Source organism: Paenibacillus sp. DCT19 (assembly GCF_003268635.1).
GTDB lineage: Bacteria > Bacillota > Bacilli > Paenibacillales > Paenibacillaceae > Paenibacillus.
On sequence record NZ_CP029639.1, the window covers coordinates 5,867,672 to 5,925,342 of the forward strand.

The 57,671-nt window shown below is 45.7% G+C and carries 42 protein-coding genes and 4 pseudogenes (1 of these 46 cut by a window edge); 10 read left to right on the forward strand and 36 right to left on the reverse strand.

Annotated elements, in window-relative coordinates:
* The 8 genes and pseudogenes from allC to DMB88_RS26830 all read left to right on the forward strand — a co-directional run.
* Positions 1–847 carry the 3' portion of an allantoate deiminase gene (allC, locus tag DMB88_RS26800; RefSeq protein ID WP_128104624.1) on the forward strand. 398 nt of this gene lie to the left of the window's left edge, so the window shows 847 of its 1,245 coding nt (coding positions 399–1,245); the start codon falls outside the window, past its left edge; the stop codon is at positions 845–847.
* A 25-nt stretch (positions 848–872) separates the two neighbouring features.
* Complete coding sequence (locus DMB88_RS26805) at positions 873–2,093, forward strand: pyridoxal-phosphate-dependent aminotransferase family protein (protein WP_128103726.1); 1,221 nt, start codon at positions 873–875, stop codon at positions 2,091–2,093.
* Between the two features lie 237 nt (positions 2,094–2,330).
* Positions 2,331–3,596 carry a uracil/xanthine transporter gene (locus DMB88_RS26810; protein WP_254438359.1) on the forward strand — a complete coding sequence of 422 codons (1,266 nt, stop codon included), beginning with the start codon at positions 2,331–2,333 and terminating at the stop codon, positions 3,594–3,596.
* A 139-nt stretch (positions 3,597–3,735) separates the two neighbouring features.
* A pseudogene (locus tag DMB88_RS32235) lies at positions 3,736–4,310 on the forward strand (amidase family protein); the annotation flags it as partial.
* Positions 4,311–4,316: 6 nt separating this feature from the next.
* Positions 4,317–5,066 carry an amidase family protein gene (locus DMB88_RS32240; protein ID WP_368028381.1) on the forward strand — a complete coding sequence of 250 codons (750 nt, stop codon included), beginning with the start codon at positions 4,317–4,319 and terminating at the stop codon, positions 5,064–5,066.
* Positions 5,063–5,923 (forward strand): fumarylacetoacetate hydrolase family protein, encoded by an 861-nt coding sequence (locus DMB88_RS26820; RefSeq protein ID WP_128103727.1) that lies wholly within the window; start codon positions 5,063–5,065, stop codon positions 5,921–5,923. Before DMB88_RS32240 ends, DMB88_RS26820 begins: the two co-directional genes overlap by 4 nt.
* A 321-nt stretch (positions 5,924–6,244) precedes the next feature.
* Entirely contained in the window at positions 6,245–7,639 is a 1,395-nt protein-coding gene (locus DMB88_RS26825; RefSeq protein ID WP_128103728.1) for an NCS1 family transporter, read from the forward strand.
* A gap of 63 nt (positions 7,640–7,702) precedes the next feature.
* Complete coding sequence (locus DMB88_RS26830; RefSeq protein ID WP_128103729.1) at positions 7,703–9,058, forward strand: allantoinase; 1,356 nt, start codon at positions 7,703–7,705, stop codon at positions 9,056–9,058.
* Between the two features lie 113 nt (positions 9,059–9,171).
* Here DMB88_RS26830 and argH read toward each other — a convergent pair whose 3' ends face one another.
* The 7 genes from argH to argC all read right to left on the reverse strand — a co-directional run bounded on the left by argH (position 9,172) and on the right by argC (position 18,560).
* Complete coding sequence (gene argH / locus DMB88_RS26835; RefSeq protein ID WP_128103730.1) at positions 9,172–10,575, reverse strand: argininosuccinate lyase; 1,404 nt, start codon at positions 10,573–10,575, stop codon at positions 9,172–9,174.
* 307 nt (positions 10,576–10,882) lie between these two features.
* Complete coding sequence (locus tag DMB88_RS26840) at positions 10,883–12,121, reverse strand: argininosuccinate synthase (protein ID WP_128103731.1); 1,239 nt, start codon at positions 12,119–12,121, stop codon at positions 10,883–10,885.
* 291 nt (positions 12,122–12,412) lie between these two features.
* A complete protein-coding gene (argF, locus tag DMB88_RS26845) occupies positions 12,413–13,381 on the reverse strand; it encodes an ornithine carbamoyltransferase (protein ID WP_128103732.1) in 969 nt (322 codons plus the stop codon).
* A 221-nt stretch (positions 13,382–13,602) separates the two neighbouring features.
* Positions 13,603–14,865 carry an acetylornithine transaminase gene (locus tag DMB88_RS26850; RefSeq protein WP_174715318.1) on the reverse strand — a complete coding sequence of 421 codons (1,263 nt, stop codon included), beginning with the start codon at positions 14,863–14,865 and terminating at the stop codon, positions 13,603–13,605.
* A gap of 39 nt (positions 14,866–14,904) precedes the next feature.
* Positions 14,905–15,744 (reverse strand): acetylglutamate kinase, encoded by an 840-nt coding sequence (argB, locus tag DMB88_RS26855; protein ID WP_128103733.1) that lies wholly within the window; start codon positions 15,742–15,744, stop codon positions 14,905–14,907.
* 405 nt (positions 15,745–16,149) lie between these two features.
* Complete coding sequence (argJ, locus tag DMB88_RS26860; protein ID WP_128103734.1) at positions 16,150–17,388, reverse strand: bifunctional glutamate N-acetyltransferase/amino-acid acetyltransferase ArgJ; 1,239 nt, start codon at positions 17,386–17,388, stop codon at positions 16,150–16,152.
* 122 nt (positions 17,389–17,510) lie between these two features.
* Positions 17,511–18,560, reverse strand: coding sequence for an N-acetyl-gamma-glutamyl-phosphate reductase (gene argC, locus DMB88_RS26865; RefSeq protein WP_128103735.1), 1,050 nt, complete (start codon positions 18,558–18,560; stop codon positions 17,511–17,513).
* Positions 18,561–18,943: 383 nt separating this feature from the next.
* Here argC and cls point away from each other — a divergent pair, with 383 nt between their 5' ends.
* Entirely contained in the window at positions 18,944–20,392 is a 1,449-nt protein-coding gene (cls, locus tag DMB88_RS26870) for a cardiolipin synthase (protein ID WP_128103736.1), read from the forward strand.
* A 239-nt stretch (positions 20,393–20,631) separates the two neighbouring features.
* On the opposite strand, the pseudogene DMB88_RS26875 reads toward cls, so the two are convergent.
* The 5 genes and pseudogenes from DMB88_RS26875 to DMB88_RS26895 all read right to left on the reverse strand — a co-directional run bounded on the left by DMB88_RS26875 (position 20,632) and on the right by DMB88_RS26895 (position 28,174).
* A pseudogene (locus DMB88_RS26875) lies at positions 20,632–21,542 on the reverse strand (YitT family protein).
* A 120-nt stretch (positions 21,543–21,662) separates the two neighbouring features.
* Positions 21,663–22,775 carry a peptide chain release factor 2 gene (prfB, locus tag DMB88_RS26880; protein WP_128103737.1) on the reverse strand — a complete coding sequence of 371 codons (1,113 nt, stop codon included), beginning with the start codon at positions 22,773–22,775 and terminating at the stop codon, positions 21,663–21,665.
* A gap of 358 nt (positions 22,776–23,133) precedes the next feature.
* The gene (gene secA / locus DMB88_RS26885) at positions 23,134–25,638 is read right to left on the reverse strand and encodes a preprotein translocase subunit SecA (RefSeq protein WP_128103738.1); all 2,505 of its coding nucleotides are present in this window, start codon (positions 25,636–25,638) and stop codon (positions 23,134–23,136) included.
* A 1,258-nt stretch (positions 25,639–26,896) separates the two neighbouring features.
* Positions 26,897–27,460, reverse strand: coding sequence for a ribosome hibernation-promoting factor, HPF/YfiA family (raiA, locus tag DMB88_RS26890; protein ID WP_128103739.1), 564 nt, complete (start codon positions 27,458–27,460; stop codon positions 26,897–26,899).
* Positions 27,461–27,976: 516 nt separating this feature from the next.
* Positions 27,977–28,174: a cold shock domain-containing protein gene (locus tag DMB88_RS26895; protein WP_024631599.1), complete on the reverse strand. Its 198-nt coding sequence runs from the start codon at positions 28,172–28,174 to the stop codon at positions 27,977–27,979.
* Positions 28,175–28,549: 375 nt separating this feature from the next.
* Here DMB88_RS26895 and DMB88_RS26900 point away from each other — a divergent pair, with 375 nt between their 5' ends.
* On the forward strand, positions 28,550–29,704 hold the full coding sequence (locus DMB88_RS26900) for a hypothetical protein (RefSeq protein WP_128103740.1): 1,155 nt from the start codon (positions 28,550–28,552) through the stop codon (positions 29,702–29,704).
* A gap of 272 nt (positions 29,705–29,976) precedes the next feature.
* On the opposite strand, the gene DMB88_RS26905 is transcribed toward DMB88_RS26900, so the two are convergent.
* The 24 genes and pseudogenes from DMB88_RS26905 to DMB88_RS27025 all read right to left on the reverse strand — a co-directional run bounded on the left by DMB88_RS26905 (position 29,977) and on the right by DMB88_RS27025 (position 57,479).
* On the reverse strand, positions 29,977–30,324 hold the full coding sequence (locus DMB88_RS26905; protein ID WP_128103741.1) for a flagellar protein FliT: 348 nt from the start codon (positions 30,322–30,324) through the stop codon (positions 29,977–29,979).
* Positions 30,311–30,712, reverse strand: a complete 402-nt coding sequence (gene fliS, locus DMB88_RS26910; protein ID WP_128103742.1) for a flagellar export chaperone FliS — start codon at positions 30,710–30,712, stop codon at positions 30,311–30,313. The genes DMB88_RS26905 and fliS overlap by 14 nt, the downstream gene beginning before the upstream one ends.
* 23 nt (positions 30,713–30,735) lie before the next feature.
* Positions 30,736–32,617: pseudogene (gene fliD / locus DMB88_RS26920) on the reverse strand (flagellar filament capping protein FliD).
* 20 nt (positions 32,618–32,637) lie between these two features.
* Entirely contained in the window at positions 32,638–33,024 is a 387-nt protein-coding gene (locus DMB88_RS26925) for a flagellar protein FlaG (RefSeq protein WP_128103745.1), read from the reverse strand.
* A gap of 130 nt (positions 33,025–33,154) precedes the next feature.
* Positions 33,155–34,393 carry a flagellin lysine-N-methylase gene (fliB, locus tag DMB88_RS26930; protein ID WP_128103746.1) on the reverse strand — a complete coding sequence of 413 codons (1,239 nt, stop codon included), beginning with the start codon at positions 34,391–34,393 and terminating at the stop codon, positions 33,155–33,157.
* A 131-nt stretch (positions 34,394–34,524) separates the two neighbouring features.
* Entirely contained in the window at positions 34,525–36,237 is a 1,713-nt protein-coding gene (locus DMB88_RS26935) for a flagellin N-terminal helical domain-containing protein (protein WP_128103747.1), read from the reverse strand.
* A gap of 145 nt (positions 36,238–36,382) precedes the next feature.
* Positions 36,383–36,628 (reverse strand): carbon storage regulator CsrA, encoded by a 246-nt coding sequence (csrA, locus tag DMB88_RS26940; protein ID WP_128103748.1) that lies wholly within the window; start codon positions 36,626–36,628, stop codon positions 36,383–36,385.
* Position 36,629: 1 nt separating this feature from the next.
* A complete protein-coding gene (locus tag DMB88_RS26945; RefSeq protein WP_128103749.1) occupies positions 36,630–37,076 on the reverse strand; it encodes a flagellar assembly protein FliW in 447 nt (148 codons plus the stop codon).
* An 88-nt stretch (positions 37,077–37,164) separates the two neighbouring features.
* Positions 37,165–37,734 (reverse strand): DUF6470 family protein, encoded by a 570-nt coding sequence (locus tag DMB88_RS26950; protein WP_128103750.1) that lies wholly within the window; start codon positions 37,732–37,734, stop codon positions 37,165–37,167.
* Positions 37,735–37,747: 13 nt separating this feature from the next.
* On the reverse strand, positions 37,748–38,668 hold the full coding sequence (gene flgL, locus DMB88_RS26955; RefSeq protein ID WP_128103751.1) for a flagellar hook-associated protein FlgL: 921 nt from the start codon (positions 38,666–38,668) through the stop codon (positions 37,748–37,750).
* A gap of 25 nt (positions 38,669–38,693) precedes the next feature.
* Entirely contained in the window at positions 38,694–40,271 is a 1,578-nt protein-coding gene (gene flgK / locus DMB88_RS26960) for a flagellar hook-associated protein FlgK (RefSeq protein ID WP_128103752.1), read from the reverse strand.
* A gap of 18 nt (positions 40,272–40,289) precedes the next feature.
* The gene (locus DMB88_RS26965) at positions 40,290–40,793 is read right to left on the reverse strand and encodes a flagellar protein FlgN (RefSeq protein ID WP_128103753.1); all 504 of its coding nucleotides are present in this window, start codon (positions 40,791–40,793) and stop codon (positions 40,290–40,292) included.
* Between the two features lie 11 nt (positions 40,794–40,804).
* Positions 40,805–41,089: a flagellar biosynthesis anti-sigma factor FlgM gene (flgM, locus tag DMB88_RS26970; protein ID WP_128103754.1), complete on the reverse strand. Its 285-nt coding sequence runs from the start codon at positions 41,087–41,089 to the stop codon at positions 40,805–40,807.
* A 263-nt stretch (positions 41,090–41,352) separates the two neighbouring features.
* The gene (locus DMB88_RS26975; RefSeq protein WP_128103755.1) at positions 41,353–41,760 is read right to left on the reverse strand and encodes a TIGR03826 family flagellar region protein; all 408 of its coding nucleotides are present in this window, start codon (positions 41,758–41,760) and stop codon (positions 41,353–41,355) included.
* Between the two features lie 262 nt (positions 41,761–42,022).
* Positions 42,023–47,311, reverse strand: a complete 5,289-nt coding sequence (locus DMB88_RS26980; RefSeq protein WP_128103756.1) for a fibronectin type III domain-containing protein — start codon at positions 47,309–47,311, stop codon at positions 42,023–42,025.
* Complete coding sequence (locus tag DMB88_RS26985; RefSeq protein ID WP_128103757.1) at positions 47,308–47,490, reverse strand: hypothetical protein; 183 nt, start codon at positions 47,488–47,490, stop codon at positions 47,308–47,310. The genes DMB88_RS26980 and DMB88_RS26985 overlap by 4 nt, the downstream gene beginning before the upstream one ends.
* Positions 47,491–47,852: 362 nt before the next feature.
* Complete coding sequence (locus DMB88_RS26990; RefSeq protein ID WP_128103758.1) at positions 47,853–48,971, reverse strand: ComFC family protein; 1,119 nt, start codon at positions 48,969–48,971, stop codon at positions 47,853–47,855.
* Positions 48,972–49,121: 150 nt separating this feature from the next.
* Entirely contained in the window at positions 49,122–50,378 is a 1,257-nt protein-coding gene (locus DMB88_RS26995) for a helicase-related protein (RefSeq protein ID WP_368028226.1), read from the reverse strand.
* A gap of 293 nt (positions 50,379–50,671) precedes the next feature.
* A complete protein-coding gene (locus DMB88_RS27000) occupies positions 50,672–51,022 on the reverse strand; it encodes a hypothetical protein (RefSeq protein ID WP_128103760.1) in 351 nt (116 codons plus the stop codon).
* Positions 51,023–51,165: 143 nt separating this feature from the next.
* Positions 51,166–51,504: a hypothetical protein gene (locus DMB88_RS27005; protein WP_128103761.1), complete on the reverse strand. Its 339-nt coding sequence runs from the start codon at positions 51,502–51,504 to the stop codon at positions 51,166–51,168.
* A gap of 561 nt (positions 51,505–52,065) precedes the next feature.
* Positions 52,066–52,446, reverse strand: a complete 381-nt coding sequence (locus DMB88_RS27010) for a hypothetical protein (protein ID WP_128103762.1) — start codon at positions 52,444–52,446, stop codon at positions 52,066–52,068.
* A gap of 375 nt (positions 52,447–52,821) precedes the next feature.
* Entirely contained in the window at positions 52,822–53,544 is a 723-nt protein-coding gene (locus DMB88_RS27015) for a response regulator transcription factor (protein WP_056693769.1), read from the reverse strand.
* Between the two features lie 4 nt (positions 53,545–53,548).
* The gene (locus DMB88_RS27020) at positions 53,549–54,709 is read right to left on the reverse strand and encodes a sensor histidine kinase (protein ID WP_128103763.1); all 1,161 of its coding nucleotides are present in this window, start codon (positions 54,707–54,709) and stop codon (positions 53,549–53,551) included.
* 47 nt (positions 54,710–54,756) lie between these two features.
* Positions 54,757–57,479, reverse strand: a pseudogene (locus DMB88_RS27025) (stalk domain-containing protein).
* Between the last annotated feature and the right edge of the window lie 192 nt (positions 57,480–57,671).

Here is a 57,671-nt window from a genome sequence, read left to right on the forward strand (position 1 = left end):
AAGCCGCTTCCCGATGACCTATTGGGGTTCAGGTAATATTACTGGCACGAAAAATCGCGAGGCTATTCAACATTTAAAAGATGCGAGTGGTATGCTGTTTGAACAGGCGATGTACAATGCCGGGTTCGGATTAGGGCAGCATCCACAGCCCCAGCGCAGTGACCTCGAATGTTTTATCGAATTGCATATCGAGCAAGGCCAGGTATTGGAACGCGAGAAGAAATCAATCGGTGTTGTCAGCCATATCGTTGGGCAACGCCGCTACGATATTACAGTCCATGGCGAGAGCAATCATGCGGGCACAACCCCGATGAAGTGGCGGCAGGATGCCATGTTTACCGCTGCTGAGTTGATTCGGATACTGATGCATCGAGCCAATGCAAGTGAAGACGGGTTGGTAGCTACGGTTGGACGTTTGGATGCCAAACCCAATGTTGGTAACGTCATTGCACGCGAGGTCACCTTTAGCCTAGATGTACGCCACAGTGACACAGAGACCATTCGAACATTCTGCAATGAATGCTTCGACGAATTCGAGGCTGTCGCAGCCCAACACGGAACACGCATTGCTTATCGCAAGTGGATGGATGAACCTCCGGTTGCGATGGATTCAGCACTGAATGCAGCGACTGAGAGCATTTTACAGCGTGAGGGTATTTCGTACCAAAAGATGACCAGTGGCGCGGGACATGATTCACAAGTATTCGGAACGTATTGCCCAACAGCGTTGTTATTTGTACCAAGTCGAGGCGGCATTAGCCACTCCCCCGCGGAGTTTACCGATACAGAAGATTTGCAGCGCGGTGTACGCCTGCTGATCGACCTACTTCATCAATTGGCTTATTAATATACATTCAGGAGGCGGTTATGAGATGACGAAGTACCGGGAAATCCATGCACCTTTGAGAACAATCATGACACCAGGACCGGTCGAAGTAGATCCGAGAGTCCTACGAGCAATGGCAACACCGATTCTAGGTCAATTCGATCCGGCATTCACGCAAATGATGAACGAGACGATGGATATGTTAAGACAAACGTTTCAAACAAAGAATCAATGGGCTTTCCCGGTTGACGGCACTTCCCGTTCAGGACTGGAAGCCGTATTGTGCAGCCTAATTGAACCTGGCGACAAAGTGCTCGTACCGATCTTCGGCCGTTTCGGCCACCTGCTGACAGAAATCGCTGAGCGCCACGGTGCTGAGCTGCATCTGATGGAATGCCCTTGGGGAGAAGTGTTCGACCAACAGGCTGTGATTGATGAGGTTAAACGGGTACAACCGAAGATTGTAGCCATTGTACATGGTGAAACTTCAACAGGCTGCATGCAGCCACTGGATTTAATCGGCCCAGCTTGCCGTGAGCTTGGTGTGCTAACAGTCGTCGATGCCGTTGCCTCCATTGGTGGTGCGCCAGTCAAAGTAGATGAGTGGCAGCTTGATGCGGTTATCGGGGGCACACAAAAGTGCATCTCCGTACCTTCCGGTATGGCTCCAGTTACGTACAACGAGCGGGTAGAACAGATTCTGGCAAGTCGGAAAAAGGTAGAGCGAGGCGTCGCACTAGACAGCGACCGTCGAGATGTAGCACACCCGATTCGCAGCAACTACTTTGATCTGAGTCAGTTGCAGGACTACTGGGGGCCACGTCGTCTAAACCATCATACCGAAGCAACGTCCATGCTATACGCGTTACGCGAGGGACTACGCATCCTGCTCGATGAAGGACTCGAAGAGCGCTTCGAACGTCATAAGCAGCATGAAAAAGCATTAATGGCAGGCATTCGCGGCATGGGGCTAGAATTATTTAACGACGTCGATTGGAAGCTGCCTGTGGTGACTTGCGTGAAGATTCCACAAGGGGTTGATGGTGAGTCTGTACGAAGCATGTTACTTCACCAGTTCGGCATTGAGATTGCTAGCTCATTCGGCCCGTTACATGGGCAAATCTGGCGAATCGGTACGATGGGTTATAGCTGCCGTAAGGAAAACGTGCTATTCGTACTATCCGCACTGGAAGCTGTGTTAATCCGACACAACGCTCCAATTGTCATCGGACGTGGAGTACAGGAAGCACTTAACGTGTATGAGTAAAATACATCCAGGTGCCACACCCTCCGTTATAACTTCTTAGCTAGAACATAATCGCGTTACAGCTTAGAGGATACGACACAGAGTCTCAGCTGCACACACTTGAATGTTACAGAGAAATGGGATTCCGGCATGTCCGGAATCCTTTTGCATAAACAAGACTTCGCTATAGGAACGCCGGGCACATCATTGTTACTGCTCGAAGACCGTTTCGGCGAAACTCCAAGCGGAAGGTGACACATGAACAATATCATCCGGCTGCGCTCAGGACTTGCTGGGTTGCAGTGGCTCTTTTTCTTATTTACAAATACAGTCGTCATTCCAATCACGGTAGGGGCGGCATTTGCATTACCGCAAGACAAAATCCAATTCTTAATTCAATGCTCATTTGTTCTTACAGGGCTCGCCTGCGTGGTACAAGCAGCGTTTGGGCATCAAAGATCGGTCATGGAAGGACAGTCAGGATTGTGGTGGGGTGTCATTCTGAGCCTCAGCGCGGCTGCGCCTTCACTGGGCATCTCCCTGACGGAGCTGGGCGGTAGTCTGGCCGTGGGTATCGTGATCTCAGGTGTCATCACTATTCTAATCGGCGTTTGCGGACTTGCGGCCCCGTTGTCGAAGTTGTTTACGCCAGGCGTGATGGCTGTATTTATGTTTCTCCTCGGTTGCCGGCTGAACATGATTTTTCTGGAAGGAATGCTCGGGATCTCCTCGGGATCTTCTACGGAAGCAACAACGATTCAACCCACCGTGTTTCTGTTATCAGCAGCCGTGGCTGTTTTCGTCGCAGTCTTATCCGTAAAAGCAAGACCTGCGATTGGACAGTATGCGTTACTGATTGGGATTCTGGGTGGATGGGTGCTATACACACTCATTTTCGGCAGAGATAGCGAGACATCCAGCACAGGAACACTTGACATAGGTTGGTTCCCTCTCGGTGATCCATGGCACGGCCTAAACATAGGCGTTGTCATGATTGCGATCATCGCCGGTCTGGTTAATGCCTCGAACACATTCGGCGCTCTGAAGGGGACAGATCACATTTACGAACAAGAAGCCTCTGACAAGCAGTATAGACGTTCCTTTACGATCAGCGGTGTGTTTGCGGTTCTGTCAGGGCTACTCGGGCTGGTACCCTACGCTCCTTACGTTTCATCTGTAGGTTTTCTTCAACAGACCCGTATTCGAGACCGACTCCCATTTGTCATTGGTGGTCTACTCTTCGCGGGAATCGGTCTGATCCCGGCAATCAGCGGTTTGCTGACACAACTACCGCTCAGCATCGGGAGCGCTGTATTATTAGTAACATATCTACGACTACTCGGTTCATCACTACAATATTTCGGCCAGATTCAAATGGATGCAGCAAACTTGTACCGGACAGCAGCACCTCTGTTCGTTGGAGTCATCGTGATGGGATTGCCATCGGAATATTTCGCCTCCTTGCCCCACTGCTACGTCCGCTACTCGGAAATGGTCTGCTCGTCGGCATTTTACTGGCACTAGTGTTGGATCGACTTCGCTCCGGTTCATCCCAACAAGATCAGACGCTGGCTTCTAACAAAGTTCGGAGACTTATAACTCCAACATCTGAGCACTCAGGACGCACACTCAATTCCAATTTGAATCCGAAAGGAGAACAGTCATGAGAAGGATATATGCGAATCAATCGAAGGCTTTCAAACTGGGCACAGACACAGAGAACGAGATCACTTTGGAACGTCAGGATCAATGGGGAGCATTTGTGGATGCCACGGTTCAGTTAGCTTCTACTGGGACGGGCGAGCTCGACGGGCTAACATTCGCAGTGAAAGACGTCTTTGATATTCAAGGTGTAACCAGTGGAGCAGGCAATCCAGATTGGCTTCGAACGCATGAAGCTCCGGATTCCACCGCTCCCGCGCTGTTACCCTTACTAGCCAGCGGCGCAAGACTTATAGGCACAACACAGACGGACGAATTGATGTACAGCCTGAATGGGGAAAATGCTCACTATGGCACACCAATCAACCCCTCGCACCAGATCGAATACCAGGCGGATCATCAAGCGGTTCAGCCGTTGCAGCTGCGGCAGGTCTGGTTCATTTCGCCATAGGCACAGACACAGGTGGTTCGGTTCGTATTCCATCATCGTACTGTGGTCTGTATGGCTTCCGGCCAACACATGGAGCCGTATCTGCGGAAGGGGTCATTCCACTCGCACGTAGCTTCGATACGGTTGGCTGGATGAGCCAATCTCCGAAGATTCTGTTAGATGTGGGCAAGGTACTACTACAAAATAGATCGGCAACTCATCAAGATAATGAATTCAGCGTAGAAGCGATTGCAGAAAGCGGTGCATATGACGCATCCGATGTTGAACCAACATTCTCGCGTTTCCTCATTGCAGATGAAGCTTGGGGTCTGCCAGAGGAAAACGATCGTTCAACCCTACTCTCGAAGCTGCACGAACTGCCCAACTGGAAGCAGGCTAGCACTTCAATCCAATTAACAGCACCTACGGAGAGCTTGGCGGACTGGTCGGCAGCGTTCCGTGTTCTTCAAGGGTTAGAAATTGCCCATGAACATGGCGATTGGTTGATAAAGGAACGTCCAGCATTCGGCCCTGGTATCGCAGAACGATTTGAGTGGGCTTGTACACTGGAGGCATCTGCACATACCACCGAGAGTGACCTACGTACTCGAATTCGCGGCAGCCTTATTGAACTGCTCGGCGATGACGGACTCCTGGCAATTCCAACTGCTCCAGGCCCCGCCCCACTACTCGGGCTACAAGGCGCGCAAGCCGAGGCCTATCGAGCAAAGACCATGCAACTCTCTTGCATCGCAGGGCTTTCAGGTTTACCTCAGGTTACCGTGCCAGTCATTCGTGAGGATGGACTGCCCATCGGGCTATCCTTTATTGGTGGCGCTAATACCGATCTTAAGCTACTACGTTGGATGGCAGAACATTTCACAGAAGAGGTGCGCGGATGAAACTAGTAACGATTGAACATCAAGGACAGGAGCAATTAGCGTTCCTGACAGATCGTGGCGTGATTCCACTGACTTGGCTGAATGAGGATCAAAACTCAGATTGGTATACAAGCCTTTTCACACTATTGCAAAACAAACAACTGAAGACTTTGCAAGACTGGTACGTTAGTGGCGGACAGGAGACCCTCTCCGCTCTTCCTGCACTGCCAGTGGACGCTGTATCTTACCGCGCGCTATACCGCCGACCTGGCAAAATGATTGGGGTTGGCATGAACTACCTGGCAAAAGCCATCGAGCTGTCAGGACGCCCTGCCGAGGATGAGCCTGTCATCTTTCTGAAACCCGACACGTCGCTGATTGGCCCCGGCGAAGCGATTCGTCTACCGGATGGAGCTGGACAGATCACGGCAGAGGCAGAGCTAGCCATCGTCATTGGGCAGACATGCAGAAATGTTACCGAGCACGATGCTATGAATTACGTAGCCGGTTATACCACTTCTCTCGATATGACGGCTAAGGAGATTCACGCGCGTAATCCTAGATTTATGCAAAGAGCCAAAAGCTTCGATACGTTCCTGAGCCTTGGCTCCTCCTTATCTACTCCTGACGAATACGTTGATCTGCCTAATCTTATAGTTGAAACTGTACTGAATGGCGAAGTCATGCACCACAATACCGTTAGCCGAATGATCTTCTCACCCACATACTTAATCTCTTTCCTTTCACATGTAATGACATTACATCCGGGAGATATCATTTTGACAGGCACACCTGGTTCAGTCGTCATTGAAGCTGGTGATGAAGTGGAATGCCGGATTGCTGGGTTAAAAACATTGAGCAATTCGGTAGAAAACTGAATCTCTGATTATTGAAAATCGTCTGCATGAACATTCGTATCCTGCCCCTCAACATAACATGACATTAAACGTAATATTTTTTTGTTTAATTTGAACAGAAAACCCGATCATAATCTACGTTTTTGTCAATGAATTGTGAGGACAAGGTGATAAAATAAGGATAACAAATCTAAAGTAAGATTACATAACACATAAAGGTTACGTTATCTTACATTATTTTATTCATCTGTGGTGTGGGCAAGGACTGATCGGAACGGTTCGTGTACTTACATGAGAACGATCAACTTTGCTCACCCAATACAAAGAGGAGTGGGGCGGAATATGTCTACGAATTTGGCAGGTCGAGTGCTGGAAGAGACACACTTGCAAGAAAATATCAGTGTGGACGACTCCCTGAAACCGAAGCAGGAGAGCGAAAGAACAATTGGATCGATCGCTTACATGTTTATGTGGATCGGGGATGGCGTGAACCTTGGCAACATGACACTTGGAGCAAGTCTCATTGTTGCTGGTGTCGCTACACTCAATGTATTTCAGACGTTCGTGGCAGCTATGGTTGCAATTGGTATCATTTCAGTGATCTTTGCCATTAACGACCGATTCGGTTACCGAACAGGAATCCCTTATGTTGTTCAATTGCGGATGTCATTCGGCATCAAGGGTTCCATCATTTCCTCCTTCTTACGCGGTGTGCCCGCCATCGTCTGGTATGGATTCCAGAGCTGGGTCGGGGGAACTGCACTGAACGAAATTGTCAAAGTGCTCAGTGGCGGTAGCTTTGACAGTGTTGTCGTTTGTTTCATCGTATTGCAGGCAGTTCAGATTGTCCTTTCACTTTATGGCTTTCATGCGATCAAGTGGGTGGAGACCCTTGCCTCCGTTGTTATTATGCTAGCACTCGTCTACGTGTTCAGTATATTGCTCAATTCTCATAGCACGGCGATCACCGAAAATTGGGTAAATGCGCAAGGCACATGGGGACTTCCATTCTTCGCTTTCATCATGGTATTCCTGGGCAACTATGCGGCAATCTTCCTAAGTGCTGGTGACTATTCCCGTGAGCTTAAGAGCGGTATCAGTGACAAAAAGCGCAGTATGCTCTACTTCCTCCCTATCGTTATCGCATATGGCTTCGTCCTCACGATTGGCGCAATGATGGCCGCAGCAACAGGAATTTCGAATCCTGTTAAAGCGTTCGCTGTTATCGTTGATAATCCATATATCACTGTCGCTGTATCTGCATTTATCGTCATTGGGGCAGTTGCTGTCAACATGGTCGCCAATATCGTGCCACCAGCTTATGTCATCTCGCTTGTCACCAAGCTAAAATACAAAACATCTGTCATTATTACTGGATTACTTGCGCTTTGTTCCTTCCCATGGGTACTCGTGCAGGATTCTTCCGCTCAAGGTTTAAACACATTCATCCTGATTTACTCCGCTTTCCTTGGTCCGATCGTAGCCATCATGCTAGTCGAATACTACATTCTACGTAGGCAAAAAGTTGATACGACAGAGCTTTATCTGGACAACGGTTCATTCAAAGGCTACAATCCGAGCGCCCTACTAGCCATGCTAATCGGAGCCGGAGCTGCATTCCTGCTGGTTGACGTCGGCTGGATTATCGGATTTGTCGTCGCAGGCATTGCATATCTGCTACTCAGCAAATTCGCATTCAAAGGATCATCATTCAAAAAAGGCACCATTTACGAATAAATACAGGTTAAACTGGACTATTACGTTTGAATAATTCAAGACCACTGAAGAGGAGAGTTGTATATGGAACGTTACGATCTGATTGTACGCAACGGCAGCGTAGTGCTGCCGGACGGCGTCAAGAAAGTTGATGTCGGTATCAAAGATGGAAAAATCGCGGCAATTGCCGCCAAACTGGAGGGTGAGGCTGAGCATACTTACGATGCAGACGGCTCTCATGTGTTTCCAGGTATGATCGACGTACACGTCCATTTCAGCGAACCAGGACGAGAGCACTGGGAAGGTTTTACAACCGGATCGGCTATGATGGCCGCAGGCGGTTGCACCACCTTCTTCGACATGCCACTGAACGGTATTCCCTCAACGGTGAATGAAGAGGCGCTGCTGGAGAAAGCTCGGATCGGGAACGAAAAATCGCTTGTTGATTTCGGGCTCTGGGGTGGTCTGGTGCCAGGGAATGAGGATGACCTGAAGCCGCTGGCGGAGTCGGGAGTAATCGGGTTCAAAGCATTCCTGTCCACAACTGGCAACAAAGAATTCGAAGCCGTGGATGATATGACGCTGCTTACGGGCATGAAGAAGATTGCAGCTTTAGGTAAGGTGCTGGCTCTACATTCAGAGAGTGCAGCGATCACCAACTGGCTAAAAGATGAAAAAGAAGCAGCAGGACTCTTCAGCGCCGACGATTACCTGGAGACCCGTCCGATTATCGCCGAAGTCGAAGCTGTAGAACGTGCTCTGTACTATTCGGAAATAACAGGCTGCGCACTGCATTTCGTGCATATCAGCTCTGCTGCAGCAGTAGCGAGTATTGAAGCTGCCAAAGCTCGCGGCATGAACGTAACGGTCGAGACTTGCCCACACTATCTACTCTTCAACCACGATAGCCTACGGGAAAAAGGAAGCATCGCCAAGTGTGCTCCTCCGCTGCGGGAAGCAGACGAACAACAACGACTCATCTCCCTGCTGGCAGAAGGAAAATTCGATATGTTATCGTCGGATCATTCGCCCTGTCCGTACGATATGAAGGATCCAAAAGATTTCAATCTATTCCAAGCATGGGGCGGCATTAGCGGCGGACAATTCACTCTACTGTCAGCATTGGAACTTGCACTAGCACATAACATTCCACTGGAGCAAGTTGCCGCTTGGACAGCGTCCAATCCAGCAGAGCGCTTCGGTCTTGCGGAACGTAAAGGCAGCATCGTCACCGGGATGGATGCTGATCTCGCCATCGTTGATCTAAACAAAACGTTTACGGTGACGGAAGACAACTATTATGCCAAGCACAAGCAAAGCCTCTACATTGGCCATTCATTCCCAAGCAGCGTGATAGGCACTATCGTGCGCGGACATGTCGTTGTTCGCAGCGGTGAGGTTCTCACCGAAGTGAATGAAGGCAGCTGGCAGAAGCCGTAAAGAGCTGGAGTCAGCGTCACAGTCAGCAAACACAAAAAGCCAGTGAGAGATATTCTTCTCTCACTGGCTTCTTTTTCGTATATTGGGTCGTTAATTTAATGAGATTCTCGGTATTAACCGCGGTTCGTAATCCACTGCTCCGTGATCTCCAGTACCTTCTCACTACGTTCAATGGCTTCAGCCACTTGACCTGATGCTGTACCGCCGTATACGTTACGTGCGTTAACTACCGCTTCTGGTTGCAGCACATCGTAGATACGCTCATCAAACAGCTCAGAGAATTGACGGAATTCATCAATCGTCAGATCCAGCAAATACTTGCCGTTTTGGATGCAGTACAATACCGTCTTACCAATCACTTCATGCGCTTGACGGAACGGCAAGCCTTCGCCTACGAGGAAATCCGCAATATCTGTAGCGTTGGAGAAGTCCTGGTTCACAGCCTGACGCATGCGATCCTTGTTTACTTTCATTGTAGCGATCATCGGTGCGAACAATTGCAATGCACCTTCCAGTGTAGCCACTGTATCGAACATACCTTCTTTGTCTTCCTGCATGTCCTTGTTGTAAGCAAGCGGAAGAGATTTGAGCACAGTCAGCAATCCGATCAGGTTGCCGTACACACGTCCTGTTTTCCCGCGAACAAGTTCAGGAACGTCCGGGTTTTTCTTCTGTGGCATGATGCTGCTACCTGTGCAGAATGCATCATCCAACTCAACGAATCCAAACTCCGTGCTGCTCCACAGCACCAATTCTTCACTCAGACGGGACAAGTGAGTCATAATGAGGGATGCTGCTGCCAGGAACTCAACAATAAAGTCACGGTCACTCACGGCATCCAAACTATTTTCATACACACCATCAAAGCCCAATTGTTCTGCTACAAAATGACGGTCAATCGGGAACGTTGTTCCTGCAAGCGCACCTGCGCCAAGAGGCAGAACGTTAATGCGTTTGTAACTGTCCATCAGACGTTCAGCATCCCGTTGGAACATCGATACATAAGCCATCAGGTGGTGAGCAAACAGAATAGGCTGTGCCCGTTGAAGATGCGTATAACCTGGTACGATAGTATTGAGATTATCTTTGGCTTGTCCAATCAGTGCTTCCTGCAAGGCATGCAGCATCCCCACAAAACCAACCACTCGCTCACGCAGATACAGGTGCATATCGGTTGCCACTTGGTCATTCCGGCTACGGCCTGTATGTAATTTGCCACCTACAGGGCCAATGGTTTCAATTAGATTTTTCTCAATGTTCATGTGGATGTCTTCATCAGATACGGAGAACTCCACTTCGCCAGCACGAATTTTGTGCAATACGGTAATCAAGCCTTCTTTGATCGTTTCCACGTCTTCCGCAGGCAGAATGCCGCATTTACCTAGCATCGTTACATGGGCCAAGCTACCTTGAATGTCTTCCTCAGCCAATGCTTTGTCAAAATTAATCGATGCGGTATATTCCTCAACTAGATGATTCGTTTGTTTGGTAAAACGTCCTCCCCAAAGCTTGCTCACGGTGAGTACTCCCCTTTCGCTCATGGACAAAGCCGCTCCTGCCAGATATGCAAGAACGGCCTGCCTTGTCAGTTATATTTAGATGACTCTATACATTGAACTAAAACACTTGTAGAGGTTGTTCAAAAAGTCCGCTTTTGATTACGAAGGATGCCTCACGGCATCTCAGCGTCGAATATGGGATTCAGCCGAAATGTCCGTTGCTCACGTAGTTTTGCCTACGCTCCGCTACTCCATTTCTACCTTCATCCCATCTTCTCGGTACTGAAAACCGACCTTTTTGAACACGTATTTACATAGCATGTAATTAGTTGTTTTTGTTTTGCTCTACGCCGGAGTTTACTTTCAGACGCAGTGCGTTAAGGCGGATAAAGCCAGTTGCATCGCCTTGATCGTATGCTTGCGTTGGATCAGCTTCCATCGTTGCGATGTCTGGGTTGTACAAGCTGACAGGGCTTTTCACGCCAGCGCCGATAACATTACCTTTGTACAGTTTCACACGAACCGTACCGGTTACGTTTTTCTGACTTTCGCTCACGAGTGCTTGCAGCGCCAGACGCTCTGGTGCGAACCAGAAGCCGTTGTATACGAGCGTGCTGTAACGTGTGATCAAGCTATCACGCAGGTTCATGACTTCGCGGTCCATCGTAATGGATTCCATTTTGCGGTGTGCAGTGAACAGAATGGTTCCGCCTGGTGTTTCGTACACGCCACGGCTCTTCATTCCGACAAAACGGTTCTCGACCATGTCCACACGGCCAATACCATGCTTACCACCCAGCTCATTCAATTGCTCCATCACTTGCAGTGGGCTGAGACGCTCACCGTTCAGGGCTACACAGTCACCTTGTTCGAATTCCAGTTCAACATATTCCGCTTGATCCGGTGCATCTTCAGGCGCGCTGCTCAGCAAGAACATGTCTTTGTTCTCGTCCGCGCTCGGATCGAACCAAGGATCTTCAAGCACACCGCTCTCATAGCTGATATGCAAAAGGTTACGGTCTGTGGAGTAAGGTTTAGCTGCAGATGCCGTGACTGGAATGCCGTGTTTCTCAGCATATGCAATCATCTCTGCACGTCCTGGGAATTGATTACGGAATTCTTCCAGACGCCAAGGTGCGATTACTGCAATATCCGGTGTCAGTGCAGCCGCGTTCAGCTCGAAGCGAACTTGGTCATTCCCTTTTCCTGTCGCACCGTGAGCAATCGCTGTAGCACCTTCTGCACGAGCGATGTCCACCATACGTTTAGCAATCAAAGGACGTGCGATACTTGTACCGAGCAAATATTGTCCTTCGTAAAGGGCGCCCGCTTGGAACATAGGATAGATGAAGTCTTTTGCGAACTCGTCGCGCAGATCATCAATGTATACTTTGGAAGCACCTGTTGCCAGTGCTTTTTCCTCCAAGCCGTCCAATTCATCCTTCTGACCGATATCTGCTGTAAATGCGATGATCTCAGCATCATAGGTTTCTTTCAACCATTTCAAAATTACAGATGTGTCCAACCCGCCGGAATAGGCGAGTACGATTTTTTCCTTAGCCATGTCTAATAGGTCCTCCCAAGTTCAGTTACTCACTATACAAATGAAACTAAAGAATAGTTACACTTGCCACTTCGATGACAGAATAACTTTCCGATCGCTGTTATCCCCAGATTTTTTGATTTACTTTTTCAAGGGTAAAATCCGGGGATAAAGGCGAACGCTCCGCTTCTCCATGTTATTTCTGTCCTCTCCGTTCTCGTGTAAATGTTTAGTCCGATTTATATAGAAATTATATTTAATCTATCATCGCGAAATCCGCGCCTAAAATCAACCCATTCATGCAAATCGCAGCTATTCGCTCATTAACGCAGCCATTAACGCTTTCTGTGCGTGCAAACGGTTCTCTGCTTGATCGAAGATCAAGGAGTTTGATCCGTCGATTACCCCTGCGCTTACTTCCTCTCCACGGTGAGCCGGGAGACAATGCAGGAACATATAGTCTGGCTTCGCAGCCTTCATCAAGTCTTCGTTCACCTGATATGCAGCAAATGCTTGCTCACGAATCTTCTGTTCTTCCTCAAAGCCCATACTCGCCCACACATCCGTGTACACGATATCCGCATCTTTGACCGCTTCTTCGGCACTATACGTTACCACAACCTGTGATCCGCTCTCCTGTGCAATGCTGCGTGCTTGTTCTACGATTGCACTGTCAGCCTCGTAGCCTTCAGGAGTCGCAACAGCCACATGCATCCCCATCTTAGCTGCGCCGAGCATGAGGGAGTGCGCCATGTTATTGCCGTCTCCGACGTAAGCCATTTTGAGACCTGCAAGTTTGCCCTTATGCTCCAGCACCGTTTGGAAATCCGCCAGCACCTGGCATGGATGCGCCGCATCGCTCAGTCCATTGATAACTGGAATATCTGCATGCTCTGCCAACTCAGTTACATTATGGTGCCCAAAGGTACGAATCATAATGCCGTCGAGATACCGAGACAATACTTTAGCCGTATCATGCGTCGTTTCGCCGCGACCGAGCTGGATATCATTTTTGCTCAGGAAGAGTGCGTGCCCACCTAGCTGGAACATACCCACTTCAAAAGAAACACGTGTCCGAGTAGATGATTTTTCAAAAATCAGTCCGATCGTTTTACCTTTTAACGGCTGAAAAGGCACACCGTTTTTTTGCTTGCCTTTGATCTCGATGGCAAGATCGAGTAGATAACGAATTTCTTCTGCCGTATAATCGGTGAATTCAATAAAGTCCCGGCCTCTTAGGTCGATCTTCTGAACCTTCTCGGTTGATTGAACTTGTGTCATGTTAATAATGCCCTCCTTATTTCCGGTTCCCTGCACCCGCATGTGCAGAAGTTAGTGATAGCCTGGATTTTTCCCATCATGACTGCGATTGATCTACTTATGCTCTATGAACGCGCGGCTACAGGGAATTCATTATCAGAATCTACACCGGAGCCGTTGATGACCCCGGAATAGAAATTTTTCTGAAAAGTATCCATGATATCTGAACCTATCCGTGCGGATTAGGCGTTCTTCGCTGCGACATGCTCTTCAATGAGTGTTGCCACCAAGGAAACAGCCTCGTCGATCTCCTCTTTGCTCACATACAAGTTCGGAAGCAGACGAATGACATTCGGCCCTGCAGACACAAACAAAATACCACGTTTCTGCCCTGCAACCACGATATCGCCTACCGCTTCTTCACATTCAATGCCGACCAATAAGCCCAGTCCACGAACTTCTTTGACAAAAGAATTGCCTGCCAAACGCTCTCTCAAGGAGCTCATCAGATATTCGCCCATCTCAGCTGCACGCTCAGGCAGTTTATCTTCCAGCATCGTTTCAATGGTTGCAGTGACAACTGAGGAAGCAAGTGGCGTACCCCCAAATGTAGTCGCGTGGCTACCTGCTGTAAATGCATCTTTCAAATAGCCTTTACCCAGCATAGCTCCTACAGGGAAGCCACTACCGATGCCTTTAGCCACTGTGAAAATGTCGGGTTCAATGCCGTAATGTTCGTGCGCGAACAATTTACCGGTACGCCCCATTCCCGTCTGTACTTCGTCCACAATCAATAACAATCCATGCTTCTCGCATAGTTGCTGAACAAACTGCAAGAACTCAGGCTTAACCGGATGCACGCCGCCCTCAGCCTGCACCATTTCCAGCATAATTGCAGCCGTGTGTGGCCCAATTGCGGCTTCAAGCGCTGCATTGTCATGCAATGGAACAGTAACAAATCCTGCTGGCAACGGCAAAAAGCCCTCTTTTACCTTATCCTGTCCTGTAGCTGTTAACGTAGCCAATGTCCGTCCGTGGAAGGATTGTGCAAAAGTAATGACCTCATAACGATCTACGCCTTTCACCTTTTGGTGATAGCGGCGAGCTAGTTTAATCGCTGCTTCATTCGCCTCGGCACCACTGTTGCAGAAGAACACCGCATCTGCACACGTATTCGCCGTCAATAAAGCTGCCGCACGTTCTTGACCTGGAATCTGGAACAGGTTAGATACATGCCATAGCTCATCGATCTGCGCTTTCAGCTTCGCGCCAACCTTCTCTGGTGCATGACCAAGGCTCGTTACAGCCAATCCGCACATGAAGTCGAGGTAACGGTTGCCCTGATCGTCCCACAGCCAGCTTCCTTTTCCCTTAACTAAGCTAATCGGGTAACGTGCATAGGTTTGAAAAAGTGAGCTTTCTGTCTGAGCCGCTGATGCCGCTCCTGTTGCAGCCGCTCCCGCCACTGCTGTGCCGGTGCCTGCTTGTTCTTTACTATTTGCCATCACCCTTCACTCTCCCATTCTTGATTTAAAATAAGAATCCTACTGCATCCGGATAATCCGTGTTCCGATCGTTTCTCCCTGTAACACCCGGCTCAAAATCTTCGGCTCACTACCATCCACAATAACAACCTCACGCACATCACCATGAATACAAGCGATAGCTGCCCGCACTTTAGGAATCATCCCGCCGTATATTTCGCCGGTTTGGATCATATCTTCAATCTCCTGTACAGAGACGGATGGCAATACTTTTTTCTCCCCGTTCACAGTCTTCATAATCCCCGGAACGTCAGTGACTACGATCATTCGACTGACACCCAGATGAGAAGCTACCGCACCTGCCGCTGTATCGGCATTAATGTTATAGCGTTGACCCGAAGCATCTACGCCCACTGGCGCAATGACAGGCATATACCCCATCTGCACAACACCTTGGATAATCTCCGCTTGAACACTAGTCACATCGCCAACCCAACCGATCTCTGCATGGTTGCTGACAGGTTTCGCTTGAATCAAACCGCCGTCAACTCCCGATAATCCGAGCGCACGCCCACCCACACGTTGGATTAAACGTACAATTTGTTTGTTGATGCTACCTGCCAGCACCATCTCTACGACATCGAGTACAGGCTCCGTTGTCTTACGCAAGCCGTTTACAAATTCCGTATCAATGCCCAGCTTCGCCAGGTTCTCCGAGATCGCTGGGCCTCCGCCATGTACGATCACAGGCTGAGTTCCTTGAGATTGAAGATCACGCAGATCGGCAAAAAAGGACTCAGGCAACGCCGCAAGCGTGCTGCCTCCGCATTTCATAACAAACATCTGCTTCTCAGATACAGCTTCGCTTCCAGTCTCTTCATTTTGTAATGTCGAGGTCATGAGCATGGCTCCTTTCGTTCCAACATTTTAAAAGGCTTAACACTTAATTGATTCACGATAGACGAGTCCAACCGTTCCAAATTCGGATCGTTCTTCCGATCGCCGTTGTCTCCAGATTTTTTGATTCCCCTGTCTAAGGGGAAAATCCGGAGACAAATGCGAACGCTGCGCTTCTACAGAATCGATTCCGACTTTTCCACTACTTTCGTCTATAAATAAATTTCATTAAAAGTTTAATCCTTATTATTTTCTCTATATATTTTGGTAAAAGCTATACATCAATCATATAGATATCGATTAATCAAGAGATCAAAAAGTTGGTTAAGCGCTTGTTCAAAAAGATTGGTTTTCAAATGACGTCAGTCATCTTCGGTAATCAAAAGCAAAATTTTTGAACTACCTCTTTTACGTGCGGTATGCCGCGTTAATTCGTACATAGTCATATGTTAGATCACAGCCCCACGCGATCGCTGTTCCTTCGCCGTGGTTCAGGTCAACAATAATGCGTACCGTATCCGTCTGTAAGTACGCTAATGCTGCTTCTTCGTCAAATACGACTGGACGAGATTGCTCAAGTACCGAGATGTCTCCGAGTCGAATGTCCACCGTATCTGGATTTACCGGTTGCCCCGCACGTCCTACCGCAGCAATGATCCGTCCCCAGTTTGCATCTGCACCAAACATGGCTGATTTCACCAAGCTTGAACCGATCACTGTCTTCGCAATCGCCTGAGCAGATTCATCGCTTACTGCACCTGTGACTTGAACTTCAACCAGCTTCGTCGCACCTTCACCGTCTCGTGCAATGGCCTTAGCCAGCACTTCGCACACATACGTAAAACCAGCCGCAAACGCATCCCAATCCGGGTGATCCATAGTAAGCTCTTCGTTCCCTGCATAACCGCTCGACATCGCCACGAGCATATCATTTGTGCTGGTGTCTCCATCTACCGTAATCATGTTAAACGTATGATTCGTCGCTTGGCGCAGCAAGCGCTGCAACGCTTCTGCACCAATGACCGCGTCAGAGGTCATGAACGCCAGCATGGTAGCCATATTCGGATGAATCATACCCGAGCCTTTGGCTGCTCCTGCAATCGTAACCGTCTTGCCGTTCACAACAACGGACACGCAGGCTTCTTTTTTTACCAAATCGGTAGTTAGAATCGCTTGTGAAAATTGCTCCGCTTCATTGGCTTCCTTGCCCAGTTGTGCTGGAAGTGCGGTAATGCCCGAATGAACCGCGTCCATCTTCAGGAGCTCACCAATAACCCCTGTAGAAGCAACTGCCACATCTTCCTCCGCTACACCAAGTTCGCGAGCAGCCGCCGAGCGCATTGCATAAGCATCTTCTTCGCCTTGTTGTCCTGTACATGCATTCGCATTGCCACTATTCACGATAACCGCTTGAAGGCGTCCATTGCTCAAGCTCTCACGTGTTACTTTGAGCGGTGCAGCTTGAAATACATTCGTTGTGTATACGGCCGCAGCAGTTGCTGGCACTTCGCAGCGAATAGCTCCGATGTCGTTACGTGATGTTTTTTTCAATCCACAGTGCAGTCCGCCGGCAGTGAAGCCGCTCGGGGTTACAATCGTTCCGTTCTCAATTATTGTAAATAACTGCTGCCCTACGTTTGTTCCCATATATTATCCCCGTCTCGCGTTCGGCCATATACCGATTATCCGCCTTAACATAACTCTGTATTCCTGCTGGATGCGTGTCAAAAAGCAACTAATATGAAATGCTCTTTAATCACGTCGTCAACTTATGGATACACTGGTGTCATGTTCAGCCCGAGGTTTTCCTCCCATCCCATCATCAGGTTCAAATTTTGAATCGCTTGGCCGGATGCGCCTTTTACCAGGTTGTCAATGACAGAAACAATCGTCAAACGGCCTGTACGTGGATCAACGGAGAATCCGATATCACAGTAGTTCGATCCCGTAACTTCTTTCGTTGATGGCCAGATTCCTGGCTCACGTACACGTACAAAAGGTCTATTTTCATAAAATTGACGATAGAGATCCACCAATTCCCGATCTGTGTGCTCGCCAACTAAACTTGCATACATGGTGCTCATAATGCCACGTGTCATCGGCACAAGCTGTGTCGTAAACGTAACGGTTACTGGCGATCCAGCAACATTACCTAACACTTGTTCAATCTCTGGGATGTGTTGATGTTTATTTAATTTGTAGGCTTTGAAATTCTCATTCATCTCTGCATAATGGTACGCCAGATTCGTTCCGCGTCCCGCCCCAGATACACCCGACTTTGCATCGATAATGATGCTTGAAGGATCAATCCAGCCAGCTTGCACCGCAGGGACTAATCCGAGCAATGTCGCTGTTGGATAACAGCCTGGGTTAGAAATGAATGCCTTCTCTTTCACTTCTTCACCGTACAATTCGCACATACCGTACACCGCTTGTTGTAATAGTTCGTCTGAAGGAGCCGGATGTTTATACCACTCTTCGTACACCGCTCCATCCTTGATTCTGAAATCACCAGACAGATCAATGACTTTCAGCCCTGCTTCCAGCAGGCCAGGAACAAGCTTCGCACTTACACCGGACGGAGTCGCTGTGAACACAAGGTCTGCACGTCCTGCGATCTCCACTGGATCCACGCCATCAAGTGGCCTGTTAATCACGCCCGTCAAATGCGGAAATCCAACTGCAATAGACTCCCCACTGCTGGATGAAGAGATTACCGAAGTAATTTCAACATGCGGATGATGCTGTAAAAAACGAATCAGTTCCACCCCGCCGTAGCCGGTGGAACCGACGATTGCCACTCTTAATTTGTTATTCACTCTCGCTCCCCCAATCTCGTTGTATGCGCTACTTCAACCATGTCCAATGCCTAAGGTTAGGCATGCCACGGTAATTCCGTCGCTTCTATGCATATTTGTGTATTATTATACGACTCTAGTTATATAAATACAACACTCTACCATCAATTTTACATGGATTTTCATCCATCCCGAACATATCTTTAGAGCAGCAGAGGACGAACCCGAATACTTCTGCTAAAATACGTAGTAGTGAGGGTTTGGGAAGACCTGTTTTCAGCATCAAAAAGGGACTTTTTGAACAACCTCTTATATAGGAAGATTACATACAGAATCTCATTCATAACAAAGGATCTTCCTGAGATGAGTTCTGATAAGACATTTTGGAGACATGGGGGTCTACGGTGCATATTGAATCCATCTTACTTATTGTACTCCTGGGTTTGAATATTATTTTTGCGGCAGCGGTCGTATTCTTCGAGCGCAAGGATGCGAGTTCATCCTGGGCGTGGCTGCTCGTCCTGAATTTTATTCCCGTGCTTGGGTTTGTACTTTATCTTTTGACAGGGCAGAACCTGACTCGTTACCGACTATTTCAATGGAAAGATCGTAAGAAGCTTGGGCTGGAGGAACGTATCGAGGCACAGCTTGCCCAGCTACAGAGCAATCGAACACCTTTTCACAACAAAGTGACCGAAAACAGCCAGGACATGATCTACATGAACCTGAAACAGAATGGCGCGCTGTTAACCGAGGATAACGAGGTCGAAATTATTACCGATGGCACGGATAAATTCCAACGGTTACTGGATGATATCGAAGCTGCGCAGGATCATGTGCATGTGCAGTATTACATCTACCGAGGGGATCGCCTAGGTAAACGTATTCGTGACGCGCTCATTCGCAAAGCGAGAGAAGGTATCAAAGTTCGATTGCTGTATGATGCGCTTGGATCGCGGCGTGTATCGAATCGATTTTTCAAAGAGCTGCGCGAAGCGGGCGGTCTGGTGGAGGTCTTTTTCCCATCCAAATTCAGCTTGATTAATCTGCGTATGAACTATCGGAATCATCGAAAAATGGTCATTATTGACGGAAACCTTGGTTATACTGGCGGTTTTAACGTAGGTGATGAGTATCTAGGCTTGAACTCCAAATTTGGATATTGGCGTGACACGCACCTCAGAATTACGGGGAATGCCGTCCATGCACTGCAAACTCGCTTCCTTCTCGACTGGAATGAGGCATCGAAGCAGCATGATACCCCTTATGTGCCAGCACATTTTCCTCATATCGAGGGAACAGGAACGATCGCGATGCAGATTGTCTCCAGCGGCCCTGATGCTGAAACGGAGCATATCAAAAACAGTTATCTGAAAATGATCAATGGAGCGAAGCACTCCATCCTCATTCAGACGCCTTATTTTATCCCAGACGCAAGTGTCTTCGAAGCCATAAGGCTTGCTTGCCTATCTGGTATAGATGTACGTATTATGATTCCGAACAAACCGGATCACGCCTTTGTGTATTGGGCTACGCTTTCGTATATTGGGGAACTGTTGAAGGTTGGGGCGAAGGCATTTGTATACGATAACGGCTTTATTCATGCCAAAACACTGATCATAGATAGTATGGTTGCATCTGTCGGTACGGCGAACATTGATTATCGTAGTTTCCGGTTAAACTTTGAAGTGAATGCCTTTATGTATGATGAGACGATTGCAACTGCTCTTGTGCAAACCTTCGAGCATGACCTTCTTGTATCCCGTGAGCTTACGATTGAAGAGTACAACAAACGGAGCATCAAAATCCGCTTCAAAGAAGCGATATCTCGCCTACTATCTCCTATTCTGTAAAGAGTGAGAAAAGGAATGTGTAGTGGAGACTGTACTTTAATACGATTTCAATGTGATCAGTAACTACAAACTCGTGCATGGATGTACGCTTTACAGGTAATTTATATGAACTGCTTGAGATTGAAGAAAGGGACATTCCGCCCAGCTAACTGGTGCAGGATGTCCCTGTTTTTGTACGATATTAGAGTGCAATTTCATCATTCATTAAACAAAGATTGCTGAACCGTTCGTTAGTTGGCTCATGCCTCATCTCTTTTAAAACCTTCACCGAGCACTTCATGTGCATTGCTAATAATGACAAAAGCGGATGGATCCACCGACCGGATCAATGTTTTCAGTCTTGGCACTTCATTTTGCCCCACCACAACCATGAGTACCGTTCGCTGATCATCGGTATAACCGCCTTTGGCCTCCAGCTTCGTTAATCCACGATCTAGATCTTCAAGAATGACTTTGGTAATCGGTTCAATCTGGTTAGAGATAATGTAAGCTACTTTGGAGTAGCCGAGCCCCATTTCCACCGCATCAATGACTTTCCCCGTGACGTACAAGCCAATCAGTGCATATAAAGATTGCTCTAATGACAGTACAAAGGCTGCCATAATAATGACCGTAGCATCCATAATCACAACGCAGATCGAATAACTCAGTCCGCTATATTTTTGCACGATCCTTGCCAGTATACTCATACCACCTGTTGACCCTCTACCCGATAGACAATCCCAATACCGAGTCCAACCCCTATCCCTCCATACAGCGAGCCTAACAATGGGTTTGTCGTTGGAATCGTCCAGTCTTTCGTAAGATAAACAAACAGCGGTAGAACGATACTACCCAGCACAGACCGGATACCATACTGCTTACCGATTAGAAGGAAGCCTGCGATTAGGAGCGGAATATTAATGGCCCACTGGGTATATGCTGGCTCCAGCCCGAGCCACTCATCACCCAAAATCGACAGACCGGATACGCCGCCAGATGCGATCTGGTTCGGTAATAAAAATAAATTAAATGCTACCGCAATGAGGAACGACCCCAAAATAATAGATGCTGTATCTACAACGTTCCTCCAAGGCCCATTCAGAGGAATCAAGGTGGTTAATCTCTTCTTGCGATTAGGGTGTTGATGTGATGGTTGTTGCTGTTGCATGGTGATCGTGTTCTCCTTTTGTCTCATCAATTAATGTAAAATAACTTATGCACGTCAAAAAAAAGCCCCTGTATACACCAGCATACGCCTACACGTATCCAGTCCATACAGGAACTTTATTTAATCGGTTTCCACTTTAATCTGGCTGCGCAAATAACCATCGATGAATGCATCGAGGTCGCCGTCCATTACTGCTCCTGTGTTCCCTGTTTCTACGCTCGTACGGTGATCCTTTACCATACTATAGGGATGGAACACATAGGAGCGAATCTGGCTGCCCCAAGCAATATCCGACTGATCTCCTCGGATTTCATCCAGCTGTTGTTTTTGCTCTTCTATTTTCCGCTCATACAATTTCGAACGAAGCATCGTCATCGCACGCTCACGGTTCTTGATCTGTGAACGTTCGTTCTGACACGTTACAACCACACCTGTTGGAATGTGAGTAATCCGCACAGCAGAGTCGGTGGTATTGATATGCTGTCCACCGGCACCACTCGCACGATACGTATCAATCTTGAGGTCTTCTGTGCGAATGTCGATCTCTACAGTATCGTCAATCTCGGGAACCACATCACAGGAGACGAATGAAGTATGTCTACGTCCGGATGAGTCAAATGGTGAGATTCGCACCAGTCGGTGTACACCCTTCTCGGCTTTTAGATAACCGTATGCATTGTGTCCCTTAATGGATAGTGTCACACTCTTGATCCCAGCTTCTTCACCTGGTAGATAATCGAGAACCTCGACCTTGAAGCCACGCTTCTCAGCCCAACGGGTGTACATCCGAAGCAACATCTGTCCCCAGTCCTGCGACTCTGTTCCACCTGCGCCTGGATGCAGCTCTAGGATGGCATTCATCTTGTCATATGGCTGGTTCAGTAAGAGTTGAAGCTCGAACTCATCAAGCTTGCTTACGATGGCTGTCACGCTGTTGCCAACCTCTGCGGCTAGATCCTCATCGCCTTCTTCGTCAGCGAGTTCCACCATCATCAGAGCATCGTCGTAGTCCTGCTGCAGTTTGGTGTATTGATCAACAGACCCCTTCACCGCATTCATCTCAGCAATGACTGCTTGTGCCTTCTCGTTGTCGTCCCAAAAATCAGGAGCGGACATCTTCACCTCAAAGTTCTCAATCATCTCTTGCTTCAGATCTAAGTCAAAGAGACCCCTAAGGTTTGTTAGTTTCTTGCCTATTTCACGCAGATCTTGCTTCACGCTTGGATCGATCATATCGGATTCCTCTTTTCATTAAGATAAGCTCCTCGCTATCAGAGCATTACAGTTGAACTAGGCAGCCTGTGCTCCCAATTCAAAAGTATACCTGACTGCAAGGAGCCATAGGACATTCGTTCATGTATATAAAATGGACTAAAGAATATTACACTTACCACTCCGATGACAGAACAACCTTTCGATCGCTGTTATCCCCAGATTTCTTTGAACCCTTTTCTAAAAGGGGAAATCCGGTGATAAAGGCGAACGCTTCGCTTCTACATGTTATTTCTGTCCTCTTCGTTCTGTGTAATGAATTAGTTCATTTTATATAGGTTCATGTAATAAGTTTACACGAACTTATCTATTTAGCGTACTACTCTTGACCGTGGCAATGTTTGAACTTTTTGCCGCTGCCGCAAGGACACGGATCGTTACGTCCGATCTGGTCGGACACTTTCACCGGGCGCTTCTCAGCAGGTTCGCCGCTCGTCGAGATCTGACTTTCCTCAACAACAGCTTGACGTTCTTGGTTGCTCTCGATTTGTGCTTTCATCACATATGTGGCTACTTCTTCTTGAATCGAAGCGATCATCTGATGGAACATCTCGAAGCCTTCAAATTGATATTCACGCAGTGGGTCTGTACCACCGTATGCACGAAGGTGAATACCTTGACGCAATTGATCCATGGCATCAATGTGATCCATCCACTTGCTATCTACTGCACGAAGCACAACCACTTTCTCGAACTCACGAACCATCTCTTCACCGATACGCTCTTCGCGAGCATTATACTTGTTCTGTACTTTCTCGAACAGGTACTCGATGATCTCTTCAGCTTCTTTGCCCCACAGCTCATCTTTAGTAACCGAGCCATCGTCGAGCAATTTGCTGTTCATATAATCGGAAACTTCTTGCAGTTCCCAGTTCTCCGGAATATCGTCACTACAGTGAGCTTCTACAATACGTTCAATGGAAGGCTTGATCATATCCATAACGATTTGTTTAATATTCTCGGACTCCAGCACCTCACGACGCTGTTTATATATAATTTCACGCTGTTGGTTCATGACATCATCATATTGGAGAACGACTTTACGTACGTCAAAGTTATTACCTTCAACCCGCTTCTGTGCCGATTCCACTGCACGTGTAATCATCCGGCTCTCGATCGGTTGATCTTCTTCAAAGCCTAGACGCTCCATCATGTTCAATACATTGTCTGCACCGAAACGTCTCATCAGTTCATCACCCAGTGACAGATAGAACTGCGTTGAACCCGGGTCACCTTGACGTCCCGCCCGACCACGCAATTGATTATCGATCCGGCGTGATTCATGACGCTCTGTACCAATGATATGAAGACCGCCAACCTCTGCCACACCTTCACCCAAAATAATATCCGTACCACGACCAGCCATATTGGTTGCAATCGTTACTGCACCGGCTTGTCCAGCGCCTGAGATAATCTCAGCTTCTTCCGCATGGTACTTGGCATTAAGTACTTGGTGACGTACACCACGGCGTTTCAGCATATCAGAGAGACGCTCCGAGTTTTCGATGGACACGGTACCTACCAGCACGGGCTGGTTTTTGCTGTGACGTTCTACGATCTCTTCTACAACCGCTTTGAACTTACCATCAATACTCTTATAAACGACATCCGCCATATCATCACGTTTGTTAGGACGGTTCGTTGGAATTTGCAATACTTCGAGGCCGTAGATTTTCTTGAACTCTTCTTCCTCGGTTTTCGCTGTACCTGTCATCCCAGCAAGCTTACGATACATCCGGAAATAGTTCTGGAATGTAATCGTCGCAAGTGTCATGCTCTCGTTCTGTACTTCGATGCCTTCCTTAGCTTCGATCGCTTGGTGCAATCCATCGCTGTAACGACGTCCTGACATCAAACGTCCTGTGAATTCATCGACGATCATGACTTCTTCGTCACTTACGACATAATCCACGTCACGACGCATGATTACGTTCGCTTTCAGACCTTGTACGATATGGTGGTTGAGCGTTACATTGGCGTGGTCATACAAGTTCTCAATACCAAACGCTTTTTCTGCTTTTGCCACACCTGCTTCAGTCAAAGCTACGGATTTCACTTTAATGTCTACTGTGAAGTCTTCTTCAGGAACGAGACGTTTCACAAAACGATCTGCTGCGTAATATAAGTCTGTAGACTTCTGCGCTTGTCCGGAGATAATGAGCGGCGTACGCGCCTCATCGACCAGGATAGAGTCTACTTCGTCAATGATACAGAAGAACAACGGACGTTGTACCATCTGTTCTTTGTAGAGCACCATGTTGTCACGCAAATAGTCAAAACCAAATTCGTTATTCGTTCCGTACGTAATATCACATGCATACGCATGCTGCTTCAACGCATGATCCATACCACTCAGGTTAATACCTACAGTCATGCCCAGATACTCATAGATCTGTCCCATCTCTTCGCTATCCCGCTGTGCCAAGTAGTCATTGACTGTAACCACGTGAACACCTTTGGACATGAGCGCGTTCAGGTATACAGGCAGCGTTCCTACCAATGTCTTACCTTCACCCGTCTTCATCTCGGAAATCCGGCCTTCATGCAGAGCAATACCGCCCAGCATCTGTACGTCATAGTGACGTTTACCGAGAACTCGGCGAGATGCTTCACGCACGGTTGCAAATGCTTCTGGGAGGAGCTGATCCGTTGTTTCACCCTTTTCGATGCGGGCACGGAATTCCTCCGTTTTGGATTTCAGTTGTTCATCAGACAAAGCCTGAAATTGTGGTTCCAGTTTATTGATCACATCGACCGTCTTCATCAGACGTTTAACATCACGTTCGTTCATGTCGCCGAAGATCTTTTTGACAAGTCCTAGCATGGTATACCCCTTTCGTGCAAAACAGAATAGACCCCCTGCTGCCGCCGTGCGACACCATCGGATGGATATTTGCATCCACTTGCCCGGGGGTGACAAACGATATAATTTGAGTTCAAATTATAAGAATGAAAATAATATTAGTTGAATCAACTCCAGGCTTGCCAAGCGTTCTCATGAAGTGATTCGGTATTCAACCAGGAACCCAGTTTATAAAATAAGCTGGAATCCGAAGCCTTGCGAATCATGTTCATGGTGCTGTGCCTGTCATTGATTATGATTAGCGATCATTCGTTGACAATTCTTCATCAGGACAATGATTCTCTTTGTATAAATTGTAACAGTTTGTAAGGGACGCCGCAACACGCCACAGCACACTTCTTTGAAGTTCTGACCATATAACCGTGGACAAAAAGTGCCAAAAATCATAGCCGTTAGCGGAAGCGTACTCTTCACCTATTTCATTTTTTGCGAATAAACGCCTGCATTCCATTTTTTGCTGGAAAAATTAGATATCAATCCCACATTCAAGCTCATCGATTAAACATCACACTTATAGGATCTGAATACTAGTATCGGCCGTGAGCCACACCGTCTGATGTTCCATCAGAGTTCGATAAATCTAAACTTTTGTAGATTCATTCGAACTGATGATGTGAAAAATAACTGGCAGCAAAAAAATTGAACCTTTTTTAATCTATCGGATCTCTTGGCTCTATAAACTCTATTTTCAGCCTTAAATATAGAACCTATAAATGGATTGCATTAAATCTCGTATAATCTATTAAACGCAACAACATGACAAATAGTTTCACAAACCTGCCTCTTCCTGAGTTTAAAAGGTTGTTCAAGTCCGCTTTTGATTACGAAGGATGCCTGACAGCATCTCAGCATTGAATATGGAATTCAGCCGAAATAAGTGGATGCTTACGACGGTTGTTTTCTTCGGAAACAATGGTGTTGCTCACGTAGCTCAATCTACGCTCTGCTACTCCATTTCTATCTTCATCCCATCTTCTCGGTACTGAAAACCGACCTTTTTGAACACGCACTGTAAATAGGCTTCCGTGATTTGTTTGATCTCTTTAGACACGAAAGAGCCCATCCCGTAAGGATGGAGGCTCTTGTTCAGTCCAGCACCGGAACTACGTTGTTCCTGTCTGTTCCTCGTTATATTCATTTATCAGATATTACTTCATTCACATTTTATTAGAAAAATTCATTACTTACGTCTTCGTAAAACTTCGTATGGAAGGTAAGATTATCCTTGCTCAATCAAACCGTATTTGCCATCATTCCGTTTATACACAACGCTGACTTCTTCATTATCGACGTTAGAGAAAACGAAGAAATTGTGGCCAACCATGTTCATTTGGAGGATTGCCTCTTCCACGTCCATCGGTTTTAACATAAACCGTTTGGTTCTTACCACTTCATAATCATCATCGTCGGGTTCTGCATCCAGTTCAGCAGTAGCCACTGTACCTGATGGGTCTTCAACGAAGAGAGTTTTCAGGCTGCCTTCTTGACGGAACTTACGATTGACTTTTGTTTTATGTTTGCGGATCTGACGTTCCAGCTTGTCCACCACTGCGTCAATGGAAGCATACATATCATCGCTCTCATCTTCTGCACGGAGTACAATGCCTTTGAGTGGGATCGTCACCTCTACCGTATGCAGGCCTCTAGTCGTGCTCAGTGTAACAGCACCGTCAGAGTTAAGGGGTGCATCGAAATACTTCTCGAGTCTACTCAACTTTTTGTCGACATAATCTTTCAAAGCATCGGTAACCTCGATTTGTTGACCTCGAATACTTAAATTCATAGGGCACTCCTCCTTTTACTTTGCCACTTCATTATAACACGAATGTAAGCGCCATGTAAAAACTCCCGGTGACTGAATAATGACATCTCCTCCAGCCACATCTACCATCATGGGTTTAACGCCATATTTCGCGATATTTCATCATTTTTAGCCATAATCGCTTATTTACATGGAAAGTCTTATTAGGCGCTTGATGATGTAATTAACCGATTTCGAGACGAGTTAATCTTATATGTAAAATCATCAACTTCATCAGCCTCTTGAATCCACTAAAGGAATACTAAAGTCAAAATGATAATCTAATGGATGTTGACCACAACGACGAGAGAAAATATCTTGATAGAGGCCTCACCAATTCTATGAATCCCTATTTATTAGAATTTATGAATCTAGTATGCAATCGCTCGCAAATCTAGTAAAACAAAAAAAAGACTCTGGGCATGCCAGAGCCTTATGCTAGCGATAATTCAATTGGTAACCATCTAACCGTATATGTAGGTCGGATTAACCGGATGATTATAATTTGATTACGTTAGCTGCTTGCGGTCCACGTGCGCCTTCGACGATGTCGAATTCAACGGATTGACCTTCTTCCAAAGTTTTGAAGCCTTCGGATTGGATTGCGGAGAAATGTACGAATACGTCGCCGCCGTCTTCAGTTTCAATGAAACCGTAACCTTTTTCTGCGTTGAACCATTTTACTTTACCTTGCATGCACTAACATTCCCTTCGTCATCAAATGAAGTGAAGCTTTCGGCCTTAACCTCTGCCCACAACTCAGATGATACCATCCAAAGTTATCCATTGTCAATTGGTAAAGAAAATGTTTTCTTGGAATTTTTTGTAGATTAATCAGAGATTGTGATGAATGCTGTAATATTTTAAATATATCAGGTTTAGTAGGCTGCTGATAAGTCTAATTTTAGCCAATCTCACATTAAGAATGTTTATAAATGTTTCTTTAACACTGTTAGTTCTTCAACCTTAAGTTAAAGGAAAAATATCAACTTAGTTATAGTGAAAAATTAGAATTACATGCTAAAATTTAGTATATCTATTACAGTTTATTAACAAGGAGAGGTTACCCAAATGATTCACAGCGTTCAAAAGCAGAAATGGTCAGTTATACTAGCACTGTTCATCCTTTTATCAGGGGTATTGCTTCTTGCTTCACCCGATCGTGCAGACGCCAAGGAGGACAGAATATCCGCAGAAGAACTGAAGAAGATTAGCCGACTATCCCTCACACTTCGTGATGCCTACCAGACGCAGTATACGGTGTATATTTATGCCCCCAACGAAAAATCCTCAACCCTAACAGAGGAGGATTACTGGACGGGTAACAAACCTGGTGACCGTACATATACAGGAACTTATCGAGCCGCATTATTGAAAAAAGGAGCCTCCTACGGTACCGTACAAGCCGCTAAACTTGACCTTCATTCGATTACGTTACCCCAAACTTGGCATTACACGATCAAAAGTAAAGAAAAGGGTGCTCCAGATCTACTGCTAATTACAGAGTGGGGTTCCTCTAACTTCAACTTAGCTAGACCATTCATTGTACGCTCAGGCGTATTAGAACCGCTGACATTTGTAAATAACAAGGGTAAAAAGCTAACTGATTATGAATTTTTCCCCGCGAGCAGAGGTGATGGCATACGTATGTTGTCTGACGCTCGGGTACAATTCAGATTCTATAATAACAGTGTATTTAAATATGAAATCGAAACCTTCAAACTCAATATTAGTAAATTGGAGTTGCGTTTAAGTGATACCCGATATGTTAACTTTGATCAGTCCGATTGGCCTAATTCAGGAACGGGAGATCGTGCCTATCTCGACAATCTGAAGAACGCGGCTATGAAAGGAATTCTGCCCAATCAGCCCAACATTAAGCTAGGTATGACTCACAAATCTCTGCTCGGTACCTTGAAGAAGGCTAAATTAAAGGAGAACGGCGAATGGGGCGCCTACTATGTTTATCCTCACTACGCGATCGGCTTTAATTCTTATCTGCATGAATTGAATAATAATTCAAGAGTCATGGTTTTCAATATCTTTCCAGGGCAACAGTATCTGTATCCCGATACGGTGAAGTTATGGCTAGGTAAGCCACAGGAGGAGTATCTGAACGAAGCTGAGGGTGGGTATGACATGATCTATAAATACGGTTCACGCACGCTTTCTTTCCATTATGCTGATAAATATGATGATGAGATTTATTTGATCACGATTTATTAGGGGAGGAAAAGTCAACATTAAGATACAGGTTAGATCAATAGGATCTAGCTGATATTGAGAATCTATTGATCTGATCGTGCGTATCAGTAGTCTAAGGCGTTCTATAACTTTTTCTTATTTGGTTATTATAGTAAAAATTCACTTATTGTGATATTCGAAGAACTATCTCTTTTGAACTTCCTAACGAAATAGCAAAAAAACCTTTCTGCACTCCCTTTGACTTAAGGCTTAATTTAGTCAAAGTTGATGCATAAGGTTTTTTTGTACCGTTCTTATTTCTTTCTATCCATCAAGTAACTATCGGGAGTGTACCCAGCTTCATACGCGCTTCGTTGCACTTTCGCCTGTCCTCGCTTATGCAACCAATCCTGGGCTTCTAGTCGGAGCGTGTTCATTCGAGCAAGAATCTCCTGATCCTGTTCCAACAGACCATTAATGACTTCTTTCTCATGTTCACTGGCTTGAACTTGAGAGAAGTGTTCAATTAACCGATCCACAATTTCTTGTCTTACTTCTGTAAAGGATTCAAGCTGCTCGTAATCCAAATCATATAAATTCGCCATAATGTCATTAGTCGTAGTTTGCAACTGACTAATACATTCGGATCTATCCATGTGCATTCACAGGTTGATCTCCCTGGCCTGCCACCAACTTAGAAGCTTGAATCCAAGTTTCACGTAATTCAGATAAATAACCTACAGCTTCTTCAGCCTTGCTTTCATCCCGATGAATGTTGGCTTCAACAAGCAAATAATTCGTGTACTCATACAAAGAATATAAGTTTTTGGAGATATCATATGACTGATTCAATGTACTCATTAATTCGCTAACAATGGTCTGGGCTTTGCCCAGATTCAGATTAGCTTTTTCAATGTCCTGCTGTTGCATTGCAGTAATCGCTGTCTTGGCAAAACGAATAGCCCCATCATATAACATGATGACTAACTGAGCTGGATTAGAAGTTTGGACAGAGGATTGACGATATTTATCATATGGAGAAGTGATCAAAAGTCTCACCCTTTATTATAAAATTAGTTACCAAATTGAGATAAGAGACTGGACGACTGTGACTGCAACTGCGTCATTGCTTTTTCCATTGCAGCAAACTGTTTATAATAACGATTCTCAGTAGCTGTAATATTACGCTGCATCGTATCAATTCTACTATTATATTCTTTCAGTTGTCTGCCCATTGGGTTTTCCGCACTAAATGTGCTCGTCAGATCTGTCGTAAAACGGTTCGTACCTGAACGATCAGATATCCGTTGAATTGCAGTAGAAGCTTTGTCTGCTAATTTATCGAATAAACCGTCGTTTGGAGAAGAAACTGGTCCTTGGAATACATCAATCACTGCCTGTGGATTGGTACTAATCATTTTTGAGCTTAGCCTCATCTTTTATAATGAGTTTACCATTCTCTGAATATGTTCCCGTAGTAATCCCCATCGCACTGAGAGGCCCAAGCACTCCTGTGATTACACTTCGCATATCTGACAGAACTGACTTGATGATATCATTATTTTTCAGCATTCCGCTCTTCGCTTTTTCAGTCCATGCCAGAATCTCAGATTCTTTCATTTCTTTTTTATTTTCGTCTGTGAGTGGTCTAAAATCGTTATATCTGGTTTCTCTAATGGTTGAGTTCAATGATTCAATAAGTTTGTTGTAATCATTAATGAAACCTTTGATCGTCTCAAGTGCTTTGTCTGGATCAGTTTGGTTTTTTATAATGACAGGGTTATTAGCCGCTGTTTCCTCTAGCATTGTCAATTGTACACCATTAATGGTAAAGGTATTGGTTCTAATATTATTAATCTTTTGACCATTTACCTCAACAATAGCATTTCTACCTACCATATCTTGTCCATCTTTATCTTTGGCTAATGTCAAAGGAGTAGCACTTTCTTTGACAGGCTCTGCTCCCTTAAATAGAGCAAAGAATTCATAAGACTTACCACCTAGTTTGATTTCATCTCCACCATTAGCGGGGACAAAACTTAGCTTACCTTGATCGAAACTTGCAGTTACCTTTGCATTTGTATTATCGTTAATTTCATCTAGTATACTCTGAATTGATTCTGTGTCTTTGAACTCGAACTTCTCACCATTGATACTAAAACTATACGTTTTAGCCGCTGCCCCTGGTTCCGGCGCTTTACCATCAAGTAATGTCTTTAAGTCAGCCAGCGTCTTGTCTGCTGTAACAGTTGTTCCTGCTCCTTTTGTTTCTACACTCGTTCTCTTAGAGAACAAAGCAAGGATAGAGTTACTGTCCGACGGAGTCTTAATATCTACCTTGCCTTCGGCTCCCCCTGACTTTGAAGCAAAAGAGAGTTTACCTGTGGCTTCATCATAACTTGCAACAACATCCGCCCTCGCATCAGCATTAATAACCGAAATCAAAGATGCAATTGAAGTGGTACCTTTGAATTTATCTTTAAAGTTCACACCATTAATCGTTATATCGAATTTTTTCGCATCGTACTCCGCTCTCTCTGTTGCACTCAAACTAGAGAGATCAACACCATCTAGAGACGCTAAGGTCGTGTTAGGACTAATCCCGGAGCCTAAACCTGATGTTTCGAGTGTCCTAGCTACTGCCAATTTTTCAACACTAACTCTCATTTCAGCCATTGTTGCACTTGCACTCGCTTCCGCTTTAACCGCCGTTGTATTACCCGACACTACTGATTTATTCGCATTAAGCGCCGACGAAACACCATACTTATCCGTTAATTTATTGGCACGAAAGTCATATAACTTACTACTTACCTCACGATAGCTTTCACGCTGCCATTGCAAAATCTGTTTATCTTGGTTCAATCGATCCAGTCGCAGATTTTTGGTAGCCATCATGCTCTTGACCATACTATCGATATCCATACCTGAAAAACCGTTAACGCGTGTAACCATTGTACACCTCCAGATCTATGTTATATCTTCTCGTCGACTAAAATTCCGGCAAGCTCCATCATTTTAGCAACCAAATCCAATGTTTTCTCAGGAGGAATCTCACGGATCAGTTCCCCTGTATCTCTATTAAGTACTTTGACCATAATTTCATGTGTTTTCTCGTGGATACTAATATCCAAAGTCGTTTGCGGCCCTTGCAGGGATTTCACGGCATTCTCAATCGTTCTAATCAATTGTTCTTGACCAATAGATAAGGAAGCTCCTTGCTTCTCCAACTGACTCAAGCTCAAACCTTTAGTCACATTTGAGTTCAAGTCTCCTCGTTGCATCTCAGATGCTGAAGATGTATCCCCTTGTTGACTGACAGATGATGACGTATTAGCGGATAATGAGAACTGTACATTCATCTCTACCACTACCTCCGGCTGCATATTTACTTTTTATATCGGTTATAATCACGTTTCTCATTAGAGCTATATGAAAAATATGTATAAAAAGACCTCGGATAATATCAAGGCCTTTGTATGAACAGGATATTTAATTTTTGATCATAATAGACATATAAGCCATGGATTTAAAATTATTATCTTCTAATAAAGCAAGTACATTATTCAGATAATTTGAGTTATGCTCCACTGTTTTGGCAAAGGATTGTACAAGTTTCACTACAATATCCGTAGTTAAACCTTTATGGAAGCCTGACATACCAATCAAATGCAGTTTAATCATAGAAAAGTGTACTACCATCATAACATAATCGTCGTATACCTGACCTCGTCCAAATGGGAAAAGATTTTTGAAAACATAATTCACAAGATAGTTTTCCAAAATATATTCATGCTCATCCATGAAAGGAGTATAATACTCTTCACTAGCAGTCTTATACCTTTCTGCAATTTCCTGCTCAGTAGAATCCTCAGTATACATAATGCCGTTCAATGTTTCTATAACACATTCCATATATCTCCCATTTTTCAATCCATGACCAAATCGATAATCCATAAGCTCTTTACAAAGCTTAAGCTGCACACTGTTGTTAGTCGGTATGTCCATTAATGAATTCTTCGTACTAGGATCCTCCAACATTCTTGAATATAAGGAAATTGTATCAAGGACTGCCTCATAGTTTCCGTCGTTAATTTGGGATTGAATTTTTTGATAGAACAGACCTAGAAATATTAGTCTTTCAGATAATGTATAAGTACGTCTTTGCAATACTTGAATAGTAAAAATTCTCAAATCCCAAAAGTGCGCTATTAGTTTATTTTTCCCATTAGGATTATCCGTAATAATTTGCTTGTTAACCCATACTTTATTGTCCAATGCTTCTTCAATTTCATAGAATTGGATTCCTTCCGACTTCAACAACGTAAGCCGTGCAGCCTCAGGACAAGATAAGGTTGTTGATTTTTCAAGTACTCCATCTATGCTGTTAATGCTCCTTGGATAACTACTGCAGACATTAGACAAGTAGTCTTCTCCTAAACCAAGTTGAATTTTGCATAAATTCTCTTCGGAAAGAAAACCACATCTCCCCTGTTCATCCATATTAATTTTCGCATATCTGTGAACACTCGGCTCTGAACGATGTCTGGAAATATTTTTATCAAATAATGGCTTAAATTCGATATTACGAGACTTAGCATATTTTTTATACGTCTGCTGATCGATATCTACTCTCCAGCCGATGCAACATGAATCTTCACACGCAGATCCGATACAGGCAAACTCCTGCATGTATTCCGGCACTAGAATCGTTCTATTTTTAACGGTCATGTACTCTACTCCTTATTCACCTTTTGTAAATAAAAATAGATACCCTCACGTGGAAGATATCTATTTTAACTTGCAAATCATTAAGCTTCCGAAGGAATTGGATAACCAATTCCTCCAGAAAGAGATTGAAATTAACGAAGCAATTGCAGAACGCCTTGCGGTTGTTGGTTTGCTTGAGCCAACATCGCTTGAGCTGCTTGAGCCAAGATGTTGTTTTTCGTTTGGGACATCATTTCTTTCGCCATGTCTACGTCACGGATACGGGATTCTGCTGCAGTCAGGTTCTCGGAAGAAGTTCCCAAGTTGTTGATTGTGTGCTCCAGACGATTTTGAACAGCACCCAATTTGGAACGCTCGCTGGAAACAGAAGCAATTGCTTTGTCTACAACAGTAATCGCGTTAGCAGCATTAGTTGAGCTTGTCAAATCAAGAGCTTTTTCTGCATTCGTATTGTTTGTTCCATCTGTAACATTGTTTGCTGCAGAGAAACCTGCACCATTTCCTACGATACCCAGAGCCGATGCACGCATATCATTTACACCCAGTGCCAAGGACTGATGCTCGTTCGCACCAATTTGGAACGAAGCAGATTTATCAGCATACACAGCACCTACTGTATCAGTAACGGATTTGTTAGCCATTTCAAGATCAAATGTTCCTTCAAATGTTCCTGTAGCAGTAGCAGCGATATCTAATTTGAACGAAACGCCATTAGCATTGTAAGTGAGTGAATCTCCTTGTTCAAGTGAGAATTCAGTACTTGTCAATTCGGTAGTTCCATCTGCTTTCAAGAACGTAACTGTTGCTTTATCGCCTGCTTTTGCCCACTCAATTTTAACTTTTGATGCATCAGCCAACAATTGATTACTACTACCATCAACTACAAGATTCGAAAGAGTTGAGTCTGCTGTTCCAGTGTTAGTAAAGCCTTGCATACCTGAGTTAGTGCTGATTGCACCACCACTTACCAGAGTAGTTCCATCCGCGCCGCCTGTTACACCTGCAGCTTTATCCAAGTCAACAGTAACTGCATCTCCAGCCTTCCATGATGCAGCCTGTTCCTGGCTGAAGGAGAAAGAAACGCCATGGTTATTATAGCTGTAGGTTTTAGTCGAAGCATCGTAAGCAACATCATCAGCGTTTACTGTCAGAGTTTTGTCATCACCATCTTTTGCATTGGTAATATCTACAGTAAATTTACCATCAGTACCTTTAGTAATTTTCAATTCCTGATTAGTAGTAGCGCCATCCAATTTTGCCCAATCAAAACCGTTATCTGCTGTACCTGTAAATGCAATATCGAATTTCGCTTGTGGTGATCCTGTCCATGACACAGGGTTGTCACCTACAACCACTGTTTGGCCTTTAGCCAGGCTTACAGTTGTTGTCGTACTAGTTCCTGGGGAAACCAAAGATTTTTCAGACAAATCACCGTTCAGCAATTTCTTGGTGTTGAACTCAGTAGTGTTACCGATACGGTTGATCTCGGAAGTCAACTGGTTCATTTCTTTTTGCAGTTCTTCACGGTCTGGAGTTGTATTTGTATCATTGGAAGATTGAACTGCAAGCTCACGCATACGTTGCAGGATGGAGTGAGTTTCGTTCAATGCACCCTCAGCTGTTTGGATCAAAGAGATACCATCTTGAGCGTTACGAGTAGCTTGATCCAAACCACGGATTTGTCCACGCATTTTTTCGGAAATTGCCAAACCTGCAGCATCGTCACCAGCACGGTTGATGCGAAGACCGGAAGACAATTTTTCGATGTTTTTGTTTGTGTTAAGTGTGTTAGTGCTCAGTTGGCGGTGTGTGTTCAACGCCGCGATATTGTGGTTGATAATCATTAGAAATTTCCTCCCTGAAAATAAGTTAGTTCCACATCCTTGTGGTAAACGCCGCGACATTAAGGTCGGCCGCCCTGCCGAAGCAGCGTCTAAATTATATATCGACGAGAGGTGTGCAAGTGTTTATAGCAAAATGGAATATTTTTTAATCTTTTTTAAATTCAGAATTACGTAGACGCTCCATAAATGCCTCAACATTTGCGGCAAGCGGAGTAGCAGACTCCCGGTTAGCTTCTTGAATGGATGCATATATTTCCTGACGATAGATATCAATATGTTTGGGTGCGGAAATGCCAATTCTCACTGTATCCCCTTCTACCGCTAGCACTGTAACTTCAATCTGATCCTGGATGATGATAGACTCGCCTTTTTTTCGTGACAATACGAGCATCTTACACACCTCCCTTGGCAGATTCCAATTGTTCTTCAGGCCAGATCAGACAACGAGTCTCATACCCTGATTGATGTAATACGACCTGCTTCCCTGTTCGGTTCTCTGGATTTAAAACAACAGGGGCAAGAAGATTCATCGTAGATCGGTTAACCTGCGTATGGATCGTGACCATCGAATAGACCTCAACCTGGTCTCGAATCTCAAGTTCTTCCCGATCTGCCTCAGGTAATTCAAAGCTGTATCCATGAGAAAACAGGAAGGGATTAACAAGCAGGAAAGAAAGCTCCGACTGCTGAAGAGATTGTAGATATACAAAGGGAGTATCTTCCCATGGTATTAGTGCAAATTGGTGCTCATCATCAAATCCGGGCAAACCTTTAGAGAAGGAATAAATCACTTCCTCCTGCACTTCGATCTCGCCCCACATGCTTGTCTGAATTTTCATATTAACGAAGCCTCCTAAACGAAGATTTTACGCAAAAAGAGCTGTAGATGTCTGCTTCAAGACTGTCTACAGCTCTACTCTATAGTTGTTACATTCCGACATCAATAGCTGGTGGTGTATATTGTATCGATGCATACTGCTTCACATAGATGTCCAGTTTACCACGTTGATACTCAATTTCAGGTCGATTGACCGTAACATTCATCTCTGAAACGGCTGGTGTGTAATTAAGTTCCGGAGCACGGACATTAACACGAACATCTACATTATCAATAGATGCTGGCCCTCGCATTTCAGGAAACGACGTCCCTTGCCAATCCTCACCAATAATATTAGCAATCGTATTACCTGGTTTATGAATCTCAGCCAGTTGATCTCCTTGTTGAACACGATTAGCGATGTTTTGCAAAAAAATCTGCTGAATACCCGAATAAATTCGAGCATTCATATCAATCATATTTCCACCATTATAGGCTGCAAATGCTTTTGATTGATCAACATTTAGCTCTGGAGCATGACTTCGAACCGTTAACTTGGCAGGTCTTGTCTGAAGCTGTACATCCGCCTTAGGCTGGCGCAATGAAAACTGTCCTAGATCAGCATCTATGCTCAAGAGAGATGGAGTTGTTCTAATCTGAACAACAGGAAGAGTACTCATACAGCTCCTCCTTTTATCTCAAGAAGTCCACAAGAGACGGTGATATAATTTTGGATCCCGCTGATAAAGAAGCGTTGTATATATTTTCCTGAATTTTAGACTTCATGATAAGCTCAGCATAATCGGCATCCTCAACCTTCGCCTGAAGATCGGTCAAATTCACACCCAGATCATCCAAACGTCCCATCATTAAGTCAATTCGATTCGTTTTGGCTCCAATCTCTGAGCGGATGGCCAGCATTTTGTCCATTCTACTATCAATGGTACCGAGTTGATTGGATAATTCCTTCTGATCCCCATCTGATAATGCTTGAATGATGGTATTCAAAACTACAAAAAGATTATCATCTTCATCTTCATTTCCGAATGCCTCATTACCTGTTACGTTGATAGGTAACTGGACACTTTCGCCTACAATAAAATTGATTTTCCCTGTATCAGTAATAACAGAAGCCGCATCTGTCGTGTCAGAAGCCCCATTTGCATCTTTGGTAAATTGGTAAGGTTTAATGTCGTATGTCTCACCATTGAATATATATTTACCATTCAGTTTACTATTGGCTACATCAATGAGCTGTTCTTTCAACTGACTAACTTCTTCTTTGATGCTATCGAGGGCAGATTGCGGGTTCGTTCCAGTAGATGCTTGTACAGTCAACTCACGCAAACGCTGAACGATACTTCCCGCCTGATCCATGACAGTATCGTTAAAATCCAACCAAGATGTCGCACTATCAACATTCTTCTGATATTGCTCGTTCGACGCCAGTTCGGCACGGTAACGTAGAGAGTAAGTAATACCTACCGGATCATCTGAAGGCTTGTTAATTTTCATGCCGGTCGCCATCTGAGTCTGCGTATTATTCATCTGCTGTGCATTGCGGTTCAAGTTCAATAGCAATTGGGAACTAAGCATGTTATTCGTTATTCTCATGGTCTAGTTATGCCACTCCCTTCTATTATCTGCCTACTGTACCAGTAGAGTTAATTAATTTATCAAGTAATTCATCATATGTGGTCATAAATCGCGCGGATGCGCTATATGCATGCTGGAATTTGATCATATTCGCCATCTCTTCATCCAGCGATACGCCACTAACTGATTGGCGACGAGTTTCCACTTGCTGCACCAAAAACTCTGTGTTCGATGTTTGACGTGCAGCTTCCTGAGATTGAACCCCCAGTTGTCCAACAATTGCACTAAATTGTGCACCAATGGTTGCATTGCGTAGACCGTCGGCAGATTGCATAGGTGTATCCTTCAAATTAGCAATGAGAATAGCAAGTGTGTTGTTCCCTTTTACTAAGGTTTCTGCGCCAGAAGCATCTGTCACTGTACGCAAAGATGACGAAATCTTGTTCGGATCTGCTACAATAGCTGCATTTAACGAAATGTTACCAGCCGTTATTCCGGTGTATACCGGATTAGCCGGATCTGTACCCGCTACTGTGAAAAATGGAATTCCTGGAGATGTCCCTCCATCCAGACTATATCCAAGCTGATGCAGTCCGTTAAAACCTTTGACAATAACGTCTTTTAAATCTGTTTTGAGAATACGATCGTCCCCAGAATAAGTAACGCCATCGATAACCGTATTTTCAGGCAAAACAGAACCAGCAGGGATTGTAATTTTGATATCGCCATTTGCGAGCGTATTAGCAAGTTCATCCATTTGTTTCCGGTAATCGCTCACTAGGGTGTCTCGGGACTTAATCATCCCGTGGACCTCACCATTGGTGAGTGTTCCTGCAGTATAAGCTGTGTTCAGAAAATCGGAAGTTACCTCCGTCGTTACAGCTCCACCAGTAACAAGGGCTTCACCATTCATTTGGATCTGGTAACCTTGTGGAGAATCAGTAACTGTAATATTCATAATCTTGGACAACTTATCTGTCATTAAATCACGTTGGTCACGTAGATCGTTGGCATTGTCGCCAAGCGACTCAACCTTCACAATAGCACTATTCAGGTTAGCAATGTTGCCAAGGTATCCTTGAACTTCGTTTGCCTTCACCTCAATATTGCTATTCAAGTCCTGACTTAACGCGTCCAATTGACGGCTAATCTGATTCATCGCATCTGTTAGAGCCAGCGTCGTTTCTTTTACAATTCGGCGTGCTGTAACATCTTCTGGATTCTTACTTAGATCAGACCATGATTTATAGAAGTTATCCATAACAGTACGGAAACCCGTGTTAGAGGGTTCATTTACAATCGCTTCAAGTTTCTCTAAGGTATCACGCTGGATGGACCAGCTTCCGAAATTCGTATTTTCGTTGCGAAATTGATCATCAAGAAATTTCTCACGTACACGAGTAATTGAGCTGAACTCCACCCCTGTACCAAGTTGGCCAGGTGTTGTTGTGTGCAGGAATGCAAACGGCTCCATAGGAATAGCTGCCTGCATATTTACTTTTTGACGTGAGTACCCTTCTGTATTCGCATTCGCTACGTTATGGCCTGTTGTGCTAAGAGCTGTCGTCTGTGTGAACAAACTGCGTTTAGCCGTTTCGATTGAATGAAATGTAGATGCCACTTAGTTTCCCCCTAATGTTCAGGCACGCGTGTCAAACAGACCGATTCGCCCTGGATTGCCGTTCTTATCGGCAGGATGCTGATATGTGGCATCCTGTTCTGGTCTTGAAGCGAAGATGTCCATCGAAAGGTCGATAAACATCAAGGACTGCTCGATCAGCTTTTGATTCAATTGGTTGATTTCCTTCAATTCTTGTAATGTTCCCGCAAGCTTCTTCTGAACCTCGAGTAATCGCTGCTTGTCAGCCGGATCAAAAATCAATTTGGAAATTTCGGTAATGTTCAGATTCAACATGGATTTGATTCCCCGCTCCTGAAGCAGTTCGTGCACAGCACGCTGTCGTTCAGTCTCCAATGGCTCCTGCTGCTTCATAAACCTAGATTCCTTGTTCAGAACGGCAATGAGTTCATCCACATCGTTCTTGACGATCACCTGTCGCTTGATCTCGCTAAGTGCCAGCATGTCGCGGTGACTTTGTTCCATTTGCTGCAATACTGCAATTAATCTGTCCAGTGCTGCCATTACATGATCACCTATTCCTTATCAAAAGACTTAAAGTACGGCAGCAACTTGTCGGCAAGTTTACTGCTGTCTACCTGATATGTTCCTGAGCTCACTTGCTCTTTCAACTGTTGGATACGCTCCAAACGTCCTACATCCTGTGTACGACCTTGTTCCTCAAGCATCTTCATCGCCTCCGGAGAAATGGATACCTCGTCCTTACGGCGGCTTTTCTTAGCCTCAGCCTGCTGATTGGATTCAACGTTCCTCTGATATGAATTGATAGCACCAATTCGATTTGGTTCATTGATCTTCATGTGAACTACACTTCCTTCCACCTTAGGATTTTTAGATTATAGAATGATACGTTTTCAGCAATGCCGAAGATTCTCTAATCATCAGAAAAACTACTACTACCTGTGGTCTTTCTTCCTTGGGTTACATCGATATTCGCTTTTCTTACTTTATCTTTACGTTATCAAATAATTAGGATAATAAAAAAAACCGATAATCTTTAATAAGTTTATCGGTACGTTCCAAAACATTTGTTATAGCAAATCACGTAATTAAGCCCTGATTCCTATGAATCGCGCAGTTTGTCGACAGCATTATAGGTTCGTCCGCCTAGATTATTGTTCTCCTTCTGACCTACTTCGCGAGCCGCCCCGGCCAAATCCTTGGTCAATCGGTTACGACAAGAGTCGCACATATGACCTTCACGAATCAAGGTACCGCACACTTCACAAGGATACATCATATTCGGGGCGTTTTCGATGGAAATCCGTCCCTCCCGAATAAACTTGGTGATCTGCTTAATCGAAATCTCCGTTGCATCAGACAATTCCTGAATATTAGCACCTTTATTCTCACGTAAGTAGTCTACACAAGTCTGGTATTCTAACTCTATTTCTTTAATACAGTTTGCGCATACTTCCCGGATATTTATTGCATATAATCGACCACAGCGAGGACAATTACCCAGATTCATCGCTTAAACGCCCCTCTCACACTTTCATTCCGCATGGATAATATCTATAGATTACCTTATTTTCTCATATCAAGTCCATAGGGATTCGCGAAATAAAAGAGAGGAATATGGTGCATAACTACGCAACCTTATTCCTCTCTTCCAAATGTTTTATTCTAATCTTTCATAAATTCAACCTGCGTATGTGTGTAACTTCTATAAAAAGAAGTACAACCTAGTCTCTGAACTAAAGGATAATTTAACATCCAAGACAGTATGGACTTTAGTTCAACGTCGTTCTCACACTTAGGATTGAGGACCAGATGCTTGTATTTTGCTCATTGAATGCCCGGATGCGGTATCTGTGCAAGCTTGAAGGCAGCAACTCTACGTGTGCCCACGATGGATCCGTCGTAATTGCAACAACCTGACCATCTGCTTCAATCTCATACGACGATGCGCCCGCAATAGAATCCCAAGTCAATGAAACACTTGTTTTGTCCGCGGTACCTTTGAGCACCGGGGTTGCAAGTTGTGTAGTCTGTATCAGAGATTCACTCCAAGCGCCTGCACCGATCGAATTTTTGGCACGAATCCGGAAGGTGTGCTCTGTGTTTGGTGTAAAGTTATTGCGTGAATACGTTGTTCCTGTTACAGCTACAACAACACCATCAACCTCAAGGTCATAACCACTAGCTCCTATAGCCGCATTCCATCGTATGGCAATGGCGTTAGCTGTTGTTGTATTTACACTTAAACCAGAAACCACTGCTGGCAACGTACTTGAAGAATATATCGCTGTCCAGGCACTGCTATTATTTTCTGTTAATGCACGTACACGGTATTTATGAACTGTCCCACCAAGTAAATCACGGTGTGTGTATGTCGGTTCACTTACACGATCTACAACGACTCCATCTGCTTCAATCTCATATGCTGTTGCATCTGCAATTGGAGCCCAGTTTAAAGTAATTGCTGTTTCTTCTGATGTCGTTTTGACAACAGGCACACTAAGCTGAGTATAGGCTGTTACAATCTCGCTCCAGACACCCGTTCCAGCAGCATTTTTGCCGCGGATACGGAAGGTATGCTCTGTATTAGGTAGTAGACCACTCTTCGTGTAGGCTGTGCCAGAAACGGAAAGAACTTGACCATCAATTTCCAAGTCATAACCTGTTGCACCCGTCACTGTATTCCACTTCATCGCGATTGCAATAGTCGTTGCATTGCTCACGCTTAGCGCCGATACTGTACCCGGCAGACTAGACTGAGTTAATTTAGCCGTCCATGCACTGGAATTGTCATCTGTTAATACTCGAATCCGATACGTGTGTACTGTGCCAGGAAGCAAGTTAGAATGCACGTATGAAGGTTCGGTTACTGTATCAACTACAACTCCGTCGGCTTCAATCTCATAACTCGTTGCATCTTTGATTTCTGCCCAAGTGAGAGTAATAGTCGTTGCTTCTGATGCAGCCTTCAATACTGGTGTATTAAACTGTGTTTTCGCTTGAATGACATCGCTCCACGCTCCCACACCAGCGGCATTTTTGGATCTGATCCGGAAGGTATGCTCTGTGTTTGTGATCAAGCCCGTTTTGTTATAAGCTACGCCTGATACAGGTACCACTACACCATCAATCTCTAGATCATATGCAGTTGCTCCTGTGACAGCGTTCCATTTTAATGCAATGGCTGTATTGGTCACAGAAGTGGTACTGAGTCCTGATACCGAACCTGGTATTGTATTCTGTGTAAGGACAGCCGTCCAAGCACTGGCATTGGTGTCCGTCAATGCTCTAACACGATATTTATGAACAGTTCCTGCAAGTAACTTATTATGCACATAGGTTGGCTCATCCACAGTGCCTACGATGGTACCATCTGCTTCAATTTCATATGCGGTTGCATCTTTAACCTCTGCCCATGTCAAGGTAACCGAGGTCTCTTCAGACATTGCTTTCAAAGCTGGTGTAGTAAGCAGCGTCGTGCCCGCTAACAGTTCACTCCATGCACCAACACCTGCTGCATTTTTGGAACGAATCCGGAAGGTATGATCTGTATTCGCACCTAATCCACTCTTCGTATACACTAATCCGCTAACTGATACAACCGTACCGTCAATCTCCAGATCATAACCGGTAGCGCCAGTCACTGCATTCCATTTCAATGCAATGGCAGCACTTGTTGTAGAAGTAACGTTCAGACCGGTTACTGATCCCGGTAATGTACTTTGTGTCAAAATAGCTGTCCAGATACTGCTATTGGTATCGGTCAATGCGCGTACTCGATACTTGTGGGCAGTACCCGGAAGGATATCCTCATGGGTGTATTTAGGATTAGTAACGGTTCCAACGACAACCCCATCGGCTTCAACTTCATACTTGGTCGCATCGGTAACCTCTGGCCATGTAATCGTGATTGCCGTCTCCACAGATGCTGCCTTCAGTACAGGCACACTCAACTGTGTTACACCTGTCACCAGATCACTCCATGCACCCACACCTGCTGCATTTTTGGAACGAATTCGGAAGGTATGATCCGTATTCGCACCTAGACCACTTTTCGTATACACTAATCCGCTAACTGATACAACCGTGCCGTCAATCTCCAGATCGTACCCAGTTGCTCCTGTCACCGCATTCCATTTCAGTGCAATGGCTGCGCTTGTTGTAGAAGTAATTGTGAGGCCTGTAACAGAGCCTGGTAGAGTATTTCGAGATAGAACAGCTGTCCACGCACCTGTGTTATCTTCTGTTAACGCACGCACACGGTATTTATGTGCTGTTCCAGGCAACAAGTTGCCATGTTGGTACGTCGGTTCACTTACCGTTCCTACAATGATTCCGTCTGCCTCAATCTCATATTTCGTAGCATCTGTAACATCAGGCCAGGTTAATGTAATCGACGTTTCTTCGGATGTACCTGTCAATACAGGTGTATTAAGCATCGTTGTGCTAAGAATTGCTTCACTCCATGCGCCCACTCCAGCGGCATTCTTGGAACGTACGCGGAACGTATGATCCGTATTCGCCCCTAGGCCACTCTTCGTATAAACCAATCCGCTGACCGGCACAACCGTGCCATCAATTTCTAGGTCATATCCGGTTGCACCCGTAACTGCGTTCCATTTCAGCGCAATAGCTACGTTCGTTACCGAAGTTACATTTAACCCTGTCACAGATCCGGGCAATGTATTTTGCGACAAAACAGCAGTCCATGCACTCGTGTTCGTTTCTGTCAAAGCACGTACGCGGTATTTATGTGCTGTTCCAGGTAACAAATTCATATGTTGATATGTCGGTTCATTAACCGTACCTACAATGATTCCATCTGCCTCAATTTCATACTTTGTTGCATCAGCTACATCGGCCCAAGTTAATTTAATAGCTGTTTCTTCTGAAGCTGCTTTCAACACTGGTGTGTTTAGTAGCGTGGTTGCTGTAATCACTTCGCTCCATGCACCTACACCTGCTGCATTTTTGGAACGTACGCGGAAGGTGTGCTCTGTATTGGCTGCAAGTGCCGTTTTGTTATACGTCAATGCACTGACTGGGATGATAGTTCCATCAATCTCCAGATCATACCCAGTTGCTCCTGTTACTTTGTTCCACTTCACTGCTAAAGTTGTATTGGTGGCCGTAGTCACAATCAGACCTGCAACAGAATCAGGTAGCGTGCTTTGTGTTAATACCGTTGTCCATGCACTAGTATTATTCACCGTGGCAACACGTACACGATATTTGTGAGATGTACCCGGCAATATATCCAGATGTGTGAATGTCGGCTCTGTAACAGTGGATACCACTCCATCCGCTTCAATCTCATATTCGGTAGCATCCGGTATAGCCGGCCATGTTAGTGTTATAGCCTTTTCTTCTGCTGTGGCCTTTAATACAGGTGTATTAAACTGCGTTAAACTTGTTACAGGCTCACTCCATGCCCCTGCCCCTGCAGTGTTCTTCGAGCGAATTCGGAAGGTGTGCTCTGTATTGGCTTCAAGCGCTCTCTTCGTGTATGTCGAACCTGTAACTGCAACCGTCGCTCCATCAATTTCTAGATCATACCCCGTAGCACCTGATACAACATTCCATTTCAACGTGATCGCTGCATTCGTTGTCGCACTAACCACTAGTCCGTCAACGGAACCTGGTAACGTATTTTGTGCTTTGATCGCTGACCATGCACTTGTGTTGTTCTCACTGATTGCTCGTACACGATATTTATGCGCTGTTCCCGGTGTGAGTCCTGAATGTGAATAGATCAGCTCTTCTATCCCTTCAACAATAACTCCATCTGCCTCAACTTCGTATGAGGTAGCCCCCTCAACTGCTGCCCAAACAAGAATAACCTCTTCTTGAGAAGGACTAGTCTCAACTACAGGTGTGGTCATCTGGGTAATGCCTGTGATGGAATCACTCCAGCTTCCTGCTCCACCCGCATTTTTAGGTCGAATTCTAACACTATACTCTGTATTTGCTGTCAGTCCTGTTTTGCTATACGTAGTTCCAGTAACAGCTGTAATTGCTCCATTGATCTCAAGGTCATATCCTGTAGCCCCCTTAACCCCTGCCCAAGCCAGAGTCAGCTTATTCAGGGTCGCATCGGTAACCATCAATCCATCGGCACGATCCGGTACCGTTAGCTGACTTACAGATTTACTCCATGCACTTTCATTGGTAGCTGAGAAGGCCTTCAGCGTGTAGGTGTGTGTTGAATTAGCTTCTAGCCCCTCATGCACGTAGGAGCTCACATTCCCGATTTCAATCGGTGTGCCACCATCAATCTGTAATTGGTAACGCTCTGCGAATTCTACTGCCTTCCACTCAATCGTATTTTTACTTTCTTCGGAATTTACTTTCAGCACTGGCTTCTCCAGTGAAGTTGTGATTACAAACGGCTCACTCCACTGTCCTGTTCCTATGGTGTTAATCCCACGCACTCTGTAAGTGTATGTAGTATTCGGTTTAATTGGAGTGGTTTGATATTGCACCCCAAAAAACGGTTCTTTCACTTCACCATTTTCTTCAATCTCATATTGCACCGCTTGGTCAGCAGCATTCCATTTCACATTAATTGCCGTATCACTTGCAGTCGCCGCTAAATCAGTAGGCGTAGCTGGAACTGTAGTAATCGGTGTCTTAATGCCGGTTTCTTTCACAAAACTAAAGGATTCTGCTTTTCGAGTATAATACGGATTCAGGTTGGAGACGAAATCAACCACCTTACCTGTGTCGGCATTAATAACCAAACTGAGTTGCGCTGTTTCAAAACTTTGCACATATCTGGGTGTCTCCAAACCCAATTCATCCACCTTGGAAATATTCCAGTATCCGGGCTCCATCCCAGACTGTCTGTACTCCATAACGCTGTAATACTCCCATACCTCATTGAAATCAATAAGAAATGCATTATTCACTGTGCCAGCGTAAGTTGACGTATACGAGCCGAATGTTACGTTGGTAATGTCCTTTACCGTCCCCTGAATTGACTGACTTCTTGAAAAAGAATATCCCTTAGCTGAAAAGCTGTACGATCTCACCCAACCCAGATCAATTGGTTCCTGATTCACGCTGATTGTGTCGCCCTGCCGTGAGAGGACATAACGATAATCCTTATCAGATGATACAATCGTACCGCTCGCTGCATGTGCACGGTTCCCCCGTACACGCCAAACTGTCCGAATACCAGTACAAATACTAGTAAACGGACAGTCCATACATACAATCCATTTTTTCGTCTTGCAACCACCGTTCTTCTCCCCTTCAAATAGATATATTGTGCCCCTCCCGAAGCTGTCACCTGTGGTAAATGGCAGAATTATCTATTCTACACTATTACAGCAATCCCTCTTTTTTGCATGGAAATTTTTTCTTAATTGTAAACTCTCATCATTATTTCGTTAAACAACTGATATTCAAAATGATTTTAATGCATAAAAGATGGACTCATACAGTATTTACTCATTAATAAAAGAACATATATTCGCACCGAAGATATAGTCCTTTTTTCGTTTTCAAGAGGAGTTATCTCGTTAAAGCTAATCACAACTATATAGACAGTTTTTCTTCATATTCTCATCAAAATTAGTTCCTTGCGCCATCCATAGAAGTTCAAGATCTCGCTAATGTTAAGGTGTAAATCTCGATAGGTATGCCGTGAGAATATCCTGTATTCAATATAACCCGTCCACAAACATCCAAGGTGCTCCCTGTTGTATAAATGTCATCTACAAGTAGCAAGCGTAGCGGCTGCCTTAGATTAGTAGTGGGGTTGGTCATTGATGATGGATGCGTTGAATGTTGTACTTCTTCGTATATAGAAGAGGTTGCGGGGAGCTGGAGTGGGTGCACTTGTGAATGGTAATGAGCCTCCCCTTGCAGTGATTGCAATAGCTCCACACCATTCGGCTGGATGGCGAAAGCATCCTGCATCGTCTGAATCCGCTCGCCGCGTGTTTTGAAGCTCTGCTTCGTGGTGTTGATCTGGCGTTGCAACAGATCAACGAGGGGCAGGCGGGTCGCTGCAGCAAGTCCAGCAGCGAGTCGCTCTGCCTGATTGAAGCCGCGCTCGGCCAGGCGCTCAGCGCTGACGGGAACGTAAGTTACCGCGTCAGGCCGCCATCGCGGCTTGGAGCTTTGGAGCAGCGACAGCGGATTGCGGGTCGCCGCGAGTAGGTTGGCTCGCACATCTGCTGATGTGTGCGAGCGGTTTTGCTGAGCGTGCCCTTCATGGGGCGCGCTTGGTCGGGGTGGATGCTGTCCCGCATTCACCTGGTTCTGGGCAAAGGTGGCGGCATGAGCCACAGGAGCAAGGGGTTCTTTTGCCAAAGCAGCAGTCATCTCTTCGCTCATCGCCTGAAACGCCTGCACGAGCAGTGACGTTAGGAGCGGGGCATAGCGCTGATGTCCTCGGAATTTGTACATGCCAATCCATTCTTTCATTAATTCATTGTATTGAACGGCGCTGCGGTTGCAGGTGAAGGAGCGGTTTTGCATATGCGGGCGGGCACAGTCAGGGCAACCCATTCCCCGACCACACCGCGGACAACGGATGGAACGAATCCACGGAATTCGCTCCACACACTTGAGACATATTCCAGGATACGTCGAAGATAGGAGCGATCGTGTGTTACAGGTTAGGCAAGTTACTCCTGGCGGGGCAAGCAGATGGTGTAGTCGCCGGGTCAGTGGCTGTAGGTGTTCGGTAATCGCGTCAAGCCAATAGGGCATGAGGGTAGCCTCCAGTCGTTGGATTGTTTTGCACTGCGTATAGGTGCATTGAGTTCTTTATGGGTGCTTGTATTTGAGAGTTAATTGTTTCGTGAAGCCAAAAGTTCAGCTCTGTACGTATTCGTCACCTGGCGCGCCTGTACTAACTATTTAGTTTCGCTTTTTCGTTGGATGTAGATAGCCTTTGCGGTGGGCAATGCTGTTCATTTTTTTGATCTGACCCACGGCTTTCACTTGAGATCGTGTACGGCGAGATGATGCAAAGACAACTCTTCCTTTTGGATCATCCATGGAGCGCCCTGCTCGGCCAGCCATCTGCACGAGGGAAGCTTCGTCGAAAAGTCCGTTATCTGCATCCAGAATAAATACATCACTCCGTGGAATAGTGACACCCCGCTCCAGAATCGTCGTGGTTACGAGCAGGCGGATGGTGCGTTCACGAAAAGCGATAACTTTACTGGCACGCTCAGCGTCCTGAGATGATGTGCCTTCGATATGAATTTGTGGGAATTGACGACGCATGAGGTTCACAAACGCCTCAATCTGCGCAATTCGGGTAACAAAAACGAAGATTTGTGCATCTCTCTGTAATGAAATCTGAATGCCTTTCTTCAGAGCAGCTGGAATACTGCCTTGCCGAATGCACTGAGCCACCGTGGACATCTTCAACAGCTGAGGTACAGGCAATGGGTGACGATGAAAACGTACGGGTACTCTCGCATGAAGTAATCTTCCTTGTGCAACTTCTCTCTGCAGCCTGGATGGAGGGGTAGCAGATAAATACACAAAATGTCCGTCAGGCTTGCACGAGTGCGTGGCCGCATGGGCGAGCATCGGATCATTATGGTAAGGAAATGCATCTAATTCGTCGATGATCACTAGGTCAAACCCTCGGTAGAAACGCATGAGCTGATGCGTGGTCGCCAAGGTGAGCTGGGCGTCTTTCCAACGTTCGGTGCTGCCGCCATAGAGTGTAGCGAGTGAAATGTCTGGAAATGCCTTCGCAAGCCGCGGAGCCAGCTCCAATACGACGTCCCTGCGCGGTGTAGCGACGAGTGCTCGACCGCCACGCTCCAAAATGTGGTTCAATAGTGGAAAAATCATCTCGGTCTTACCAGCTCCTGTCACAGCCCACAGCAAAAACTTCCCCGGCTCGCCCCCTGCGGGCGGCTTAGCCAAAAAAGCCAGCGCCGCGGCAGCCGCCTCGCTCTGCGCAGGGCTAAGCCCCCACCGGCTCAAATCATCGCCGGTGGAAACACCCGCCGTGCCACGCGATGCTCCGCCGCGTACGGGCACGGCTCCAGGCGCTGCGCTACGCAGCAGCAGCGCACAGGCACGGCTGCGCCCCAGCGCGAGGCAAGCCTCGCAGTAGGCACACGCCGCTTGGCCGCAAGCAGCGCAGGGCACGCGCTGCTCGGCTACGCTGCCACACCGGCGGCAGCGCGGCGCGCTCTGCGCGCTACCAAGCCACGCACGGCGATGCCGCGTGGCAGGCCATTCCAGGGCGGCAGCGATGCTTAGCCGCCCATGTAGGTGCGCGAGCTGCGCAGCCGCGCGCCAGGCAGAGGCAAGCGGCGGGGCGGTGTCCGCCAGCAGCGCCTCTGCCTCGGCCGCCAGTAATTGGCGGCCGTGTAATTGCTCAGCCAGCAGGGCAGCGCCCTGTTCGAGCTGAGCCCATGCCCAGGCGGGATACGACTCTGTCATCCCGCCCCGCCACCCCCACCCCGCAGTGCGGCAGCTTCATGCCTGCCGCCACCTGCGCTACGCCGGGCTTCGTGTTCCCCAGAAGCCCGCTCATACGCTTCTATTTTGCCGCGCACATATGCCTGCCACTGTTCTTCCCGCCACTGATCCATATCTCGTTCCATGCGAAAATGCTCTACCATCCACGATGCCTGGCTTAACGGTAACGCCTCATGCAGCAACAGCCAACGAGACACACGTCGACCACTCGCTCCCTCCACCCACCAACTCACATCCACACGGATGTCCAGTGACAACATCATGCTCCATCCAAGCTCTACCCTACATACATACAACGCCACTCTCACTGTGTTCCCCTCCCTTTTTCTCATCAAGATGCACAATTCAATCCACACTCACATCCAAGTAAAACGAAAAAAGCACATGCTCTCCCAGCGATTCGCCGGCGCATGTGCTTCATGTCCATTTTTTCAAACACTAATTATTCTATTTACTGTTCTTCATCCTTTTCATGACATGGCTGCCCTGGTGCGGCAGTACATACAAGAATAGATTCTTCAGGCTCAAGTACACGTCCATTGAACATGAACTTAAATGTCGTGTCAGGCGAGGTACCGTATATATCCGGAATATCTTGCACATCAAAATCATCTAAGGACAGGTTCTCCTGTGTAGGAAGGTCATCCATATTATCGGTTTCAGCAACTATTGTGTTTGGATCAACACTTAGGCCACTATAGATTATACCAAACAACACTAGCAAACTAATTAAAGACTGCTTCAATTCTTTCACCTCAGTAATTCGTCCATTCCGCTGATATGTACACATTCCAATCATTATCCATAATAAGTAATTATATGGACATCACTACCATCGGTCAACTCTCACATCCTTGCAACAATAAGACAACTATTAAGAAGCAAGCTACTAAGAGGTAGATCACATATTCGCAAAAGATATATTTGGCAAAGGTGCCTCTATTGCTATCCTTCATTCATAGGAGTCAATTCACCCTATAGAATACTTTTGAGCATTCCTCTAATAACGAGAATCTTTCTAATTATTATGCGAAACTTTTTCCAGAAGAAATCGTCTATACTTTTAAGTTAAGAATTCCGAGTTCAAATGAGTCTATGGCAATGGGATATCAGCGAGTCAAAAAGCATATGTCCTAAGAGCGTCCATTGTACAATCGATCTAACTCGAATCGTCCCAATGTAGTTTCGCTCTGCAACATCCAATTCTTTAGCGCAATATCCATACATTGCATAAAAACCCATTTCCAATTTAATAGCAACCTTGACTACAATTACAAAAAAAGACTACAGCCAATGCTGTAATCTTTTCTGCGGATCTATACAACCTGACTAATCCAGGTCACAACATTGTTCACAGCTTAGATTCACGTAGGTCAATTAAACGAACCCCATGCTTCTCCGTCTGTAGAGCCTGTTCCATATCAGAGGGAACAACAGGCAAGTAAGATAGCTCCATGCCTTGCCTGAGCATTAGCTTCTCAATAATACGAACTGTCTCCGTTTCCTTACGTTCAGCGACAACCGTCATCGTGAAGCTTTTTCCACGGTAGAGCAATTCCCGGCAAAGTGCCCTTACAATACCTTCGATCCGATGTTCCTGATTAGAAGGAATGAGCAGAATCTGCTCGAAGCCTTCGGATTCCGGACGGGATAGATGGCGCTGGTGTATCGCATGAACGGCCACTGCCGCCAGGAAGTATATGAGCAGAATCATAGTCAAATGAGCAACCATGGCAACTGCACCTCCTCGGAAGGTTATGCTCACCCGTGGCGAACATCCCTGTATACAGCAGTATATGCCGCACACTACGAAGGGTTACAGTTACATATGTGAAGACTCACATCGCTTATCTCGCGTATTCCAAGATACTATCTTGTACAACCTCTTATCCCCGATCGACGCTGGAGACAAAAGAAAGGCTAGATCATTACTCATCCATGCTCAACGTTGAACAGATGTTCCGTACACCTTTACTCTTTGCTCATTTGCAGCAATAAAGTCTATTAACCCGCGAAGTAATCCAATATTTGGAAAAGGCGCGAGTGAACAGTAATCTATAATCAAACTTTTAACTAATCATACATAGGTACTTTTCATTAATAAAAATTAGAGCGTAACCCAACCATATTTGATCGAGTTGATAACAGCCTGTGTACGGTCATCCACTTCCATCTTCTGCAGAATGCTGCTGACATGGTTTTTAACGGTTTTTTCACTGATGAACAAGAATTCACCAATCATTTTATTGCTCTTACCTTCGGCCATCAAACGCAATACTTCAGCCTCACGACGAGTCAATGGGTTATTATCGCCAGCGACAAACTTCACGCCTGCCTCTTTGGAAGTTCCCTCACTCATCGCACCAGTTTCATTCAGATACGTCATACGACGCAATTGCATAATCAATTTGCCTGTTACTTTAGGGTGGATAAATGCATGTCCCTCATGAACAGAACGAATCGCATTAATTAGAGACTCTGCCTCCATATCCTTCAGCAAGTATCCGTTAGCCCCTTTACGAAGCGTTTCAAATACATAGCTCTCATCATCATGGATCGACAAAATAATAACTTTGACATCCGGGAACAGCTCACGCAATTTCTCTGTTGCTTCAACCCCGTTCTCGATTGGCATGTTGATGTCCATCAAGACGATGTCTGGTTTCTCCTGATTGCAGAATTCGAGCACTTGAATTCCATCGCCACATTCACCGATGACCTCAATGTCGTCCTCCATATTCAAAATGCGTTTAAGCCCTTCACGGAACAGCTGATGATCATCAGCCAAAAGAACTTTAATTGATGTTTTACCAGTATCACGGTTTTCCATCCTGCTACTCCTTTCCCTTATCCACGTTTGTCGGGATATGAATCACGATTTTGGTTCCTTGATTTTCGCCCGATTCGATCTCTATTCTTCCTTCTAACAGTTCAACCCGCTCTCTCATCCCAATCAGACCGAAGTGGGTATGATCCTTGCTTTTCTGTGCAAGAAGCTCCGGTTTGAACCCAAGCCCATTGTCTTGAACGACAATTTTGACGAGCTGAGCCTGGTATGTAATTTCCACTACAACATAAGTGGGATAAGCATGCTTGGCCGCATTGGACAGCCCCTCCTGCACGAGACGATAGATCGCCGCCTCCATAGCAGAAGATAAACGATGTTCCTTGCCTCTGGTTTCAAAAAGCGCGCGGATTTTTGTTTTTACTTCAAAATCCTGCACGTACTTGCGAAGCGTTGGAATTAATCCCAGGTCATCCAGTGCCATTGGACGCAGATTGAAGATTACTTTTCTCATTTCTTCAAGACTGGAACGAACCTGGCCCTTCAAATCTACTATTTCGGCCTGAACCATCTTAAAATCCTGCTTAATGAGCATTCTTTCTACAATTTCCGTCCTAAGCACTAGATTGGCAAGCATCTGCGCAGGCCCGTCATGAATCTCACGTGCAATACGTTTCCGCTCTTCTTCCTGGGCCAAAATTATTTTCAAACCTATCATTTGTCGATTCTTGGCAGATTCGATAATCCGGGTCACTTGACCTAGTTCACCTGACAGATACTCCAAGACAACACCCATTTGGGAACCGATGGTCTCGGCACGCTCTACCGAAGCCTCCACATTTTTGGCGCGCTTCTGCAGATCATCCCGGCGGGCTTTGAGATACATTTCCTTCTCACGATAAATCATCAGATCCAGCTGCAACTGTGTCGCTTTCTCATACGCCTGCTTGATATCATGCTCGGAATAGCGGACGAAGTCACGACTCACCTCGGTAAGCCGAATCCGGGAGCGGCGGTAATTCAGCTCCAATTGATCTACTTTCTCGATCGTTTCCGCCGCTTCCTTCAGAACAGACTTCAGCTCTTCATTGAGGGTCTTGAGCTCCTCACGCGTCGAGTCCATGATTTCGAACATTTGATATTTGCTGTTTTCCATGACTTGTATGGCGTTTTTTATGACGCGGTCTATGGCATCGGCTTGTAAATCCACGTTTGTTCGACTCCATTTCTATCGTTTCCGGTATATATCATACCATATCACGATGAGATGGTAACGGTCTTCGTTTTCTGTTCCCATTTTACAGTCAATCCAAGTTGCTCGGAAACGAGACGAAGAGGGACTAAAGTCCTACCCCTGATACATACGGAGCTACAGTTGCACTCTGTCTTTTACCATTAATAATGAATTCTTTCTGACCAACCACAAGATCAATCAACTTTCCACCACGCAAAACGGTAATACGTTGATTTTTGCTATCCCAGCTCGCCTGTCCGCCAAATGCATCCAATACATGCTTAATTGGTACATACGTTGTTCCATTTTTCAATACAGGTGCTGCATCAATCGCTTTTTTCGTTCCGTTAACGGTCATCGACTTCTGTCCAAGCACTAAGGAAGCTGTGCCCGTCGGCAGTCCAACCTCGCTTGATTTAGATGGCATCGTGAAGGCAATATTGTCAAAAGCAACCTTACCTGTCATCGCACGTTCGTCCTGACCCTCTTCCACATTAACCACGTACACTCGCTTCAGCTTCGCTGGGTAAGCAATATTCAGACCGTTCAGATCGACATTCACTTTCTTCCAACCTGTCCAATCAATTGCCTTCGCAAGATCAGCATAGACGGTTTTACCATTCGCATCAGTGAACTCTGCACGGAGCCAGTTCAAGCTCTTATCGCCCATCACATCTAGCGACATGGAGGTTGCCGCCGCAGATACTTCTCTACCAACTGTACCGTTGAGTTGTGCATAAGCATACATTTTACCTGTTCCTGCAGTCATATCATAGCCCAGTTCAAGCACCTTGGAACCTGACTTCTCACCTGTTCCATTAACAACCGTCGCTGAACCCGTCACACCTGCTGCATTCGTAGTGAAGTTAATTGGGTAATTCACGTTCTCAAAATTCTCCCACATCGTCTCACTTGCAGCAGCAGAGAGAACGACAACGGTACTATAGCCATCATAACGACCGATCGCATAACCAACCTGCGCCCCCGAATTGACTGAAGATACGGTTAACTGATCTCCTGCAACCTTACCTTTGAATCCGATAAATTCCCAAGTGAGTGAATCTGCCGGAACCGTTACGCTCTGTCCATCTTTCGTCTGTGCGGTAACCGGGATAGAGATCGTTGAGCCAGCTTTCAGTGAACCAAGCCCTGATCCAGCCTTCAAGGAAGCAAGTTCGCTTCCACCGAGTACCGTAACTTTAATGGAAGAAGAAGCGCCATTGCTTGATGCAGTCAGTGTAGCTGTTCCTGGCTTCACGCCTTTGATCACACCATTACTCACACTAACAATGCCATTGTTGCTCGACTTCCATGAGAAGTTAAGATCCCCTGTTGCAATCGGATTGTAGTACGTGTCATAGCCTTTGGACGTATACGTTCCTTGCTGACCAACTAACAATGTTTTGCTGCCGCTAATCGCGAAGCCTTTCAGTTTACCTTCTGGAGCCGTGGAGAATACCCCCAGTGTATTAACAACCTGACGTTGCTCCGTACCATACTCTGTGTTGAAGGTAAGACCTGCAGACTGCTCTCCTAATGGACGGGTTACCATTGTAGTCGATCCACCACCGTCCAGATTCATACCTTTCCATACGCCGACACTGGTCATGAAGGATTGCAGTTCGTTTAGCGACATGCCGCTACTGTTACTGTTTTTCTCTGCAGCAATAATGTACACGTAACGACCATCCTGCGAGTATCCCACCGCTGTTCTTGCACGAATACCACCGATACCGGATGAGGCAATGTCACGGGAAAATGCCGCCGCTTTGCCCCCATTCACCAGAATGGTGTGTCCACCAATCATCATGTCCAGATTACTCGGATCAACCGTTTGCCCTGTCGTTTTGGCCTTTAACTTGTAATCCGCAGTGAGTGGCTGACCAACAGACAGATGACTCATGATCCACGTTGCCGCCGTTCCATGAGCACGCAAAATATACCCATCTGCTGGCACCTTCATGTTCAGTGCTTTTTTATCCGATATTTGGGTGATTACGCCGTTCTGTACGAGTACTTCAGTTGGTGTGGTGGAAGGGTCATTCGGACGTTTATCCGAAACCCAGGCTGGTGTATAAATATACATCGAGTTCGCATGGCTGTACTTCACCGCGCCGGATTCTACCGTATAGTCCTCTTTATTTATCCCACGCAGAGCGAAGGTTGAACCATCACTTGCTTTTACTGTGCCATCAAAAGAATATTCATCAATCATCGGCTTGCCGTCTTTGGTTACCGTGAGAGCATACATGCCTGACAGTTCAGAAGGTGTAGAGATCAGAACGCCATCCGATACTTGTCCACCAATGGGTGCCAGCTCGCCTGATACGTTGAAATAATCGCCATTTACCGCGGCAACTGCTTCATTTTCCTTCGCCATACCACCCGTGCTCTGTTTCGTGTTCAGCGTACCGCCTTTACCTGTCATCACATCTAGCTTCACATACGGATTCTGTAGATCCACTTGGATAACGTCGGCCAGGACATTCACCTTAGAGCCCGAGCGTGTCGTTGTATATCTGTATTTCATTAGCTTCGCACCGGAAGTGAGAATCTCTTCTCCCAGCTTCGTTGTATTTGTAGATGCCGCTGCAGCCACAGATTGCCATGAGGTTCCAGACAAGACCTGTTGTCCTACATCCATAACCGGTGCAATCCAGATTACGCCTGCCAGCGTCACGATCATCCATTTCTTCGCCTTACTACCCTTAACGTCTACCAGCTGTTTCTCGCGTTTCCCCAGCATGTTCGAAACGTCTCTCCCATCTTGTATATCAATCTTAGAGATTACACCTCTCTACCAAATTGCAGATAAAGGCTAGATCTCTAGCATACTCTTCTATTAATAGACTTCTATTTCAGGAAAAAGTTACGCCCATCACCAAGATTGAGGGTTATATTGGAATTCAAAAAAGCTGCCGCCTGTGAATTACAGACA

Bases quoted from the DNA above. Each gene is read 5' to 3' on its own strand.
- DMB88_RS26975 (WP_128103755.1), bottom strand. From the start codon at position 41,760: ATGAATCTGGGTAATTGTCCTCGCTGTGGTCGATTATATGCAATAAAT.
- fliB (WP_128103746.1), bottom strand. From the start codon at position 34,393: ATGACCGTTAAAAATAGAACGATTCTAGTGCCGGAATACATGCAGGAG.
- DMB88_RS26840 (WP_128103731.1), bottom strand. From the start codon at position 12,121: ATGGCTAAGGAAAAAATCGTACTCGCCTATTCCGGCGGGTTGGACACA.
- prfB (WP_128103737.1), bottom strand. From the start codon at position 22,775: ATGATCGATCCAAGCGTGAAGCAAGATCTGCGTGAAATAGGCAAGAAA.
- DMB88_RS26950 (WP_128103750.1), bottom strand. From the start codon at position 37,734: ATGAGTACTCTTCCTGTTGTTCAGATTAGAACAACTCCATCTCTCTTG.
- DMB88_RS26905 (WP_128103741.1), bottom strand. From the start codon at position 30,324: ATGCACATGGATAGATCCGAATGTATTAGTCAGTTGCAAACTACGACT.
- DMB88_RS26805 (WP_128103726.1), top strand. From the start codon at position 873: ATGACGAAGTACCGGGAAATCCATGCACCTTTGAGAACAATCATGACA.
- secA (WP_128103738.1), bottom strand. From the start codon at position 25,638: ATGCTAGGACTTGTCAAAAAGATCTTCGGCGACATGAACGAACGTGAT.
- DMB88_RS26990 (WP_128103758.1), bottom strand. From the start codon at position 48,971: ATGCCCTATTGGCTTGACGCGATTACCGAACACCTACAGCCACTGACC.
- DMB88_RS26830 (WP_128103729.1), top strand. From the start codon at position 7,703: ATGGAACGTTACGATCTGATTGTACGCAACGGCAGCGTAGTGCTGCCG.
- argB (WP_128103733.1), bottom strand. From the start codon at position 15,744: ATGACCTCGACATTACAAAATGAAGAGACTGGAAGCGAAGCTGTATCT.
- argJ (WP_128103734.1), bottom strand. From the start codon at position 17,388: ATGGGAACAAACGTAGGGCAGCAGTTATTTACAATAATTGAGAACGGA.
- csrA (WP_128103748.1), bottom strand. From the start codon at position 36,628: ATGCTCGTATTGTCACGAAAAAAAGGCGAGTCTATCATCATCCAGGAT.
- DMB88_RS26945 (WP_128103749.1), bottom strand. From the start codon at position 37,076: ATGAAAATTCAGACAAGCATGTGGGGCGAGATCGAAGTGCAGGAGGAA.
- DMB88_RS26925 (WP_128103745.1), bottom strand. From the start codon at position 33,024: ATGAATGTACAGTTCTCATTATCCGCTAATACGTCATCATCTGTCAGT.
- DMB88_RS26965 (WP_128103753.1), bottom strand. From the start codon at position 40,793: ATGGCAGCACTGGACAGATTAATTGCAGTATTGCAGCAAATGGAACAA.
- flgM (WP_128103754.1), bottom strand. From the start codon at position 41,089: ATGAAGATCAATGAACCAAATCGAATTGGTGCTATCAATTCATATCAG.
- DMB88_RS26935 (WP_128103747.1), bottom strand. From the start codon at position 36,237: ATGATTATCAACCACAATATCGCGGCGTTGAACACACACCGCCAACTG.
- DMB88_RS27015 (WP_056693769.1), bottom strand. From the start codon at position 53,544: ATGGAAAACCGTGATACTGGTAAAACATCAATTAAAGTTCTTTTGGCT.
- DMB88_RS26820 (WP_128103727.1), top strand. From the start codon at position 5,063: ATGAAACTAGTAACGATTGAACATCAAGGACAGGAGCAATTAGCGTTC.
- DMB88_RS32240 (WP_368028381.1), top strand. From the start codon at position 4,317: ATGAGCCAATCTCCGAAGATTCTGTTAGATGTGGGCAAGGTACTACTA.
- DMB88_RS26850 (WP_174715318.1), bottom strand. From the start codon at position 14,865: ATGGCAAATAGTAAAGAACAAGCAGGCACCGGCACAGCAGTGGCGGGA.
- DMB88_RS27010 (WP_128103762.1), bottom strand. From the start codon at position 52,446: ATGGTTGCTCATTTGACTATGATTCTGCTCATATACTTCCTGGCGGCA.
- DMB88_RS26895 (WP_024631599.1), bottom strand. From the start codon at position 28,174: ATGCAAGGTAAAGTAAAATGGTTCAACGCAGAAAAAGGTTACGGTTTC.
- raiA (WP_128103739.1), bottom strand. From the start codon at position 27,460: ATGAATTTAAGTATTCGAGGTCAACAAATCGAGGTTACCGATGCTTTG.
- DMB88_RS26900 (WP_128103740.1), top strand. From the start codon at position 28,550: ATGATTCACAGCGTTCAAAAGCAGAAATGGTCAGTTATACTAGCACTG.
- DMB88_RS27005 (WP_128103761.1), bottom strand. From the start codon at position 51,504: ATGTGTACATATCAGCGGAATGGACGAATTACTGAGGTGAAAGAATTG.
- flgL (WP_128103751.1), bottom strand. From the start codon at position 38,668: ATGAGAATAACGAATAACATGCTTAGTTCCCAATTGCTATTGAACTTG.
- argF (WP_128103732.1), bottom strand. From the start codon at position 13,381: ATGACACAAGTTCAATCAACCGAGAAGGTTCAGAAGATCGACCTAAGA.
- DMB88_RS26810 (WP_254438359.1), top strand. From the start codon at position 2,331: ATGAACAATATCATCCGGCTGCGCTCAGGACTTGCTGGGTTGCAGTGG.
- DMB88_RS26825 (WP_128103728.1), top strand. From the start codon at position 6,245: ATGTCTACGAATTTGGCAGGTCGAGTGCTGGAAGAGACACACTTGCAA.